This window comes from Pantoea alfalfae (genome assembly GCF_019880205.1).
GTDB classification, from domain to species: domain Bacteria; phylum Pseudomonadota; class Gammaproteobacteria; order Enterobacterales; family Enterobacteriaceae; genus Pantoea; species Pantoea alfalfae.
The window spans coordinates 115,344-160,986 of record NZ_CP082294.1; the positions used below are offsets into that span (position 1 = coordinate 115,344).

The 45,643-nt window shown below is 55.2% G+C and carries 36 protein-coding genes (1 of these 36 running past the window's edge); 17 read left to right on the forward strand and 19 right to left on the reverse strand.

What is annotated here, in order from left to right; all coding sequences use genetic code 11:
• Both K6R05_RS20050 and K6R05_RS20055 read left to right on the forward strand, forming a co-directional pair.
• A protein-coding gene (locus K6R05_RS20050) for an efflux RND transporter periplasmic adaptor subunit (protein ID WP_222925662.1) crosses the window boundary here: on the forward strand, positions 1–706 show its 3' portion. It extends 428 nt beyond the left edge of the window; 706 of the gene's 1,134 nt are visible here — the last part of the coding sequence; its start codon lies off the left edge, out of view; the stop codon is at positions 704–706.
• Complete coding sequence (locus K6R05_RS20055; protein WP_222925663.1) at positions 703–3,747, forward strand: efflux RND transporter permease subunit; 3,045 nt, start codon at positions 703–705, stop codon at positions 3,745–3,747. The genes K6R05_RS20050 and K6R05_RS20055 overlap by 4 nt, the downstream gene beginning before the upstream one ends.
• Positions 3,748–3,808: 61 nt before the next feature.
• On the opposite strand, the gene K6R05_RS20060 is transcribed toward K6R05_RS20055, so the two are convergent.
• Both K6R05_RS20060 and K6R05_RS20065 read right to left on the reverse strand, forming a co-directional pair.
• Entirely contained in the window at positions 3,809–4,054 is a 246-nt protein-coding gene (locus tag K6R05_RS20060) for a hypothetical protein (protein WP_013356609.1), read from the reverse strand.
• Positions 4,055–4,125: 71 nt separating this feature from the next.
• A complete protein-coding gene (locus K6R05_RS20065) occupies positions 4,126–5,031 on the reverse strand; it encodes a LysR family transcriptional regulator (RefSeq protein WP_161736309.1) in 906 nt (301 codons plus the stop codon).
• 104 nt (positions 5,032–5,135) lie between these two features.
• On the opposite strand from K6R05_RS20065, the gene budA reads away from it, so the two are divergent.
• The 8 genes from budA to K6R05_RS20105 all read left to right on the forward strand — a co-directional run bounded on the left by budA (position 5,136) and on the right by K6R05_RS20105 (position 13,383).
• Positions 5,136–5,918: an acetolactate decarboxylase gene (gene budA / locus K6R05_RS20070; RefSeq protein WP_222925664.1), complete on the forward strand. Its 783-nt coding sequence runs from the start codon at positions 5,136–5,138 to the stop codon at positions 5,916–5,918.
• 14 nt (positions 5,919–5,932) lie between these two features.
• Positions 5,933–7,612, forward strand: coding sequence for an acetolactate synthase AlsS (gene alsS, locus K6R05_RS20075; protein WP_222925665.1), 1,680 nt, complete (start codon positions 5,933–5,935; stop codon positions 7,610–7,612).
• A gap of 21 nt (positions 7,613–7,633) precedes the next feature.
• Complete coding sequence (locus K6R05_RS20080; RefSeq protein WP_161736306.1) at positions 7,634–8,407, forward strand: (S)-acetoin forming diacetyl reductase; 774 nt, start codon at positions 7,634–7,636, stop codon at positions 8,405–8,407.
• 204 nt (positions 8,408–8,611) lie between these two features.
• A complete protein-coding gene (locus tag K6R05_RS20085) occupies positions 8,612–10,066 on the forward strand; it encodes a flagellin N-terminal helical domain-containing protein (RefSeq protein ID WP_222925666.1) in 1,455 nt (484 codons plus the stop codon).
• Positions 10,067–10,403: 337 nt separating this feature from the next.
• On the forward strand, positions 10,404–11,717 hold the full coding sequence (locus tag K6R05_RS20090) for a CitMHS family transporter (protein ID WP_161736640.1): 1,314 nt from the start codon (positions 10,404–10,406) through the stop codon (positions 11,715–11,717).
• Positions 11,718–11,882: 165 nt separating this feature from the next.
• Complete coding sequence (locus K6R05_RS20095) at positions 11,883–12,722, forward strand: MBL fold metallo-hydrolase (protein ID WP_161736639.1); 840 nt, start codon at positions 11,883–11,885, stop codon at positions 12,720–12,722.
• 158 nt (positions 12,723–12,880) lie between these two features.
• Positions 12,881–13,132 carry a YoeB-YefM toxin-antitoxin system antitoxin YefM gene (gene yefM, locus K6R05_RS20100; RefSeq protein WP_222925667.1) on the forward strand — a complete coding sequence of 84 codons (252 nt, stop codon included), beginning with the start codon at positions 12,881–12,883 and terminating at the stop codon, positions 13,130–13,132.
• Positions 13,129–13,383, forward strand: coding sequence for a Txe/YoeB family addiction module toxin (locus K6R05_RS20105; protein WP_161736637.1), 255 nt, complete (start codon positions 13,129–13,131; stop codon positions 13,381–13,383). Before yefM ends, K6R05_RS20105 begins: the two co-directional genes overlap by 4 nt.
• A 73-nt stretch (positions 13,384–13,456) precedes the next feature.
• Here the strand turns inward: K6R05_RS20105 and K6R05_RS20110 are convergent, their stop codons facing one another.
• The 4 genes from K6R05_RS20110 to K6R05_RS20130 form a co-directional block, all read right to left on the reverse strand.
• Entirely contained in the window at positions 13,457–15,994 is a 2,538-nt protein-coding gene (locus K6R05_RS20110; protein ID WP_222925668.1) for an excinuclease ABC subunit UvrA, read from the reverse strand.
• Between the two features lie 220 nt (positions 15,995–16,214).
• A complete protein-coding gene (locus K6R05_RS20115) occupies positions 16,215–16,607 on the reverse strand; it encodes a helix-turn-helix domain-containing protein (protein ID WP_222925669.1) in 393 nt (130 codons plus the stop codon).
• Positions 16,608–16,961: 354 nt separating this feature from the next.
• The gene (locus tag K6R05_RS20125) at positions 16,962–18,425 is read right to left on the reverse strand and encodes a YsnF/AvaK domain-containing protein (protein ID WP_222925670.1); all 1,464 of its coding nucleotides are present in this window, start codon (positions 18,423–18,425) and stop codon (positions 16,962–16,964) included.
• A 276-nt stretch (positions 18,426–18,701) separates the two neighbouring features.
• Positions 18,702–19,271, reverse strand: coding sequence for a pyridoxamine 5'-phosphate oxidase family protein (locus K6R05_RS20130; RefSeq protein WP_222925671.1), 570 nt, complete (start codon positions 19,269–19,271; stop codon positions 18,702–18,704).
• Between the two features lie 253 nt (positions 19,272–19,524).
• On the opposite strand from K6R05_RS20130, the gene K6R05_RS20135 reads away from it, so the two are divergent.
• The gene (locus tag K6R05_RS20135; RefSeq protein ID WP_222925672.1) at positions 19,525–20,103 is read left to right on the forward strand and encodes a GNAT family N-acetyltransferase; all 579 of its coding nucleotides are present in this window, start codon (positions 19,525–19,527) and stop codon (positions 20,101–20,103) included.
• A gap of 59 nt (positions 20,104–20,162) precedes the next feature.
• On the opposite strand, the gene K6R05_RS20140 is transcribed toward K6R05_RS20135, so the two are convergent.
• The 3 genes from K6R05_RS20140 to K6R05_RS20150 form a co-directional block, all read right to left on the reverse strand.
• Positions 20,163–22,292, reverse strand: a complete 2,130-nt coding sequence (locus K6R05_RS20140; protein WP_222925673.1) for a putative bifunctional diguanylate cyclase/phosphodiesterase — start codon at positions 22,290–22,292, stop codon at positions 20,163–20,165.
• Between the two features lie 427 nt (positions 22,293–22,719).
• Positions 22,720–22,959, reverse strand: coding sequence for a transcriptional regulator (locus K6R05_RS20145; protein ID WP_161736630.1), 240 nt, complete (start codon positions 22,957–22,959; stop codon positions 22,720–22,722).
• Between the two features lie 415 nt (positions 22,960–23,374).
• Positions 23,375–24,757 (reverse strand): methyl-accepting chemotaxis protein, encoded by a 1,383-nt coding sequence (locus tag K6R05_RS20150; protein ID WP_222925674.1) that lies wholly within the window; start codon positions 24,755–24,757, stop codon positions 23,375–23,377.
• A 347-nt stretch (positions 24,758–25,104) separates the two neighbouring features.
• Between K6R05_RS20150 and K6R05_RS20155 the strand changes: the two genes are divergently transcribed.
• Positions 25,105–26,886 carry a GGDEF and EAL domain-containing protein gene (locus tag K6R05_RS20155; RefSeq protein WP_222925675.1) on the forward strand — a complete coding sequence of 594 codons (1,782 nt, stop codon included), beginning with the start codon at positions 25,105–25,107 and terminating at the stop codon, positions 26,884–26,886.
• A gap of 24 nt (positions 26,887–26,910) precedes the next feature.
• Here the strand turns inward: K6R05_RS20155 and K6R05_RS20160 are convergent, their stop codons facing one another.
• On the reverse strand, positions 26,911–28,494 hold the full coding sequence (locus K6R05_RS20160; RefSeq protein WP_161736553.1) for a sensor domain-containing diguanylate cyclase: 1,584 nt from the start codon (positions 28,492–28,494) through the stop codon (positions 26,911–26,913).
• A gap of 396 nt (positions 28,495–28,890) precedes the next feature.
• A complete protein-coding gene (locus tag K6R05_RS20165) occupies positions 28,891–29,100 on the reverse strand; it encodes a hypothetical protein (RefSeq protein ID WP_061061018.1) in 210 nt (69 codons plus the stop codon).
• 476 nt (positions 29,101–29,576) lie between these two features.
• Here K6R05_RS20165 and K6R05_RS20170 point away from each other — a divergent pair, with 476 nt between their 5' ends.
• Positions 29,577–30,488, forward strand: coding sequence for an N-acetyltransferase (locus tag K6R05_RS20170; RefSeq protein WP_222925676.1), 912 nt, complete (start codon positions 29,577–29,579; stop codon positions 30,486–30,488).
• 1 nt (position 30,489) lies between these two features.
• Here K6R05_RS20170 and K6R05_RS20175 read toward each other — a convergent pair whose 3' ends face one another.
• Positions 30,490–30,735, reverse strand: coding sequence for a hypothetical protein (locus tag K6R05_RS20175; RefSeq protein ID WP_161736555.1), 246 nt, complete (start codon positions 30,733–30,735; stop codon positions 30,490–30,492).
• 215 nt (positions 30,736–30,950) lie between these two features.
• Here K6R05_RS20175 and K6R05_RS20180 point away from each other — a divergent pair, with 215 nt between their 5' ends.
• The 4 genes from K6R05_RS20180 to K6R05_RS20195 all read left to right on the forward strand — a co-directional run bounded on the left by K6R05_RS20180 (position 30,951) and on the right by K6R05_RS20195 (position 34,731).
• Positions 30,951–31,484, forward strand: a complete 534-nt coding sequence (locus K6R05_RS20180; protein ID WP_161736556.1) for an SRPBCC family protein — start codon at positions 30,951–30,953, stop codon at positions 31,482–31,484.
• Positions 31,485–32,651, forward strand: a complete 1,167-nt coding sequence (locus K6R05_RS20185; protein WP_222925677.1) for a zinc-dependent alcohol dehydrogenase — start codon at positions 31,485–31,487, stop codon at positions 32,649–32,651.
• A 321-nt stretch (positions 32,652–32,972) separates the two neighbouring features.
• Positions 32,973–33,518 (forward strand): chorismate mutase, encoded by a 546-nt coding sequence (locus K6R05_RS20190; RefSeq protein ID WP_222925678.1) that lies wholly within the window; start codon positions 32,973–32,975, stop codon positions 33,516–33,518.
• Between the two features lie 22 nt (positions 33,519–33,540).
• On the forward strand, positions 33,541–34,731 hold the full coding sequence (locus K6R05_RS20195) for a cytochrome P450 (protein WP_222925679.1): 1,191 nt from the start codon (positions 33,541–33,543) through the stop codon (positions 34,729–34,731).
• A 28-nt stretch (positions 34,732–34,759) separates the two neighbouring features.
• Here the strand turns inward: K6R05_RS20195 and K6R05_RS20200 are convergent, their stop codons facing one another.
• The 7 genes from K6R05_RS20200 to K6R05_RS20230 all read right to left on the reverse strand — a co-directional run bounded on the left by K6R05_RS20200 (position 34,760) and on the right by K6R05_RS20230 (position 43,654).
• Positions 34,760–35,764: a substrate-binding domain-containing protein gene (locus K6R05_RS20200; RefSeq protein WP_222925680.1), complete on the reverse strand. Its 1,005-nt coding sequence runs from the start codon at positions 35,762–35,764 to the stop codon at positions 34,760–34,762.
• A gap of 29 nt (positions 35,765–35,793) precedes the next feature.
• Positions 35,794–37,203, reverse strand: coding sequence for a sucrose-6-phosphate hydrolase (locus K6R05_RS20205; protein ID WP_222925681.1), 1,410 nt, complete (start codon positions 37,201–37,203; stop codon positions 35,794–35,796).
• Positions 37,203–38,573, reverse strand: coding sequence for a sucrose-specific PTS transporter subunit IIBC (locus K6R05_RS20210; RefSeq protein WP_161736562.1), 1,371 nt, complete (start codon positions 38,571–38,573; stop codon positions 37,203–37,205). Before K6R05_RS20210 ends, K6R05_RS20205 begins: the two co-directional genes overlap by 1 nt.
• 67 nt (positions 38,574–38,640) lie before the next feature.
• The gene (locus tag K6R05_RS20215; protein WP_222925682.1) at positions 38,641–40,176 is read right to left on the reverse strand and encodes a carbohydrate porin; all 1,536 of its coding nucleotides are present in this window, start codon (positions 40,174–40,176) and stop codon (positions 38,641–38,643) included.
• Positions 40,177–40,336: 160 nt separating this feature from the next.
• Complete coding sequence (gene cscK, locus K6R05_RS20220; protein ID WP_222925683.1) at positions 40,337–41,263, reverse strand: fructokinase; 927 nt, start codon at positions 41,261–41,263, stop codon at positions 40,337–40,339.
• A gap of 220 nt (positions 41,264–41,483) precedes the next feature.
• Positions 41,484–42,455 (reverse strand): ParB family protein, encoded by a 972-nt coding sequence (locus K6R05_RS20225; protein ID WP_222925684.1) that lies wholly within the window; start codon positions 42,453–42,455, stop codon positions 41,484–41,486.
• Positions 42,452–43,654 carry an AAA family ATPase gene (locus K6R05_RS20230; protein WP_161736566.1) on the reverse strand — a complete coding sequence of 401 codons (1,203 nt, stop codon included), beginning with the start codon at positions 43,652–43,654 and terminating at the stop codon, positions 42,452–42,454. Before K6R05_RS20230 ends, K6R05_RS20225 begins: the two co-directional genes overlap by 4 nt.
• Positions 43,655–45,643: the final 1,989 nt, after the last annotated feature.

Consider the following 45,643-nt stretch of genomic DNA (forward strand, 5'->3'; position numbering starts at 1 on the left):
GCTGCTGATGCCCGGTGGGGCCATTGCCCGCAGCCAGCTGGACAGTGCCCTGGCGGACTGGCAGAGTGCGCAGTCCCGCTGCCTTAGCAGCGAAGCGGCGCTGAAAAATGCCCAGGATAACCTCAGCTGGACTCAGCTGACTGCGCCGGCAGCAGGCCGGATCACCGCCATCACGGTTCAGCCCGGTCAGGTGGTCAGCGCCGGACAGACTGTCATGACGCTGGCAGCCGGTGATGCACGCGATGCCGTGTTTGACCTGACAACACCTGCTCTGTTGCGAGCTGACGACCGGACTGCGCTGAAGGTGACGTTGCTCGCTGACCCGGGCATCCAGGCCAGTGGCACGATACGTGACATCAGCCCGCAGGCCGATTCACAGACCCGTACCTGGCGGCTGCGCATCTCAATGAATCAGCCATCGGAGGCGATGGCTCTGGGAGCCACCGTCACCGTCACGCTTCCCGATGCGCAACCGCCGGTCATCGCCCTGCCCGCCAGCGCCCTGACCCGCTTCGCAGATAAGCCCGCGCTGCTGGTGGTTGATGCGGCGTCACGCCTGCAGCTTCGTCCGGTAGTGCTGGCCCGCTTCAGCGCACAGCAAATCTTTGTCTCTGCCGGGATCCGGCCAGGTGAGCGCGTTGTTACCGCTGGCGTCGGCACCCTGCAGCCCGGTGAAAAAGTGACGCTGGCTCCGGAGGGCTCATGAAAAAAATGACTGGCTTTAACCTCTCCGGCTGGGCGCTGGCGCATCAGCAGCTGGTGATCTTTTTCATGTTGCTGGTGATGGCGGCGGGTGTGCTGAGTTATGAACGCCTGTCACGCAATGAAGACCCAGCGTTTACTATCAAAACCGCCGTAATATCTGCCCAATGGCCCGGCGCTGACGTGAATACCACCGTGCAACTGCTGACTGACGTGCTGGAACAGAAGGTGCAGGAGATCCCGTCGCTGGATGCGGTCGAGAGCGAAACCCGCGCCGGACAAACCGTCATCTATGTCAACCTGCGCGATGACACGCCGCCCTCTCAGGTGGCCGGCATCTGGTATCAGCTGCGTAAAAAGATGCATGACGTTGCCCCTTCACTGCCCCTGGGCGTGCAGGGTCCTGCCGTTAACGACGAGTTTGACGACACCTTTGGCACCATTTATGGCTTCACGGCAGAAGGTTTTACCGCCAGAGAGCTACGCGATCGGGTCGATAACCTGCGTCGCAATCTGGCCAGTCTGCCCGACATCGGTAAAACCAGCCTGTTGGGTGTACAGGAGCAGCAGGTGGTTATCGCCTTTTCCCCGCGCAAGCTGAACGGCATGGGCCTTGATTTACAGCAGGTCAGCGACGCCATTAAAGCCCAGAACGATGTCGTCCCGGCGGGCAGCCTGCGTACCGACCGCGAGAATATTGCGCTTCGGGTCAGCGGCACCCTGACCTCGGTTGAAAGCCTGAAAGCAATTACCCTGCATATCGGTGAGCGTTTTATCCCGCTGAACGATCTGGCGACCATCAGCCTGCAACCTGCTGAACCGCCGACGCCCACCTTTAGGGTCAACGGCGTGCCGGCTATCGGGCTGGCGATCTCCATGGCCGCCAGCGGCAATATGCTCGATTTCGGTAAACAACTTAACCAGCGCATGCAGAGACTGGCCGGACAGTTACCACACGGCATCACCATGACTCGCATAGCCGATCAGTCTTCCGTGGTGAAACAAGCGGTCAGCGGCTTTGTCCGGATACTGGGCGAAGCGGTTGTCATCGTGTTAGCTGTCTCCTTCGTTTCGCTGGGACTCCGTGCCGGTCTGGTCGTGGCGGCGGCTATTCCGCTGGTGCTGGCGATGACCTTTACCGGCATGTTGCTGGCGGGCATCGGGCTGCAGCGCATCTCGCTGGGCGCGCTGATTATTGCGCTCGGGCTGCTGGTGGATGACGCCATGATCACCGTCGAGGCGATGGTGGCGCGACTCGAAGCGGGCGACAGTAAGTGGCAGGCCGCGACGTATGCATTCAAAACCACCGCCTTTCCGATGCTGACCGGTACGCTGGTCATGATCGCCGGTTTTATTCCGGTCGGGTTTGCCGCGTCCAGTGCCGGGGAGTATTGCTACTCACTGTTTGTGGTGATTACCCTGGCGCTGCTCTGCTCGTGGGTGGTTGCGATCATCTTCTCGCCGCTCACCGGCTGCTGGCTGCTGTCAGCGAAGCGCATCAAAACCCACCAGCCGCCGGGCTTAATGACGCGCGGCTATCACGGGCTGCTGGAGGTGATTCTGCGCCACCGGCTGATGACGATTGGCGCGGCGCTGACAGTCCTGCTGGTCAGCCTTTACGCCACCACCTTTATGCAGGGTGAATTTTTCCCGGCGTCAGACCGCCCTGAATTGCTGGTCAGCCTGACGCTGCCCGCCAGCGCGGCCCAGGCGGAAACCACGCGCCGTACTGCACAGCTGGAACAGATGCTGCGCAGCGATCGGGATGTCGCAAACTTCACCAGTTACGTCGGCTCTGGCGCAATACGCTTCTATCTGCCGATGGATGTGCTGCTGGATAATGAAAACATCGCGCAGCTGGTGGTGGTGGCGAAAAGTCTGGCGGTACGCGATCGGCTGCGCAGCAGGCTGGAGAAGAAACTGGCCGCGGATTTCATTGATATCACGACGCGCGTCTCGCCGCTGGAGCTGGGTCCGCCGGTGGGCTGGCCGCTGAAATATCGCATCACCGGCCCGGACAATGCCCGGGTGCGGCAGGCTGCCAGTGATCTGGCAGTGCTGATCGCCCGCTCTCCGCTGACCCGCGAGGTCAATCTCACCGCCGGGGAACCGGAACGGGTCATGACGCTGGCGGTAAACCAGACCGCCGCCCGCGCCGCCGGCCTGTCGTCCGACACCATCGCCTCCGCGCTGAACACCCTGATGTCCGGCAGCGTGGTGACTACCCTGCGCGATCGCAACCGGCTGATTGATGTGGTGCTGCGCAGCAATAATACGGAACGGCAGAACACGGAGACGCTGGAAGGATTGATGATCACCAACGCCAGCGGACAGAAAATTCCGTTGCGCCAGGTAGCGACCCTGAACTGGGGCGTGGATGATCCGGTGATCTGGCGCCGTCAGCGACTCTCATACATTACCGTGCAGACCGATATTGCACCGGGTCAGCGGGCTGAGCAGGTCTCGCAACAGCTCGCACCTGATGTCGCCGCCCTGCACGCCTCACTGCCAGCCGGATACGGTATTGAGGAAGGAGGCGTGGCGGCGGAGTCGGACAAAGGCAATGGTTCGGTGTTTGCCCTGCTGCCAGTAACGATCTGCGCCATGCTGGTCCTGCTGATGATTCAGCTGCAACGCTTCTCAGGCATGTTGCTGGCGCTGAGTATGGCCCCGTTTGGCCTGCCCGGCATCGTATCTGCGATGCTGCCGGCTGGCACACCGCTGGGATTTGTGGCGCTGCTGGGGATTATTGCGCTGGCGGGGATCATCATCCGCAACGCGGTGATTATGATCAGTGAAGTGGATGCGAACAGCCGCGCCGGCCTGCCAGATGATGACGCTATCCGGCAGGCCGCGCATCACCGGGCGCGTCCCATTCTGCTGACCGCCTGTGCTGCGATCCTCGGCATGATCCCCATCGCCCATCAGGTTTTCTGGGGGCCGATGGCGCTGGCGATTATTGGCGGTCTGGTCAGCGGCACGCTGGTGACACTCACGGTGCTGCCCGCCGCGTTAAGTCTGCTCATGCAGCGACGTTCAGGTTAAAACTGTCGCATAAAAACGCCCGGCGATCCCGTGCTGAGAGCCGCGGCCTCGCCGGACGCGTTCAGTTCATCACCTCGACCAGAATCAGCGGGCACTTTCTGACTTTGCAGGCCTGACTGTAGGCCAGTGAGCAGACCGAACAGAGGTCGCGCACGTCAGACTGGTACTCATACTCCATGAAATAGCGGAACTGGCCGCCCGCCGAATCTGTTCTCCAGAATCGCTGCGGCTCCAGAATTTCATCCAGTTGCCTGAATGTCAGGGCTGACGGGTTGTGATACCCGACTCTTACGCGGTATGTAGTCATGCACCGATTATTCGCATCCCGGCCACGGGCCGCCAGTTGGTTATTGTTTTCAGTTCAATAGCTGGCGCTTATCAACCCGCTTCGTCTGGTGTCGCAGGCGGTTCGGCCAGCAGCGCCAGCAGATGCAGCACCGCTTTTGATGGATGATGCCGACGCCAGGCAAAGGCAACATCAGTAAACAGCGTGTTGTTTTCGATATCGCAGAAGCTGACCTCCGGGTTATCGACGCAGCGCAGCGACTCTGGCACCAGCGCAATCCCGCAGCCTGCCGCCACCATACCCAGCGATGTGGTGATCTGTGGCGCCTGCTGAAAAGTGTGACGGGAAAAGCCGGCCCGCAGGCAGGCCGTGACAATCAGCTCATACAGGCTAGGCGAAACGTCGCGCGGGAAGATTATCAGGGTTTCATCCGCCAGCGCGGACAACGCGACTGTTGGCGTACCGCTTAGAGGATGGCAGCGCGGCAGTGCTATCAGCATCTTCTCGGTGGAGATCACGCGCAGATTAAACGCTTTGCTGCTTTCGCACGGCAGCCGGATAAAGGCAGCATCCAGTAACCCCTCCTGCAGATCCTGCATCAGCAACGACATGTTCTCTTCACGCGTCAGCAGCTCCATCGCCGGATAGCGTTCCGTAAACTGCCGGATAAGGGTGAAGATGCGCGGATTAAACGCCACCGAGCTGGCAAACCCCAGCGACAGCTGACCGCTGATCCCGCGGGCAATACCTCGCGCGTTCTCCAGCGCCTGATCGGCCAGTTGGACAATTTGCTGCGCATCCGCCAGAAACGCTTCTCCCGCTTCAGTAAGTTCCACTCCGCGCGTCAGCCGTTTCAGCAGCGGTGTGCCAATCTCCTGCTCCAGCCGCAGTATCTGCTGGCTCAGGGGTGGCTGAGAAATCCCCAGCATTTCAGCGGCTCGGGTGAAGTGAAGCGTCTCGGCTACGGCAACAAAATAACGCAGGTGGCGCAGTTCCATATCAAAAACGTCTCAAAGTTAACAGGTTTCGCTATTGGACCCACCGACTGAATCGGTTCACCATTAGGTTAACACGGCTTAACGGTTAATCGATGAGGCATGAAATGAGCAATTGTGTAACTGATTGTTCCTGTGAGGATCAACTAAAACATACTGTCTTAACGCTTTCTCAGGATGCACCAGAAAGCGTTATCTATCAGACCTCTTTAATGAGTGCGCTGCTGAGCGGCGTTTACGACGGCAACGTCCGCATCGCTGACCTGATGCGTAAAGGGGATTTCGGCCTGGGCACGTTCAACCGGCTGGATGGCGAGATGATTGCGTTCGACAGCAAGGTTTATCAGCTGCACTCAGATGGCAGTGCGCATCCGGCCGACCCGGCACAGAAAACTCCGTTTGCGGTGATGACCTTCTTCAGGCCGCAGCACCAGTTTGAGTTTGACCGGCCCATGTCGCGCGAGGCGATCCATCGGGTGATCGACAGCGAAATCACCTCCGATAACCAGTTCTGCGCGCTGCGCATCAGCGGTCGTTTCAGTCGCGTCGAGACGCGCACCGTGCCATGCCAGTGCCGTCCCTATCGCTCAATGCCGGAAGTGCTGGGCGATCAGCCGACCTTTGCCTTCAGCCAGCGCGCGGGCGAACTGATCGGATTCCGTACGCCGCAATATATGCAGGGCATTAACGTTGCGGGCTATCACGAACATTTTATTACCGACGACCGCGAAGGCGGCGGCCACATTCTCGACTATGCGCTGGAACAGGGCACCCTGACCTTTGGTGCCATCAGCAAGCTGGTCGTGGATTTGCCGCAGGATAGCGATTTTCTCAATGCCGACCTGAACCCCGCCAATCTTGACGCCGCGATCCGTGCGGTAGAAAGCTAATCAGAGGAATGACGATGAAAACTCCAACCGATACGACTCTCTGGACCTGCGGCGCTGACCTGGTGGTCGCGCAGCTTGAGGCGCAGGGCGTACAGCACGTCTTTGGCATCCCTGGCGCAAAGATCGATAAGGTTTTTGACTCCCTGCTGGATTCCTCCATTCAGACCATCCCGGTTCGTCATGAAGCCAACGCCGCGTTTATGGCCGCCGCAGTAGGCCGCCTGACAGGCAATGCCGGTGTGGCACTGGTCACCTCCGGACCGGGTTGCTCCAACCTGATTACCGGCATGGCCACCGCCACCAGCGAAGGCGATCCGGTCGTCGCCATCGGCGGCCAGGTGAAACGCTCGGACAGCGCCAAGCAGGTTCACCAGAGCATGGATACGGTGTCCATGTTTCGCCCGATCACCAAATATGCGGTTGAGGTGACCGATCCCTCTGCGCTCTCTGAATGCCTGTCGAATGCATTTCGTCACGCCGAGCATGGCCGGGGCGGAGGCGCCTTTATCAGCCTGCCGCAGGATATTGTCGACCAGCCGGTGACCGGCAAAGCACTGAGCAGCAAAGGCCGTCCGGTGCTGGGTGCCGCGCCAGACGCGATGATCGACACGGTCAGCCAGGCCATTGCCGGGGCGAAAAATCCGGTCATCCTGCTGGGATTAATGGCGAGCCAGCCGGAAAATAGCGAAGCCATTCACGATCTGCTGAGCCGCAGCCACATTCCGGTCACCAGCACCTATCAGGCGGCGGGCGCGATCAGACAGGATCACTTCTCACGCTTTGCCGGTCGCGTCGGACTGTTTAACAACCAGGCGGGTGACCGGCTGCTGCAACAGGCTGACCTGATCATCACCATCGGTTACAGCCCGGTAGAATACGAACCGGCGATGTGGAACAGCGGTAACGCCACCCTGATTCACATCGACGTGATTCCGGCAGAGACCGACAACCGCTACCTGCCGGACGCCGAGCTGGTGGGCGATATCGCCGCCACCGTGCGTAAACTGGCAGCACGCATTACCGCGCCGCTGCAGCTGACAGCAGAAGCCGCCAGCATTCTTGAAGATCGTCAGCAGCAGCGCAAACTGCTGGCGATGCAGGGTGCCAGCCTCAATCAATTTGCCCTGCATCCGCTGCGTATCGTGCGCGCCATGCAGGACATCATTAACAGCGACGTCAGCCTCACCGTCGATATGGGCAGCTTCCACATCTGGATCGCCCGTTATCTCTACAGCTTCCGTGCCCGCCAGATCATGATCTCCAACGGTCAGCAGACCATGGGCGTAGCGCTGCCGTGGGCGATTGGTGCCTGGCTGGTCGATCCGCAGCGCAAAGTGGTATCGGTTTCAGGGGATGGTGGCTTCCTGCAGTCCAGCATGGAGCTGGAAACTGCCGTCCGGTTAAAAGCCAATATCCTGCACATCGTCTGGGTAGATAACGCCTACAACATGGTGGCAATGCAGGAAGAGAAAAAATATCACCGCGTCTCCGGTGTCAATTTTGGCCCGGTCGATTTCAAAGCCTACGCCGAAGCGTTTGGCGCTGCGGGCTTTGCGGTGACCAGCGCAGCAGAACTGGAGCCGGCGCTGCGTAAAGCGATGGATGTTCAGGGTCCTGCCGTGGTGGCTGTGCCGGTCGATTACGCCGACAACCCGCTGCTGATGGGTCAGCTGCATCTGAGCCAGCTTCTTTAATCTCGTAAAAAGGAAATCAGGATGAAAAACAGAGTGGCATTTGTAACCGGCGCAGGCCAGGGCATTGGTGAAGCGATCGCCCTGCGTCTGGCAAAAGATGGGTTGGCGGTGGCCGTAGCCGATTTCAATCAGGAGACTGCCCGCCTGGTTGCGGAGAAGATCAATCAGCAGGGCGGTAAAGCGATTGCGCTGAAAGTGGATGTCTCGCAGCGCGATCAGGTGATGGACGCTGTTGAAGAGGCGCGTCGCACACTGGGCGGTTTTGACGTCATCGTCAATAACGCCGGTATTGCGCCCTCGACGCCGATTGCTGAGATCACCGAAGCGGTGGTCGACAAGGTCTACAACGTCAATGTCAAAGGGGTGATCTGGGGCATGCAGGCCGCCATCAAGGCGTTTGCGGCTGAAGGTCACGGCGGCAAAATCATCAACGCCTGTTCGCAGGCGGGTCACGTCGGCAATCCAGAGCTGGCGGTCTACAGCTCCAGTAAGTTTGCCGTGCGTGGCCTGACACAGACCGCCGCGCGCGATCTGGCACCCGCCGGTATCACGGTCAACGCCTTCTGCCCGGGCATTGTCCGAACACCGATGTGGGAAGAGATCGACCGGCAAATCTCTGAAGCCGCCGGAAAACCCGCCGGTTACGGCACCGAAGAATTTGCAAAACGTATTACGCTGGGACGGCTTTCCGAGCCGGAGGATGTGGCCGCCTGCGTTGCTTACCTCGCCAGTCCCGACTCCGATTATATGACCGGTCAGTCGCTGTTGATTGACGGCGGCATGGTGTTTAACTAAACTCCCCTCGCCTGCTGCGTCTCTGCGTAGCAGGCTTCTTTCCTGACCTGGCGAACCGTTAATTTATTTTATCTGAAAAGCAATTACCCATCAGCCAGTTGCCTTCCTGTCCCCGTCTTTGCGCAGTTTTTGTCGCCGCAGAGATTAAAGCTGCTTATCACCCTGCCGATAAAACAGAGACTCCTCTCCCTGTTCGAAGCGACCATGTTAACGATCAACCATAACGAAACCGCCGCCATTACGAACAAATTGCGGTACGGTATTGACTCCGTTCTGGGACGAACGGTTGAACGGCTATCATCAGGGATGCGGATTAACAGTGCTAAAGACGATGCGGCAGGTCAGGCGATTGCCAACCGTATGACGGCCAATGTCAACGCCGACGCGGTAGTGGCACGCGGCCTTAATGACGCCATCAGCTATTCCCAGACCGCCAGTGGCGGCCTGGGCACTATCGTCGATCTGCTGATTCAGGCGCGTACGCTGTCGGTCCAGGCCGCTAACGGTACGCTGTCGGACGCGGATCGGCAGAGCGTCAACAACCAGTATCAGCAGATAATGGCTGGCATCAACGACGTTGCCGATCACACCGAAATTTTTGGGCGTTATCCGCTGGCAACCAATAATCCCGATCTGCCGCCTGCGAAACTGGGTAACGTTGACCCTATCAACGTAAAATTCCCGATCCCGGGCAAGAGTTACTCATTTACCTCGGGTGTGATCCCACTGGCCTATATCCCGGCAGGAGCAACGTCGATAAGCATTACGATTGACTCGCTGGGTCAGGATGACGATCTCCAGCTGTTTACCCGCGACGGCAAGCATCTGGCCGGTACGCCGCTGGACGGCAGTGCGCCTGATTACACCTGGGTCAGTAAAGGCATTACAGATCCGACAACGGCACAATCCCGCCTGCTGACCAGCAATAATGGTTTCTCCACTGGCGCGACCTATGACAGCGCACAGCTGCTGGAAGGCGGCACGAGCTGGGCGCTGGCGGGCAGTAACAGCAGCAGCTACAACGGGATGAACATCACCTACAGCGGTGACGGCGACCGTTATGAAGATGTCGCCAGCGGCGATTTCAACAACGGCACCAATACCGGCACCCGGCTGGAGCGCATCTCGCTGGACACCGTCAGCGAAGATTTGATTGTGGTGGTGGTCGGCAACGGCTCCTTCACCGGTAGTCTGACCTGGGGAAACCTTCCGGAACCTAAAGGCGTGCCTGCAACGCCGCCACATGAGAGTCGTCCTCTCGAAGTGATCACCAGCGCCGACTATGGTCAGCCGATCCAGTCGGATAGCATTCCCGCTACGCCGTCAGATACCAAAACGCTGGGACTGAAAAACACTACCCTGCTGACCAGTGGCGACATCGCCACCGCCATGAAGGCGCTGGATAAAGCGCTGGAGAAGATCAGCGGCTATCAGTCGCTCTACGGTGCAAAAATAAACCGTTATGAATCCAATCGTAACGTGTTGTCACAGCAGGGCGTGGATACTTCAGCGGCTCGCAGCCGCATTCAGGATGCAGACTATGCTGAAGAAGCGAGTCAGCTGGCGCGCAGCCAGATTATTCAGCAGGGACAGACAGCCGTCAGTAAGATGGCCAATAAAACCCCTGAGATGATTATTCAGCTGTTAGGCAGCCAATAACGTTAACCGGCTGAGCATTATGGCTCAGCCGGTTACCCTGTTTCTCCACCACTCTATTACCCGCCTGATTCAGCCCCAGCTGGCCCGAAACCCCGGTTACACTTCATCATCCTTTGATCTCAGTCACACAATCTCGTTTAAGAACCGTTTAAAGATGATCGTGATCACCCTTCTTTGTTAAAGAAATGCTAAATACTGACAACTATTTATTATCATCTTTGAATGCAGGGTTAATTAAAACAACAGGTTAATCATTACCACGCTAAGTAATTACCTGAATTTTCCTGCCGGTATGTAACTTTTTCATTACTTTTCCGCCATTGCGAGGGCTGTTAATTTGCTGACGATACTGGGTTTTTCCATGGTTGTTTGCTTCATGTATCTGATCATGACCAAACGTATGTCAGCCTTGATTGCGCTGATCCTGATACCAACCATATTTGCGCTGATTGGCGGTTTTTACGCAGGCCTGGGTGCCATGATGCTGGATGGCGTCAAAAAGCTGGCTCCGACCGGTGTAATGCTGACCTTCTCCATTCTCTATTTTGGTCTGATGATTGATGCCGGACTGTTTGACCCACTGGTGCGCTTTATTCTTCGGATGGTGCGCGGTGACCCCCTGAAAGTGCTGGTCGGAACGGCGGTACTAACACTACTGGTTTCTCTGGATGGTGACAGCTCTACCACTTACATGATTGCCATTGCCGCATTTCTGCCGCTCTATCACCGGCTGGGCATGAACGTGCTGATGATGACCTGTCTGGTCAACCTCGCCAGCGGCATCATGAACCTCTCTCCCTGGGGTGGCCCGACAGCGCGTGCCGCGGCGGCACTGCGTATTGATGCTCTCGACATCTTTATTCCAATGCTGCCCGCGATGCTGCTCGCCTGCGTCAGCCTGGTAGCGATGGCGGTGCTGTTTGGCCTGCGTGAGCGTAAACGATTAGGCGTGATGACCATGAAAGATCACCATCTCGACAACATCGAGCTGGGTCTGGGCGATGCCGAAGAGTGCGCTGCCAACCGTCGCCCGAAGATGTTCTGGCCTAACTTTATCCTGACCACCGTGCTGCTGGTGCTGCTGGTGATTGGTTTAATGCCTATTCAGATCCTGTTCATGCTGGCGTTTGCCATTGCAGTGATGCTCAACTATCCCACGCTGGAGGAGCAGAAAGCCCGTATCAGTTCCCATGCCGGTAACGTGCTGGCGGTGACCGCATTAATTTTTGCCGCCGGTATTTTCACCGGCATCCTCTCCGGCACCGGCATGGTTGACGCCATGGCGAAGAGCCTGCTGGCGGTAATCCCGCCCAGCTTCGGACCTTACCTGGCGGTGTTTACCGCGCTGGTCAGTCTGCCGTTTACCTTCTTTATGTCGAATGATGCCTTTTACTTCGGCATTCTGCCGGTTATTGCCCAGACGGCGGCCAGCTACGGTATTACTGCAGAAGAGATTGCCCGCGCTTCTATTGTCGGCCAGCCATTCCACCTGCTGAGTCCGCTGGTGCCGTCTGTCTACCTGCTGGTGGGCCTGGCGAAAGTCGATATCGGCGACCACCAGCGCTTTGCCATCAAGTGGGGGATTCTGGTCAGTCTGGTATTGATGGCGGGCGGTCTGCTGACCGGTGCTTTCCCGCTGTTCCACAGTTAATTTTCTGCTTTCTGGCGGATAACCGGCTTTTTTTGCCCGGTTATCCGCTTCACCGCTCCGCCTGTTGTTTCAACCCGCTCTACACTCTATAGCCAGGCTAATGTGCTGCGTGCCGGACAGGCCGTAGTCTCTCAGAGATTTTGTCGATGACCCTATGGAGGCCCGATGAAAATTCACCACCTTAACTGTGGCTGTATGTGCCCGCTGGGCGGCGCGTTTTATGATGGATTCAGTAAAGGCCTGAAGGCGCACCTGGTCTGTCACTGCCTGCTGATTGAGACAGACCGCGACGGGCTGGTGCTGGTCGATACCGGCTTTGGGCGGCAGGATATCCATACGCCCGGCAGTCGTCTCTCGGGCTTTTTCCGCGCCTTAAACAATATTCAGCGGCGCGACGATCTCACCGCCTTGTCACAGGTGAAGGCGCTGGGCTTTCGGGCTGACGATGTGCGCCATATTATTCTGACCCATCTCGATTTTGATCATGCTGGCGGACTAACCGATTTTCCGCAGGCGCGTATCCATCTGATGCAGCAGGAGGTCGATACCGCCCACCAGCGTCACAGCTGGCTGTCGCGTGAGCGCTATCGTCCCGGACAATGGGGCGGGATCAGCAACTGGGAAACCTATCAGCCGCAGGGGGAAACATGGTTTGGTTTTGAGGCGGTTAATCGCCTGCGGGATTTACCCCCGGAGGTTCTGCTGGTGCCGCTGGCGGGCCATACGCCGGGTCACGCGGGCATTGCCATTCAGCAGCCCGATGGCTGGCTGCTGCACGGCGGCGACGCCTGGTTCTACCGCGGCGAAATGCGGCAGCCGACGCGCCACTGCACGCCAGGATTGCGTTTTTACCAGTGGATGATGGGCATAGATAATGTGGCCAGACGGCACAACCAGCAGCGACTGCGTGAACTCTCCTGCCAGCGCGGCGGCGAAATCACCTTTTTCTGCAGTCACGATGCGCGTGAGCTGGATGCGTTGCAGGTCAATGCGCCGCTGCGCTGATGGGTTATCTGACTGCCTGTTTCTCTGCGAGAAACACCGTACCATCAGTTTCTCAAGAGAAAACACGTCGGTGATGGTACCCCAGTCTTCTCACCTGACTTCCCTGTCATAGCTTATCATTGTACAATGACTTGTATTACTTACTCTGTGGAGGTTCTATGAGAGCAATCAGTTACAGCGAAGCCCGACAAAATCTGTCTGCCACTATGGTTCAGACGGTTGAAGATAAAGCGCCGGTATTAATCACCCGCCAGAACGGTGAATCCTGCGTGCTGATGTCGCTTGAAGAATATAACTCACTGGAAGAGACAGCCTACCTGCTGCGGTCACCTAAGAATGCTCACAGGTTAATGGATTCCATCGAAAGCCTGCAAAGCGGTAACGGGACTGACAGGGATATTATTGAGTGAAACTGACCTGGTCCGAAGAAACCTGGGAAGATTATCTCTACTGGCAGGATACCGATAAAAAAACGGTCAAAAAGATTAATGAGTTGCTAAAAGATGCCAGCAGGACGCCTTTTGAAGGCAAAGGAAAACCCGAGCCATTAAAGCATAATCTTGCAGGCTTCTGGTCACGCAGAATTACGGCAGAACATCGGCTGGTTTATGCCGTCAGTGGAGACGCTTTATTAATCGCCTCATGCCGTTATCACTATTGAAGGGCTCATAAGCTTACCCCTGAGCCCTTATAGTGCAGCCGTTTCAGCGGCGGCGTCATTCAGTGCAATCCAGTTACGCCGGATCGCCTGTCCTCTTTTTCAGCTGTGCGGAAAGCCAGGGCGCAGTCAGACTCTCAGCCGATGTGCTGACCGTTTCCGGCGTACCGCATGAAACAATCCTTCCGCCTTTAAGACCGGAGCCAGGTCCCAGATCAATCACCCAGTCCGCTTCAGCCACGATGCGCATGGTGTGTTCCGCCATCACGACGGTGTGGCCGCGCGTCACCAGTTCATCCAGCACAATCAGCAACTTATCCATGTCAGAGGGATGCAAACCTGTAGACGGTTCATCAAGCAGATAGAGCGTAGCTGTCCGCTGGACACGCTGCAGCTCCCAGGCGAGCTTGATGCGCTGACACTCACCGCCAGAGAGTTCCGTGGCGGGCTGACCCAGTGTCAGGTATCCCAGCCCCAGAGATCGCAGAGCCGACAGTGAACGCTGGATCCCGTCATACCCGTCAAACACCCTGGTGGCGTCGTCTACGGTGAGATCAAGCACATCCGCTATGGTCAGGTCGTTCCACTTCGCCTCCAGCGTTTCGGGGTTGTAACGGCGTCCCGCACAGACCGAGCAGGTTGCGGTGGCGCTGGGCATAAAGAGCAGCTCAATCGAAATCTGTCCCTGTCCCTCGCATGCAGGACAGCGACCCGCGGGCAGATTGAAGGAAAACCGGCTGGCGCTGAAACCTCTGGCTTTCGCCTCGGGGGTTTCTGCAAACAGCCTGCGGACGATATCGAAAAAGCCGGTGTAGGTGGCCAGATTGGAGCGTGGCGTCCGCCCGATAGGACGCTGATCGATTCTGACCAGACGGCCAATGGCGTCATTTCCGCTGACAACCAGCCCCTTAACGTCCGGGACCAGGTCCTCTTCCTCACCCTCTTCACTGTCAGATGTTTTATCAAAACGTCCGAGCATTTCCGGAAGCACGCGATTCAGCAGCGTCGATTTGCCGGAGCCGGAAACACCGGTAACCGCCGTCATTCTCGCCAGCGGGATAGCGATATCCACGCCGGTAATATTGTTGCAATGGATCTGCTCAAGCCTGAGCCAACTCTCCGCGGGCCGGCGCTGGCGCAGTCCGGTATAGCTGCGGGAGAAGAGATAGCCAGAGGTGGGTGAAGCGTTGACGTCTTTGAGGCCTGCCGGTTCACCGTTATAAACAATCTCACCGCCATGCGTACCCGGGCCGGGACCGACTTCGATGAGCCAGTCCGCCTCGGCAATGAGATCAATATTATGCTCGACGACCACCAGCGAGTTACCTGCACGTACCAGGTTCTTCAGGGATGCGAGCAGCGCTTTGACATCATCGGGATGCAGACCAGCAGACGGCTCATCCAGCACGTAAAGCACACCAAACAGCCGCGATATCAGCTGGGTGGCCAGACGTACGCGCTGCAACTCGCCGGATGAGAGCAGCGTGGTGCGGCGTCCCGGTGCCAGATGCCCCAGACCCAGCGTCTCAAGCTGTTCAAGCCGCATGCAGATATCTGACGCCATCCGGATAACGGCTTCCCGCAGTGCCGCCTCGGCAGGCAGATCTGATGATGAACCGTCTGCATAAGGCCTCAGCCGTTCAGCAAGTTCAGATACCGACAGCTCACTCAGGCTGGCAATGTCATAACCGGCAAAGGTCACGGATAGCGCGTTCCGGTTTAACCTTTTGCCGTGACACGCTGAACAGGGTGTGACCGTGACAAAGCGCGCCAGCCGTTTTTTCGTCGTCTCGCTGCCATTGGAATAGCTCTGCAATACGATTTTTGCTGCGCTGGTGTACGTGCCGGTATAAGCGGGCTCTTCGCCCGCCGCCAGCGCGTTTTCACGCTGTTCAGCATTCAGACCGACAAAAATCGGCACCGATGGCTGTTCGTCAGTCAGCAGTATCCACTGCTGGTCGCGGGCTGAAAGCGTATTCCAGGGTGCATCGACATCGTAGCCGAGCGTCTCAAGGATGCTGCGCAGGTTTTTGTTATGCCAGCCTCGGGGCCATGACGCGATAGCCCCCTTGCGGATACTCAGTGAGCTATCCGGCACCATCGACTCGGTTTTAACGGTGTGCACTCTTCCCAGCCCCTGGCAATGTGGACAAGCACCCTCAGGATTGTTAGGCGAGAAATAATCGGCGGTCATAAACGGCACACCGTCAGGCCTTGTGCCCGCACGAGAAAACAGCAGACGCAGCGTGACGGAAATACGGGTCAGGCTGCCCACCGTTGAACGCTCCTGCGCGCCAGCCCGGCTTTGCTGAAGCGCCACCGCGGGCGGAAGTCCGTCAATGTTATCTACATCTGGCGCAGCGGCCTGATCGATCAGGCGACGGGCATGGGGTGAAATCGACTCGATAAACCGGCGCTGGGCTTCTGCATAAAGCGTGTCAAAGGCGAGTGAGGATTTTCCGGAGCCTGAAACCCCGGTAAACACCACCATTGCATTCCGGGGAAACCGCAGCGACACATCCTTGAGATTGTGTGTTCTTGCACCCTGTACTGAGACATAAGGATCAATGTGCTCGTCAGCGCGATAAGTATGGGCGTTGTCTTGTTCTGTCATGGTGTCCCTGTTTGATGATGCACGGCAGATTAACGACAACCTGCCGTTAATAACTGAAAATTGCAGAGGCTGACCCGGCTTTCGGGCTATCCGGCCCGTTACGAGCCAGAAACACCAGCAAGGGTAGTCAGGGATTTCAGACAGCACAACGCGGGGGCGACTGATTCAGGGCTGTAAAAAAGAACAGCACATAAAAAAGCCCGCGCAGGGCGGGCTTTAGTTACCGGACGCTCATCCTGTCGGATTGAGCTGCGCCTGCGAGTGATGCGAGCGGAATATTGAACATTTTATGCAGGTTCCGGATCATCGGCAGCGTCAGCGCACGCTTATGATTCAGTACCTCATAGACGCGGTTCATGCGTCCAATTGCCGACACCAGGTTTTTCGCTGTTAGCCCCATCTGCTCCATGCGGAATTTAATCGCCTCCACTGGATCAGGTGCCTCAATCGGATAATGTTCCTGCTCATATTTTTCGATAAGCAGGATCAAAACTTCCAGAAAGTCACCGGCTTCACTTCCCTGTTCTGGCTCATTGTCGAACAGGAGAGATACGGCGGCCAGACCGGCTTCATAATCTGCTTCACTGTGAATCGGTTTGATTTTATAAGTCATCACATTTTTACCGTATTTGCGTTTACCCTGCCGTATTCAGCATGCGTTCCTGCAAACTTTATGTAGACCGCCTGAAACCTGTAAACCGTACGTCGTTTTATCTTAAGATGATGGCTGTATCATTGCACGCTCAGCAGAAACCAAGCACATGAGCACAAAAATCGCGTCCAGGTGTTCAGCGCCGGTTGTGAACGTTTCGCTGGCAGGCAGGCACACATAATGGTCATTTCGGGCCAAAAAGACTGAAAGGCGATCCCGCGCCGGAGATTTAATTCAAAATTACTCTACACGTAAAAAAAACCCGTCAGCGACGGGTTTTTTCAGACCTGAAAGATGAATATCACCGCGACAGCATTACGGTTTTTTAAACTTATCTTCGACCTTCTCTTTTGCTTCGGCGATTTTATCACCGGCTTTTTCCGCGAAACCCTCTTTATGCGCAGGTTCGCTGCCTGGCGTTACCGGACGGCTGTCGTCAGCGCGCGCCTGACGCGTGCTTTCAAGTAACGGATCGGCCACAGTACGATTCCCGGTCAGCCGGTCTGCGCCGAGAGGATCTGTACTGGCATGGTCAATATCCACTTCCTGACGGCGTACCGAATCGTTAATGGTTTCAACCCGATCGCTTGTCTCTTTACGTAACACCACCTCTTCAATGATCTCCGCGGTCTTATTAATCACGGGCTGCTCATGCGTCTCTTCCACTTCAATCGTTTTTTCAGACCAGTCAACATGAGTAGGTGATCCTGATTCATTCACCGGACGACGGAAGATTGCGGCGTGCTGCTCATGCAGCGAGACATTTTCTGAGACCTGATCGGTGACAGTGTAGCGGCGCACGCGGGTTGAACCTTCGCTAACCAGTCGTTTACCTACTTCCAGTCGCTCTTCGGCCAGACGCAGCACATCCTCGTCACTCTCATCACCGGTCAGGGCTGTACGCGCCGCGCTGCGCTGGGCAGGATCGGTATGGAGCGGATCGATGGCACCCTTATCCTGAAGCGTTCCACTGGCGGGCGCTGTCAGGCCATCATCAGTCGCATAGTCATCAGGCCGTGCGGCACTGCGCTCGGTAAGCTCTTCATGGGCATCAAGGATGCCCAGGGCACGAGGTAACTCATCTTCATCGGCCCGCAGCGACAGCACTACACCGCCGGTACGCATCGCATCTTCATAGACTTCAGCCTGATCCTCTTCCAGCGTGTTGCCAAACAGGCGCTGCCAGAAGCCCGGATGACGGGCTTCATGACCTTCAGTGCGCAGCCGCTCACCGGAGATGATATCAATGTCATCATCCAGGAACCCGGCCTTAATCAGGTTACGCTTTGCACCTTCTGCCAGTGAGATATTGCTGAACATTGTTACAATTGTTTCACGCGCCATGTTGTGTTCCTCGGTGATGGATTCGGATGGCTCTGAATAGGGTATTCGGGTCAGATGAGCCTGCTGCCGGCGCAGGGAGACAATCTGTTCTATCTCCACCTCGCTGACGACTTTGCGAATGTGCCACTCCTCTTTCAGCACCAGATGACGGACGATCTCGACCTCTTCCTCGACAATCGGAATAATCAGGACGCCATTTTCTTCACGGATCGCCGGCACCTCAGTCAGCCGCTCCGATTTAGGAATGCGTTGAACGTCCGCCGTCTGTTGCCGGAGCATCAGCGCAATTTTCTGCTGATGTTCAGTCACCTGGCGGGTGACTCTGACATGACCGTCGATGACCCGCTGTTTCGAGACCTCAACGGTTTCCTCCGCCAGACTTAAGACCTGTTCGCTACTCTCTGATCCTGGTTTTTCAGGAGGTTGATTATTCATGGTTAACCTGCCTGTGATACAGAGCGATCATTTGTACTTTCCCTGACCTTGAGCATAAGTGACTGCTTTTCGGTTAGTTAAAGCCTGGCACAAACAATGACAAAGGAAAGTAAAAAGCAGAAATATGCCGTGATGTGAAGATAACATGGCGCTAAAATCGGATAAGCGATGCGGCAGATAAAAAGAGGATCTCAGGGTCAATTGCAGTGAAATCTCTGTTTTCAGGTAAGCCAAAGAGAAGGGGTCAGGCAGTGAGCACGCCTGGCGTGCCTCACCTCAGGGGTTGATCCATCCGCTTTCCTGCCGTTCGCCATGGGCAGGATAGTGAAACAGTGCGCGCTGATTTTCATTGCGCTGAAGCTGATACGCATCCAGCATGTTGACCTGCACAATCATTACGCCAAAACGCGATTCGCCAGTTTCCGCTGCCGTCGCGACAGGTGTCTCGTGAGCGGGGGCCAGCGCTTCTCCCGGCGGCCCGGCGATATACGTCTGGCGCGTGTGCTGCGGTAACGTACGCCAGGCGTTACGGGCAACTGCACTTCCCGCTGCGTAACACTCAGCCTGTCCCACCAGCCGTAGCTGGAGGCGGCGCTCATGGCAATATCCCAATACGGTAACCTGGGGATTCGCCGCCATCTCCTGCCACTTTGGACTACGCACATCGGTATAAAAGGTCAGCGTCCGGCGTACATCATGGCACTCGCGCAGTACCACAGTACGTGCCTGAGGCCGTTGTGCAGCATCCACGGTAGCGAGCGTCAGATAACGAAATCCAGCCTGCGGATCGGCGGCAGCCTCTGTCAGTACTGCCCAGCAGGCTATTTCAAAAGTTTTCAGATCCATTGGAAATTACTCTCATCAGGGACAAAGTCAGCCATCTCGCTAAAAGCGTAGCAATGATGTGAGCAGATGGCCTGCCCGCTCCGCTCTGACAGGAAAATATGATCCGCGAGTCGCCGGGTAATATCGCGCAGGGTGAGACTGCCGCGGGATTGCGAAACGCCTCGCAAAGTCGCGAACGCACGTGCCATCAGTCTGCCGCTCCGTGCTATCTTTGCGCCATCACCTTACCGTCTTGTCCGCAGGGAATGGCACTATGTCTGCTGAAAAGTCCGCTGAAGTTCGGCCAGAAATGCCCATTGATGTCACCTCGCCACGCCTGACCTATCGGCCACTGAAACAGGAAGACTGGCCCTTTTATCTTGCGCTCAGTCAGGACAGATCGGTGATGAAGTACATCAGCGATCCGCGCAGTGCTGAAGAGATCCGAACCCTGTCATTCGACGTACGCCTGCCAGCCTGGTACAAAGGCTGCACACACTGGCTTTGCCTGGTCATTGAGGAAAAAACGACGGGTCATCCTGCTGGCTTCTGCGGATTTATCGATCGTGGAGGAGGTGTTGCGGAGTCCGGATTTATTCTGGCCACGGAGGCACAGGGCAAAGGCTACGGCAGCGAGTCGCTGCATGCCATTATCGCCTTCTGCTTTGAGCAACAGGGTTACCGCAAAATGACCGCAACGGTGACGGCTGGCAATGTCGCCTCTCGCCGCACGCTGCTCTCCGCAGGCTTTATTCAGGAAGGCACTCTGCGGCAGAATTTCTTCCTCAATGGTCAGTGGCAGGATGACTGGATTTTCGGATTACTGAAACAGGCGTACCGGCCCGTTCGCTGACCCGGACAGACAGACGGGCGTCGATCGTCCCCTTTCTTCGACTGCCAGGGTCAGAGGGTTCAGGGTAATGTGACATCGTAACCGCTGGCAACAGCGGGCACAGAATGCTCCTCGCCGTACAGCATCGCTTCAAAGTCCGCCGGTGTCAGTGGCCGGCACAGGCCATTGCCCTGCATAATGTGACATCCGGCTGACGTGACAAAGGCGATCTGCTCTTTGTCTTCAACCCCTTCAGCAGCCACCCGAATACCCAGACTTTTGCCGAGTGCGGTGATAGATCGGAACATCATTCGCACCCGCATGCTGGAGTTGAGCTCGTGCGTCAGCGACTTGTCGATTTTGAAACCTGCCACAAAGCTGTGGCGCAGCAAATTAATGGCCCCCAGCGTGCGTCCATAATGATCAATGATAAATGAGGCACCGGTCCGGCGCACCGCTTCAACCTGAACCGGCATATCCTGCACCAGTACAGCCAGCAGAGGCTCATCCACTTCCAGCTCAACAAAACCCGCATCGCCGTCGGCACTCTCGCGTATAACGGTTTCCAGGCTGTTCCCTGTCAGCTGACGCGGAAAAAGATTGATGCTGACGCGAAGCTCGGGGGATCGCACCTGCCACTGCCGGACCTGTGCCAGGGCACTGCGGATGATCCATTCCCCCAGCGTTACGGAAAGCGGGCTTTTAACCAGCATGCCGATAAAGTCGGCAGGCAACAGCAGCCCACGTGTCGGGTGTTGCCAGCGTACCAGCGTCTCGCAACCCACCAGCTTTCCACTCTCCACGTCGAAGCGGGGCTGATAGTAAAGTGTGAACTGCTGCTGCCGCACCGCCGTTTCCAGTTCGCGCTCGAAACGGCGACGCTGCTGCTCCGCTTCACGAAACTCGGGCATAAACAGGATACTGCAGCCTTTGCCTGAGGCTTTGGCACGGTAGAGTGCCAGATCAGCGGCGGACATCACCGCAGAGGGATCGCGACCGTGATCCGGGTAGGAAGCGATACCGGTGCTGGCACCGACCACAACCGGCGAGTCGTGATAGCGGAACGGCGTCTGTACGGCCGCAATCAGTTTTTCCGCCGTAATCGCCGCCTCAGCGCTGCCGCCCGCCAGCAGGATCACAAATTCATCGCCGCCCAGCCGCGCAGCCGTCACGGCACCGGTACACACCGCACGAATCTGCTCGGCAACGTGACACAGCAGCGCATCGCCTGCTGCATGTCCCAGCGTATCGTTCACCTCTTTGAAACCATCAAGATCGGTCATCAGTAAGGTGTAGGGAACGCCCGCTTTGGTCAGTTGCCCGACCTGATCCATGAACGCGCTACGGCTGGCGAGTCGCGTCAGCATATCCAGAGAAGCCAGCTCACAGAGACGCGCCTCACTTTCATAGCGGGCCGTGACGTCACGGATGATCATGCCCACCAGCCGCTCGCCCTCTTCACGCCAGCCCGAAAAAGAGACTTCTGCCGGGAATTCACGGCCGTCACGCGTGACGCCCCATATCTGCAACGAACGAGGATGAGAGATAGCCGCTTCGTCTGAGGTAATCCGGGCCAGCTCGTTACGGTAGTCAGTCTGGCAGCGCGCCGGGATCAGCTCGCTGACATACTGACCTCTCATCTCCTCTGCGCTGTAGCCGAAGAGAGCAGTGGCTGCCGGATTCCAGAAAGTGATGCCGCGCCGCAGGTCCGTACAGACAATGGCGTCGGGTGAGGTGGATGAGATTGCCTGAAGCCGCTGCTGACTGGTGTAGCGCAGTAACTCCAGACGATGCATCTCCATGCGATCCATCACCAGCGCAGCTATATCGGCCAGATGCTTCCGATCTTCTGAAGTCAGCAGATCGCGCGGATGCGTGTCGGTCAGGCAGACGGTGCCAATATGATGACCATCCGGCGTTGAGAGCGGGATCCCGGCATAAAAGCGGATAAAGGGGTAGCCATGAACCAGCGGACTGTCGCGGAAGCGGGGATCTTTCAGCGTATCGGGCACGCAGAGGATATCGCCCTGCGCCAGCGTATGGTGGCAGAAGGCGACGTTGCGCGATGTACCGGAAATATTCAAACCGTACCGTGAAGCGAAAAACTGTCGCTTCTCATCAATAAGCGATACAAACGCAACCGGTACGCGGAACAGTCGCGCGGCAAGCGTGGTAAGGCGATCCAGCGCATCGCTCGGCGGTGAATCCATCAGATGATACTGCTTAAGTGCATCAAGGCGAGCCGCCTCGGCATCATGATAAACTGGACGTTTCAGCGTAAATCCCCTCTGATGTTATCTGCTGTGGCCGGCATGACGCAGCATGAAGAGGACACGTTCAATCAGACAGGACGCGCAGAACTGGCTGCCGACCCGCTGCCGGAAGAAAGGCCCGTCAGTGAACTCTGCAGCAAAAGCCCGCCGCCATGAGCCCGATAAAGCCGGCATCACAGACAGCGGGATGCCGGTTAATACGTTATGCCAGGCAGTGAGATCGTGACGGTATGATGGTTAATAACGGACCATGCCAGAACAATCCTGCCAGAGCAGATAAGACGCGCGAAATAATGCGCTTCGCTTAGCTCTTTATATCGGCCTGAAATACGTTAACTTCAGCGGAAAATAGCGGCAGAACGCCTTACTTTTTAAGCTTTGGAACCAGTTCGAAGTGCGGATGCTCTCCTGCCAGCAGCATCAGCAGTTCATATTCTCCCTGGCTGAGCAGGGCAGGATTTTTGGATGCTTCTTTGGTCTGCCAGACTCGCTGGCTAAGGTCGAAGCGTTCAGCTGCAATCTCCTGCGAAAGACCGGCCGCAAGACGCAGCTCACGTACGTTATGCTGAACGGCAACAGGCCGCTGTAAAATCTGATTTCCCATATGAAACGCTCCGCATACGGTGCCCCGGTGAGATGGCCAGACAACCGAATTCACCTGTGGCCAACACATAAATTTGAGTTAAGCTTTGAATGCGCGGCAATCCGCAATCGTCAGGAAAGCGTAAAGCTCAGGTAAAACCACAGGTATAAACTGTAATTAAATTTATTTCGTGAACCGGATAATTATTGCGCACTAAAAATAATCATCGCTGTTCTGAATAGTGATAATGCTCAGCCCGTGGTTAACATTCACCACCGTCTTTAAAAATGACCGTTTCATTCAGCGATAAAAAAAGAGTGAATATTAACGGCTATTTTATTTTACAGAGCCGTTATCTCCGGATGAATAAAATGGCCCATCAGGCTATGCCTGACCGGCATCCGCACAGCCTCTTGTTTTTCATCGGTATAACGCGTCAAATTGCCACTCCGACAGCATGAAGCGGCAGGGTGAAGCGGGTAATGACGCTGCCCAGCGTTTCAGTCTGTCCACTGAGGCTGCCTGCTGTTGCCGAAACCTGCTGGACCAGCGTTGCATTCTGCTGCGTTACGCGGTCAAGTTCAGCCACCGCCACGGTGACCTGGGCAATTCCTTTGCTCTGCTCATCCGAAGCCAGCGCAATCTGTCCAATCAGTTCATTGACGCCACCGACACCGCGCAGCACGGCTTCCATAGTCGTTCCTGCACTCTCTGCTGCGCGTCGGCCATCATCCACGCGTGCCTCGGTATCAGCTATCAGCTCTTCGATCTCCTTCGCGGCTGCAGCACTTCGCTGTGCCAGTGAACGTACCTCACTGGCAACCACCGCAAAACCACGGCCCTGCTCGCCCGCACGGGCGGCCTCTACGGCGGCGTTGAGCGCCAGAATATTGGTCTGAAATGCGATGCCATTAATGGTGGTGGTGAACTCCCGGATTTTCTCTGATCCCTGTGCGATGCTGGTGATGGCTGCCGTCACCCGCTGAACCAGCTCCACGCCCTGATGGGTCGTATCCGTGGTACTGGCAGCCAGTTCACGCGCTTCACGGGCATTCTGTGCATTGTGACGCACGGTAACCGTGATCTCTTCCATGCTGGCGGCGGTCTGTTCCAGCGCAGCGGCCTGAGTGGAGGTCCGGTCGGAGAGATCGGCGTTACCCGCCGCGATGTCGCCAGCCTCACGATGAAGAATGGCTGCGTTGTCGTGAATAGCGCTGACCGTCTGCAACAGACTGTGCTGCATCTCTTTCACCAACGGCACCAGTTGCCCGACGCAGTTGCGACCCAGATCTTCCGGCTCACGCGTCAGATCACCTCCGGCAATAATTTTTAAATGACCGCGGATTTTACCGACCGGACGCACCAGATGGACGACCAGATAGCGGTCGCAGAACAGCAGCAACGCGAATGCTGCCAGCAGTGCCGCCAGCAGTACGCGCTCGAGCTGACGCCGGTCAGCGTTAAGAAGAGCCTGATTTTGTGCCAGCTGCTGCGTCACGCTATCCAGCTTCGCGCGGGTAACCGTTGCATACTCTGAGGGTGAGGTCGTAAGTGCTGCGCGAAAGCTATCCCAGTCAGCACTGGCCGGCGTTAAGGCGATCAGGCCATTTTTATCTGCGCCTGTTCCGCCCTGCATGACAAGAGCGCTGTGCGTCAGAAAACTTAGCTGCTGCGTCAGCACGGCTGAGCGATCGGTCTGACGAAAGATGTCCCGCACGATCTGACTGCTGTAGCCACCTGCCAGCGCGACCACGCCCAGTGAGACGATCATTATCCACAGCACAACGCGGCGAATAGTGAAATGCCTGAGTGAGTTCATGAGGTTTTCCCCGATGTTGTCATTGGTGTAGTTAAAATTAAACAAAAATAAGTTATGTCATCTACTTTAATGCGTTATTATATAGCACGCTATGTTTGTGCTTACTATCCTGGCAGGATATTTCGTAAATTAAAAGTTTTTAACGACAAAATAATAGAATCGTCATTCTTAAAATATTTCGCTAAAGAAAAGTGATTTGCTATTCTGTTCAGGTCTGGCAGGCGGTGTAATAAAAAATAAATCGTCATGGCTCTTTCTTTTTACATAAATAGTCTGTAGTCATGACGCTATAACCTTCAATTTTTCTGTTTAATTTCGCTCCGTAACCAGACGGTGCGGAGGAATTCATGCTCATGAGCCTTAGCGGCGGCGACGATTGCCGTACGCGAACCCTGCACGCGCTGCGCAGTAACGACGAGAGTCGTGACGATGTGTTGCGACAGTTCGTCCGACTGGCCAGCCAGGCCATTGGTATTCCCGGCAGCTTTATCTCCGTTCTGGATGATGAGATGCAGCACGTCAAAGCGGCGCACAATTTCACACTCACTCATTCCACGCGACAGGACTCGCTCTGTCGGCACGCCGTGGACAGTGACAGCACCGTGGTGGTGCCTGATACCCTGCTTGATAGCCGCTTTGCTGACCATAAGCTGATTACCGGCGCGCCTTTTATCCGTTTCTATGCTGGCGTGCCGCTTAAAAGCAGTACCGGTCTGATTCTGGGTACGCTCTGCGTTACCGACACGGCACCTCATCGCTTCAGTGACGATCAGGTAACAATGCTGAAAATGCTCGCAGCGCTGGTGATGTCCTTTCTTGACGCCTGGTACTCGGCTGGCTTTGCCGACCCGGTAACTGGCCTGCCCAATCGTCAGCGTCTGATCCGCGACCTGCAGTTCCTTGCGACCTCCGGAGACACCACGCCACGGCGGCTGGTGCTGATTGACTGTATCGATATGCCGCGTGCCTACGAACTGGCACGCTCAATGGGCATGGGGCCGGTTGAGAGCCTGCTGAAGGATGTGGCGACACTGCTGCCGCTGCGTCTGCGCCCTGCCCCAGGAGAAATGCTTTACACCGTAGCAACCGGACGCTTTGCCCTGCTGACACGGCAGGAGAGCAGACTCACTGCCAGCTGGGTGGCCAATAAGCTGGCCGGGATCAGCGCCGATCTTGGTGATGGGCTGTCGGTTGCGCTGATGACCCATACCGGTGAGGCAAGTTTCAACACGGGTGAATTGCCTGCCCAGGAGATCCTGCGGCGGGCAGTCAGCGCGTTGCACGAAGCCATTACCCGCAACGTTGCCTCAATGCCGTTCAGTGAAGCCACGGATACGCGCCATACCCAGGATTTCACCCTGATGCATGACCTGGCCACTGCCATTCGCGAAGATAAAGGGTTATGGCTCGCCTGGCAGCCGAAAATCTGCCTTCACAGCGGTAAGCCGATAGGACTGGAAGCGCTGATCCGCTGGCAGCATCCCCAGCGCGGCGAACTTTCGCCTGCGCAGTTTTTGCCCGTTGCCAGGCAAACCCAACTGCTTACCGAACTGACCGCCTGGGTCATAGAGCACGCCATCGCCCGCCTTGCCCGTCTTCGCGACAGCTATATTCAGCTGCCCATCACCATTAACGTCAGCAGCAGCGATTTTTCCCGTGACGGTTTTGCTGACGAACTGGAAGAACAGATGCTAAGAGCGAAGCTGCCGGTTTCGCTGCTGGGCATTGAGTGTCTGGAAACGGAACGGATTCTGGAAAGCCCGACCGCGATGCAGGGGCTTGAGATGCTGAAGCTACGGGGATTTGGTATTTCACTGGATGACTTCGGTACCGGCTACAGTAACATCAGTTATCTGCGGCGCATGCCGCTGGATGTGATCAAGCTGGACCGCTCACTGATCAGCGAAATTTCGTCTGACACTGCATCGCGTGTTATTGCCCGCAGTATTATTGCAATGCTCAAAGACCTTGATTACATGGTGCTGGCCGAAGGCGTGGAGAATGCGGAAACCGTTACGGCGCTGACTGAGTTCGGCTGCGACCAGGCCCAGGGATTTTTCTACTCCAGGCCGCTACCGGAAGCGGCGCTGGATGAGTGGCTTGGCTGGCGATTACGCAGTAAGTGCTGATCCTGACTTCCCTGCCCCGCAATCTTATCTGGCAGACTCAGGCGTACTGAATCCGTCCGGCCCGGCAATGATCACCGTATTGCGGCCGGCCGCTTTTGCTTCGTAAAGCGCTTCATCCGCCCGGCGCAGCAGCGCCTCGCGATCGCGACTCTGGTCATCCCGTGAAGCCACGCCTGCTGATATGGTCATCGCCCCGGCGAACGGGAAGGTGGTGGCGCAGACCGTCTCGCGGATGCGTTCCGCGGTACGGGCAGCATCGGCCAGCGTCGTGTGTGGCAGCAGCAGTATAAATTCCTCGCCACCAAACCGGCTGACGATATCGCCGGTGCGGCAGGCCTGACGCAGCAACGCCGCCAGATTCACCAGAACCGCATCGCCCGCGTCATGCCCATACCAGTCATTGATCTTCTTGAAATGGTCAATATCAATTGCGATGACACACTGTTCATGTTCACTGTCTGCCTGCGCCGCCAGCGCCGAAAATCCGCGACGGTTGCAAAGCCCGGTCAGCGGATCGGTCATCGCCTCATCGTTAAGCGCAGCCAGATGGCCTGCCACGGCATGGCGATGCTCCTGCACCGCTTCTTTGAGCCGGTCAGCCTCGTAATACCAGGTTTTGACAGTAGCGAGTGACTCCGCCTGTGCTTCGCTGCCGCCATCCCGCACTCTGTCCGCCAGCTTTTCCAGTGGCGAAGCGATCCGACCCGCCATAAACGCGATGACGCTGGCCGTCAGGAGAATAATGCCCAGAACGAACCAAATGGCGCTTTCCGCCGTGCGCAGCAGAATATGCCTGACCGTTTCAGAGGTGCCAGTAATAAATACGTTCCAGCCGGTTTTCTGCAGCGTGCCATAGCCGGTCAGATAGCTTTGCCCTCCATTTTCCAGGGTAAAATGTCCACTTTCCGTGGTGGACAGGCGCTTCTGCAGGGCCAGACTCAGCAGCATCTTTGTTCCGACAAGCGTCGGGTCATGACTGAAAATAATCAGCCCCTCATTGCTGACCACGCTGACCGTCGATCCTTTGGTATAAAAATGCTGGCTCAGGATTTCGCTCAGCATGCTCTGTTTTTTTAGATAAATGGTGCCGCCGATATAACCCAGATAGCCCCCCTCTTCGCTGAACAGCGGCTGAGATAAAAACACCACATAGTTTCCGGCGGCAGAGGTAAAGGGCGCGGAGATAAAGGGCTTACGGGTCGTAATAGCCTGCAGACTGGCTGCTGAGTGAAGTTTCATGCCTGTCAGATTCAGGCTATCCGGTGAGGTTGCCGCAATGATGGCATCATGGTTAACCACTACCACCGAGTTGAAGAAGCCTGACTGCATGCGCAGGCGCTCAGTTTCTGCTTTTAGCTGCTTCAGATCGCTAAGGCTCTTGATCTGCGATGCACTCCAGGCCAATTCCCGTTGCGCTGTCGTCAGGTAACGATCGGTGGTATCGGCCAGTTTACGGGCATAGGCAATGTTTCCTTCTAGCAGACTGTCTTCAATATTGGCCTTCTGAAACAGTAGCAGCGCACTCAGCAACAGACCGGAGGTCAGAATGACGCCCCCAATGGAAAGTAAAGTCAGCAGCGAACGAAGGCGCATTTTTTTATGGGGCATTGCAGTCGGGATCCGGATGAAGTATCACCTGAGTGTAACAGTTGATGCTTAACGTCAAGGGAAGAAAAGAAGAGGATTTACAGTGGATCACGATGCATTGCCGGGTGTAGGACAAATCCGTACGCACTTGCATAAGGCCTTGTTGAGCATTTCTCAGGCACTGATAAACAGCAGCCTAAAATAATTAAGCAGTAATAATGAAACTGTTTAACCTGCGACCGTCTCAGGTGAGGTGCATTATTATTGCTGAGCGCCAGCGTGAGGTACTGCAGGCACGAAAAATAACGGGGCAGAATCTGCCCCGTTTAATATGGTGAATGAAATGCTCGGAAACAGTTAAATTAAATCTGCGTTATGAATACGCAGTCAGGCACAGGCTTAATCATTGCGGTCGGATTAACGCCAGAACGACTTAATATAAGAACGGCTGCTGAGTCTTTTAATAAACTGATGCGGGCAGGTAAAGCGACACCCTTCCCACTCCAGATTAAACCATTGGAATTCATCATCTTTAATTTTATCCAGCAGGTTCATCGCCTGCATGGGCGTCTGGAAAGCATAAGCCTTCATCACACCCTCTTTGGTACATAAATCAATATGGACCATATAACCCCCGGGAGTTAAAAAGATCGTAAATCTTATAATTATTGAACAGCCTGTTTAGCATAATCCATTTACCGGCCGCCGATTATCTGATTCCGTCATATTTACGTAAAAAATGAATATTTTTATTTTTCATTTAATTTTTGGGCAACTTAGCCCCATTACATCAATTAATTTGACCATGTTTGCGTAACATGCCAAAAATCGGGGAAATACTCTTTGTTTTTTAAATCAGCACAGCCGGCGGCAATAATAAGCGCACAGGAGGATGACGTTTATCTGACTCCATTTCCGGCATGAGAACGTGTGTGCGGCAGGTCCGGAACCGTTATGAAACGTTAAATATTCCTGCTGACCGATGCGATGGTGATGGTCATAAAGCGAACGTATCGTTTACACTCTCAGCAGCCTTATCGGCACGGTTCTGTAGTGTACGCAGAGAGGCAGGAGATTACTGACGGCGGGCAATAAGGAATCTTATGCTGAATTATATGTTATCGCTCTACCGTACTGTGCCTGTCTCATCTGAATGTCTCAGCGACTGGCTTGCCAGCTGGCTGACTCAGCAGCAGGCCCTATGCCACGATCATCACTTCTCCGCCGCCTTCCCCTGGCGTGAAACCGGCCTGCCCCAGCACACATTTTTGCAGCGCGAACTGACGATTAACGGCCAGCGTTTTCTCACCGGCCCGCGCTATCTCGGCGGCGACCCCGCTCAGCCTTTTATTGAGATCGTGGCCCGTGATGGCGCACTGGATTACGCAGCCGCAGCCGCCATCATGCGTGAGTGGCAAACGATCAAGCCGCTGAAGATGCGTATTCTGTTACCTGCCACCAATCCCGATATTGGTATAACCGATCAGCTGATTTACCTTAGCGTTCCAGGCTCACACTCCGCGTCTGACGACGAAGAGGTTTCGCTGATTACGGCCTGCCGGAAAGATTATCCCCTCTGTAGCTCCGCCATTAACCGCGCTTATCGTGCCAGCTGGCACACGCTTCCGCATCTGCGGGATCAGCTGATGGCCACCAGCAGGCAGGAATTACGGGACGATATTGCCGGAGGGCATGTTTTTCTGATCCTCTGGCAGGGCATGGTGGCTGGGCTGATGATTTGTGTGCCGCGACGACTGGCTTTTATTGAGGGATTTCAGATCATGGATGAGGTGATTCTGCCGGTGTATCAGGGTCGTGGACTCGCTGCACGCGCTCAACAGCGTCTGCTGCAGCAGCTTCACCATTACTGTGGTCAGCATGCGATGCTGACCGGCACCATTCTGCCCGGCAATACGCCTTCTCTGCGAAGCGCGCAAAATGCCGGACGGCGCTGCGTGCTGAAATATCACTTTTTTACCCCAGCAGATTTACGGGCGGACCAGCGGGCCATTTAAATCACCCCAGCGCCAGCTCAATCAATTTATGCTGAATGCTGTAAACACGCAGCTTCAGGTTCAGGCTCTCTTCTGCGCCGATCCGTTTTGCCTCAACCACATGATTACTTTTTTCCAGTGCGATTCTGGTTCTGCTTTGCAGACCGTCGTGCCAGTTGACATCCGCACGGTTCGCCGCCTGTTTTTCCAGGGGGCCGACGAGTTCCGCGACATTTTCACCCCTGGCTGACGTTTCAGTTACAGACATATCTGCCTCTTTTTGCTGCTAAAAATGACCAAACTGGCGGCACGTATTCTACCGACTATCCGACAGGCATGACGCCTCTCTGTTCGCATAACCCGGCATGCATCGCAGAAGCTTTATAGCCCTGCAGGGCGCGGCTTCGCTCGCAAAATTCCGCCAGCTGTTCTTAACTCAAAATCAGTGATTTTGTTCCACTGAGAGAACTATCGGAGGACATTTTGACATCAACATCTCTGATTACCGCCAGTGATAATACCCTCACGCTACGGCGCTGGATTACTGTAGGCCTGCCCGCTACCGAGCTTTTTAACCTGTGGCTTGAGCCCGATACTCTGCCCCGCATTATGAGCCACTTTGCCAGCGTGACACCGGTCAATAAAAGCGATGCACACTGGCAGATTGAGGGCCCACTGGGTAAGCACTACCGCTGGGATTCCCGCATTGTTGAAGCGCAGCCAGGCGAAGTTATTGCCTGGCGCTCGCTTGAGGATGCAGACATTCCTAACGAAGGTGAACTGCGACTGCGCCCGGCGCCGGGGGAATGGGGCACCGAGCTGGCTCTGACTCTGCAGTTCACGCCGCCGGGTGGCGCACTGGGAAAAAAGGTAACAACGTTATTTGATCTGCTGCCAAAAGAGGTGGCCAGCAAAGCGTTACATCGCTTTAAAAGTCTGGCTGAAACCGGTGAGATTCCTACCCTGCACGGGCAGCCTGCGGGTCGTCATGGCGGACGTCAGGATAAGGAGAAATAAATGCGCGCACTCTGCTGGAATGGCGTCAACGATTTAAGCGTTGAAACCGTGGCCGACCCGGGTCTGCTCAATCCTCATGATGCCATTATTCGCGTCAGGCTCACCACCACCTGCGGCTCCGATCTGCACGTCATTGACGGCCTGATCCCGAGTATGCGGGAGGGCGATATCCTGGGTCATGAATTCATGGGCGAGGTCGTTGAAGTTGGCCGTGCGGTAAAAAATATCCGGCGCGGCGATCGGGTAGTGGTGCCCTCTTTTATCTCCTGTGGCTCCTGCTGGTATTGCCAGCATCAGTTGCCCTCCTGCTGTGACAATACGCATCCGCAGTGGGAGAAAGGCGAAACGGTGCTGGGTCATGCCACGGGCGGCATTTACGCCTACAGCCACGCGTTTGGCGGTTATGCGGGTTCACATGCAGAGTATGTTCGCGTGCCCTTTGCCGACAATGATTGCTTCGTCGTGCCCGAAGGCGTAACCGATGAGCAGGCGCTGTTCCTCTCCGATGCGACGCCGACCGGGTATATGGGTGCCGACTTCTGTAATATTCATCCGGGTGACACCGTGGTGGTCTGGGGCTGTGGCGGTGTCGGACTGATGGCACAGCAAAGCGCCTGGCTGATGGGTGCGCATCAGGTCATTGGTATCGATCGCTATCCTGAACGGCTGGCCATGGCACGCGACTTCGCAGGCAGCATCACGCTGGATTACACCGAGGTCGATATCAACGAAGCGCTGCTGGAATTAACCGGCGGGCGCGGCCCGGACAGCTGTATTGATGCTGTCGGCATGGAAGCCCGCGGTGAAGGATTAAGTCAGGTCTATGACAAGACCAAACAGATGCTGCATCTGGAAACGGATGTCGGTGCAGCCTTGCGCCAGGCGTTATATGCCTGCCGTAAAGGCGGCAACATCGCGATTCTGGGGGTGTATGGCGTGATGGATAAGTTTCCGCTGGGGCTGATGATTAATAAAAACCTGACTATTCGTACCGCCCAGCAGCACGGGCAACGCTACATGCATCGCCTGCTGGAGCATGTTGCCAGAAATGAACTTAATCCGGCTTTTATGGCGACACATCGTTTTCCACTGGAAGAGGCCCCGCGAGGCTATGAGATGTTTAAACACAAAGAAGATGGCTGCGTTCGTGCCGTGTTCGTACCCTGAAAACACATAAACCGATTCGGGCGGCGCTGCCGCCCGGCGAGACCTTTCCTGAACCCTGGCAAAAATCCCACTTATTTTCGGACGCTGAAAGACAGATGATAAGAGCCTGTCACGGCCAGGCTGAATCTGAATTAACCCACCATAACGCCATGCAGATATGAATTTTTTATGAACGTGAAGTGAAAAAAACACATCTGAATCATATCCCTGCAAACGCCATGCGGACACTTCTGCCTGTTCACATTTTGAAAACAAAATAATCACACTAAGTTATTTTTTCATGCGTAAATTAGTGCCAGTTTTCATTTATGGAGCAGGCCAATGACGCAATATGTGGCGGTTTTTCTCTCTTCACTGTTCATGTGCAGCACCGTTTTCGCAGGTTCGGTTTCTTCCGTATCACTCGACGCGCTTTCCACCGCATTGAATGAACGCATGCAGGTCATGAAGGCTGTGGCGGGTTATAAGGCGCAGCATCATTTACCTGTTGAGGATCTGCCTCGTGAGCAGGTTGTTCTGGAAAATATGCTGCATAACGCGCAGCAGGCAGGACTTGAACCTCAATCGGTTGAACCTTTTGTCCAGGCTCTGATGAACGCCAGCAAAGCGATTCAGTATCGCTATCGGGCTGACTGGCTCTCAACACCGGAGAGTGACGTATCCGTCACCGATCTGGCCGGGACCCGGCAGCAGATTGAACGGCTGGATACCCAGCTCCTGGCTGCGATCAGCCAGCGCCTGATGACCGGTAGCTTCTCGCAGGAGGACAACGTGTTTCTGATGTCACAGCTCACGGCCCCCCACCTCAGCGAAAGTGATAAAAACAACCTTTTCGCTTCTCTCGCCCGCATTCAGCGCTCGCATTAATCCTCAAGTCCTGGAGTAAGCTATGCAGCTTCATGAACTCATGAACCCCGACTACGCTGACAATCCCTTACCGCTTTATCGGAAACTCCATCGGCAGGGCCCGCTTATTCCAGCCGGGGATAAGATCATCATCAGCGGCAGTCACGCGGTGGTGGATGCCCTGCTGAACGATCGGCGGGTCGGTAAGAATTATATAGAAAGTGTCCGGTTAAGATTTGGTGATGCCGCCGCCGACATGCCGCTGTTTCAGAGCATCGGCAGAATGTTTCTGGTGCTGAATCCGCCGGACCACAACCGGTTGAGAGCACTGGTCATGAAAGCGTTCAGCGCCCGGGAGATTCATCCCCTCAGAGAGATGGCGCTGACGATAGCCAATGATCTGATTGATGCACTGGCAGGCCTTCGCACCTGCGATTTAGTCCAGGCATTCGCTTTTCCGCTACCGGTACGTATTATCTGCAGGATGCTGGGAGTCCCGGAGTCGGATGCGCCTGAACTGGGTCGACTTACGTCTGTGCTGGTCAAAGTTTTCGACCCGCAAATCAGCCAGACAGATCTGCTTGAAGCCGCCGATGCGTTTGCCGTACTGGAGAGTTACTTCAGCGCCCTGATCGTCGCGCGCCGTGACAGCAGCGCCAGTGATCTGGTGTCCCTTTTCCTGCGTAGCGGTAACGACGGTGACCGGCTAAGTCACGATGAGATCATCGCCAATGTGATACTTCTGTTTCTTGCCGGTCATGAGACCACCTCAAATATGCTCTGTAATACCATTCTGGCTTTGCATGACCATCCGCAGGAACTGGCATGTCTGCAGCAGAATCTTGCGCTGATACCCGATGCTATACAGGAATGTCTGCGCTACGACAGTTCGGTCCAGATGCTTTACCGCACGACGCTGGAAGAGATTGAGGTGGCAGGCCAGCTCATCCCGCCCGGAACGCGCTTCTTTCTGAGTCTGGGCGCAGCCAATCACGACCCGCTTGTCTTTACCTCGCCGGAGCGGGTCAATATCCGTCGGCATGAGGGACGCTGCCTGGCATTCGGTGGCGGGATACATCACTGCATGGGCTACCGGCTGGCACTGGCGGAAATGGAGGTGGCGTTACAGGTACTGCTGACCCGACTGCCAGCCATGCGGCTGGTAACCGCCGGGGTTCGCCGCAACCACAGAGCCAACCTGCGCGGTGTCAGCGCACTGCCGGTCGAGTGGTAAAGCCGCCCGGGCCAGCTGCGCCCGGCGATTAACCGCGCAGACGCAGCGTGGCGGGCAGCACCAGTTGGCTGTCTGCTGGATCATTTCCGGCAATCATCGTGGTCAGCATAGAAAAACAGGCCTGCGCGAGCGCCGGAACATTCTGCTCTATAGTGTCGACAGAAATCGAGAGTGAATCATAGAGATAGTGGTCATCAAAACTGGCGATGCGGATATCGCTGGTCAGCAGGTTGTGCTCACTCATGTAGCGCAGTACCCCTTCCAGCAGGCCGCAGGCCGCAGTGAACATCGCTTTGGGTGGACGCCCCAGTCGCTTACATAGCGCGGCAAACATCTCGTAGCCGCTGCCGGGATGGTAGTTCCCCTGAATAATCCACTCCGGCTGCAGCGTCACACCCGCCCGCGCCAGCCCCTCTCTGAATCCCGCCAGACGATCCTGGGTCGGGGAAAGATCGGACTGTCCGCCCATAAAGTAGATCTCCTCCGGACAGGCGCGCGCCAGCTTTTCAACCAGCTCAGCGGTGGGCGTCACGGCATCGGTGATGACCCATGGCAGCTTCGTGTTGTTCATGTGGCGGTCAAACAGCAGCACCGGCAGCTGTTCGCTGAGACTGACATAGTCGCTGTCGGTTAGCATACTGGAGGCAACAATCAGCCCGTCGACCTGACGTGCCACCAGATTGTTGACTACGACCCTCTCCTGACCGGCATTTTCGTCGGTACAGGAGATCAGCAGCTGCAGACCCGCCGCGCGGCAGAGATTTTCCAGCGCATGAGAAAAGGCAGCGAAACCGTGGTTAGTGATCTCCGGTACCACCAGCCCCAGCGTATGACTGCGGGCATCGTGCAACATCCGCGCATGGATACTGGGCTGATAATGGTGTTCGCGGGCCAGCGTCAGAACCCGCTCTCGCGTCTCCTTCGCAACCCGTAACTCTTCGCCACGGCCGTTGAGCACCAGGCTGGCAGTGGCTTTTGAAACCCCGGCCAGCCCGGCGATATCACTGATGGTAACGCGTTTTGTTTTTCTCACGGCAAGACATCGGTTAGTGAAACAAGGGTTTATTCTACCATGCAGCGACGTAACGACCAGTAGCGGGCCTGCAGTTCTGCGCGCCCGCGCAGGGTCAGCAGCGCCGGCTGGTCCGGAAAATAGCGGCTGCTCATCACCCCTTCCCCGTCGTTGATGAAGATCTCAACGCTCGAATGGTCACACAGGATCTGCAATCGACGCGCTGCACCGGTCCAGTAGCGGGTTATCCATTCACCCGACACCAGGCTGCGACGGGCAAGCCGCAGTTCGTTGTGTTGCCAGGTCAGGATCAGGGTATCGGCGAAATTGAGTTCGATGTCGCCCTGGCTCGCAAGCTCAATTTCAAGCCGCTGGGCGGCAATCGGCGGCGCATCATCGGCGCGGCCCTGATAGTGCTGCTCGTTCCCGCGCAAGGCCTGCAGTTCCGCGATGGGCTGCTGACAGAGCCGGCCGTTACGTGAGCTCAGCTCGCGCAGACAGGTCATCTGGTGGATCCACCCCTGCGCCACGGTTGGCTGGGCCATCTCTTCACCGTCCGGCGTCCCCATCCAGCCCACCAGCAGACGTCGGCCATCAGCGGTCAGCGTGGTTTGCGGAGCATAAAATTCAAAGCCGGCATCCATTTCGTTCAGCGGGCCGTGCTGATATGCAGGCTGCTGATAATCCAGCTCCCCACTCAGCCAGGCACAGGCGTGACTGTTCAGATAACGCTTCTCTTCGGGCGCAACGCCCTGCGGACAGCAGATCAGATAGGTGCTGTCGCCGAGCGTGAACATATCCGGGCACTCCCACATATAACCCGCGGCATCCAGGCCGCCCAGTTCACTGCCCGCGATCTCGCCGAGATTCTGCCACTCCCGCAGCGTGTCAGAACGCAGCAGAAGCACCCTGCCCTGCCGCTGCATATTCTGTGCCGCCAGCACCATGTACCAGCGATCGTCATGACGCCACACTTTAGGATCGCGAACGTGGCCTGTATAACCCTCCGGCACGGCAATGACCGGGCCAAGCTTGTCAAAACCGCCCGCGCTGTTCTGCTGTGCCAGGCACTGCCACGCCGTGCGCGAACCATCATCGAATTTTACGTTGCCGGTGTAGACCAGTGTCAGTACGCCGTTATCGTCGACTGCGCTGCCGGAGTAGCAGCCACTGCGGTCATACTCCTCATCCGGCATCAACGCGATGGGCTGATGCTCCCAGTTCAGCAGATCGGCTGAGCGCCAGTGCCCCCAGCATTTATGCTGATGCGCACAGCCCAGCGCGTTCCACTGGTAGAAGAGATGATAGTGACCGTCGAAATGGATGAAGCCGTTGGGATCGTTAAGCAGCCCGGTAACCGGTGCCAGATGCCAGCCAGGATAGTGGCTGTCGCTGAGCGCCTTTGGCATACCCTGCATCACCGCCTGCAGAATGGCGGCAAGACGTGTTGATGAGGCCATTATTCAGAGTCCGTTTTGTATTTGAGCAGATAAGAGATTACAAACGCGGTGGTGAACGCGATAGCAACGCCGATGACATAATTGAGCAGAGAACCCGCTTTGACAATCGCCATACCCGGCAGGCCGGTCAGTCCGACCGCCGTCATATAAACATGGACCGACACCACCCAGGCACCGCCCAGCGCGCCGCCCACCAGACCCGCGATAAAGGGTTTCATAAACCGCAGGTTGATACCAAAAATAGCCGCCTCGGTGATCCCCAGCAGTGCTGAAAACGCGGAGGGCAGCGAAATCGCCTTGATCTTCGCATCGCGGGTTTTGAACCACACCGCCAGACAGGCCCCGCCCTGAGCGACGTTTGCCATCGCCCAGATGGGCAGCAGGAAGTTCACGCCAATCGAAGGATTGCCCAGCAGTCCCGCCTCAATCGCATGGAAGCTGTGATGGACACCGGTGATGACAATTACCGAATAGAGTCCGCCAAATACCAGACCTGCCAGCCAGCCGGCGTGCGCAATCAGGGTGCTGAGCACAAAGGAGATACCATCGCCCAGCATACGGCCCGCCGGACCGATAATCAGCAGCGCGACAAAGCCGGAGATAATCACCGTCAGGAACGGGGTCAGGATCAGATCGAGCGCATCCGGGATCACCCGACGCAGCTGCTTTTCCAGCATGCTCATAAACCACACCGCCAGCAGTACCGGGAATACCGTACCCTGATAGCCAATCATCGCCACTTCAATGCCGAAAAAGTTCATGGTGTGGAAACCGGCGGCAACGCCCCAGGCGTTGGTCAGCGCCGGATGCGTCAGAATGCCGCCCAGCGTGGCACCCAGAAACGGGTTACCGCCAAACTCGCGGGCCGCCGTAAAACCAATCAGGATCGGCAGGATAATAAAGGCCGCCGAGCTGCACATATCCAGCATGATATAGAGCGCATTTTCCGGATTGACCCAGCCGTAGGTTTTAACCATCCCCAGCAGGCCCATCAGCAGACCCGACGCCACGATCGCCGGAATGATCGGCACAAAGATGTTCGATAGCAGGCGAGCGATGCGTTGGAAAGGATTGAGCTTGCGGGCGGCAATATCAGCAGCTTCTGACTTGCTCGATTCGCTGATGCCCGCCTCGGCGATAAAAGCGGCGTAGACCTTATTCACCACGCCGGTGCCGAAGATAACCTGAAGCTGTCCCGCGTTGCGGAAGCAGCCTTTAACGCCTTCAATCTGGCCAATCGCTTTTGTGTCCGCCTTCTCATCATCCGCCAGCACCAGCCGCAGTCGGGTCGCGCAATGAGCCGCGCTGGCGATGTTCTCTTTACCACCCAGCAGGGGCAGCAGGGCCCGCGATATTTTTACATAGTCCATACATACCTCACTCTTGTTATGTTTTTATCCGCGTGACGTTCAGGCCCCGGCAGCCGGGGCCGCCCGATCAGAACCAGGTTTCCATCTGTACACCGAAGTTCCATTCACCGCCGGCATCGAAACCTTTGCTGCCGAACGCGTCGTCACTGGCATAGTTATCCAGCCGGTGATCCCAGTTCATCCAGGTTGCAAACAGACGAATTTCCGGACGTTTAAGGAAGTCGCCGACATCACCGGCTTTCAGGGTTGGCGCAACAGTAAGTTTGGTGAAGCTGCCGCTGACCGCGTTACGGTTGTTGTAACCTTCCGGACGCAGATCCATGTACTGATAAGAGCCTTCATACTGCATCTCGAAGTTCTGCGTGATTTCCTGAATCAGCCGCAGGTTGACTGTCGCCCAGTCGTAGCTGTCACCTTTGACGTAGCGATCGTCACTGCGCTGTGCCAGTAAGGCGGGCGCAATGTGCCAGCCGCCGCCAAGGGGAGTGATCCCGTAACTTGCCAGCCGCCAGGTGTTCGCTTCCGGCAACAGTGCGCCGTCAGAACCAATCGACTTCACCTCAGCGCCCAGGCCATGACCATAGAGCAGGGCTGTTTTCGACGTGCCTTCTGTCAGCCCATAAAAGCTGTCGTTATGAAGGCCCAGCAGCGCATGGACGCCGGTTCCGGCCGCATCGCTTTTAACACGGAGGCCGTCGATATCCCGACGATCGTCGTTATCTTTCGCCCGCATACCGCTGACCATCATCTGCACCGGGCCGACAAAATTATTCAGCGACAGGATGTAGTTCTGCGCGGTGTTTTCATTGTTTTCGATGTCACCGAAGGTACGACCATAAAGCGAGAGGTTGCTGCGCGCCTGCTCTGCCCATTTCATGTCGTAAATACCGGCGCCGGTTCCGGCAAGGAACACGACATCGGAGTCGATCCAGTGAATATCAAAGTTATCACGATCAAAACGCTTACCTGCCCAGACCGTTGCGTTATCGAATGCACCGCTGAAGGTGGGAAGTTGTCCCAGTTCGACAAACGCCTGACGCAGGTTGAGATCGCTGCTGGCGGCCGTCCAGTCGTTATAAGTGCGCTGTCCATCGGCCAGCATCGCTTTGAAGCGGGTGGTGGCACCATTATCCAGCGTCTGCTTATGTTCAAGGTTGAGCTCAACGTAGGTATCCGGCTCATTACCCAGACGCCCGACGTGACCGCCGGTTTCTCCAGCCGGGGTTACGGTCGGGCCGCCCTGCGTTTTGGCGGCGGAGCTGTTCATCAATAATCCGGAGCGGGCATAACCGTGGAATTCAAAGCCACCTTCATCGGCAGATTTTTGTTCCAGTTTCGCGGTGCGCTGCGCGACCTCAGCGGTGGAGGTCTGGGTCTGCTGCTGAACCGCCGCCAGCTGCTGAGCCTGCCGTTCAGCCATCTGAGCCTGTTTTTCGGCGACCTCTGCACGGCTTTCAGCCGCATTCGCTCGCTGCTCGGCAGCCTGCAGTCGCTGCTCCATTGCCGCCAGGCGGGCTTCGATGCTGCTCATGCTGGGATCGGCCCAGACGGATGTGGAAAAGAATATTGCAGAGAGGGCGATGGCTAACGTGCTTAGTTTCATTTTTTTTATATCCCTGATGAGAGGCTATCATCACCGATTTTTTTGCTAAACCGGTTTAGGCGCAAATCATAGCCACGGGTAATTTCCCTCTGCAATGAAAAATGCTAAACCGGTTTAGTGATTGTGAGATAGCTCGCAAAACAGGGCTGTCAGATGACGATTAGCCAGCCAGATCGTCCAGTTGGTGGCGCAAGGGAAGTGCTGTCATGGCACCTTTTGCCGTGGTGGCGAGTGCGCCACAACGTTGGGCAGTCAGTAGGCAGCTGACAAGCTGCGATTCATTAACAGGCAGACCTGACTTCGCCAGCTCCCAGAGTAATCCGGCCACAAAGGCATCACCTGCACCGGTAGTATCGACGCTGTTAACGGGCGTGGTAGCATGGTGGGTGATTCGGCCCTGATAACAGGCCATCACCCCTTCCCTGCCCCGTGTCATCAGTAACAAGCGAATGCTGAATTTCGCGGCCAGCTGCGGCATGCTGACAGCCGCTTCCTGAGCCGGGCTGAGAAAGTCGAGTTCTTCGTCGGAGAGTTTCACCACGTCTGTATGACTGAGGGCCTCGTTCACCACCGTATGCAGCAGCGCCGGGTCGGGCCAGAGATCTTCCCGCAGATTTAAATCGAAACTGACATGGCCGCCTGCCGCCCGAATCTGTTTCATAGCGGTCAGCGTCGCGGTGCGTGAAGGTTCCGCCGCTAAGGCAATTGAACAGCAATGCAGCCACTCCCCTCGGTGAAATTCGGGCAGATCGGACGTTTCAAGAAACAGGTCGGCACTGGGCCGCACCATAAAGGTAAAGGTGCGCTCGCCCTGCTCATCCAGACCGACCACCACGGTTGACGTGCGATGCTGTGAATCAGCGATCATATAGCGGGTATCAACATTCTCCTCATTTAGCGTCTGCCGCATAAACTCACCAAAAGGATCGGCACCCACCCGTCCGATAAAACCGCTGTTTCCCTGCAGTCGGGCAATGCCAACGGCAACATTGGCCGGTGCTCCGCCAGGACATTGCATCAGGCGCCCCGGCATTTCGGGTAGCAAATCGACCACGGCATCCCCGAGGCACCATACGCGAACAGACATAAAAAACTCCTATGATTAAACCCAAAAGCTAAACCGTTTTAGCTATAGCGCTAAATGGCGTAAGGTTCAAGCATTAACATGCTGAAGTGATATGTGATTAACATAAGACGTTTATGGTAGAGAGCCGAACAGGCACATGTCCGATAATTACGGGCAGAGGTCAGGTATAAAAAAAACCGGCACAGCGGCCGGTTTGATTGTCAGTGATGTGTGATGAAGATTATTTAAGCGTAGAGAGTATCTTTCTGATCGACGCATCAATCTGTTCAGCAATCTCTTTTGGCAAACGACTGAATTCATACTGCACGGTGCGCTTCTCATCGTTGGTTTTACGACGCGCATAGGTATTGGCTGTAGTAAACGTTGCCAGCTTTTCCGTCACCATTTTGCTGACCGGTGCAGTTTTTTTTAACTGACGACGGGCGCTTTTGAAACCATTCAGGATTGCGCTCTTCTTCTCATCTGAATTAGCGTTTTGCAGTGAATCATCTGCCTCCAGCTTTTGCTGGATTTCGCTGACCAGTCCGGCGGCATCCATCGCTTCCGCTTTCGCCTCCTCCCAGACATCAAGCAGTAACTGATAATCCTGAAGGGTCAGCTCAGAAACGACCGGGAAGAGTTCGATAAACTCAGCGGGCACAGATGCGGCCTGAAATGCACGTGAGACCTTAGCGTTTGAGATGCCTTCCGCTTTAGCAATTTCTGATTTGCTCATGCCACTTTCGTTCATAAGCATAAAGCGCAGACCTAATTCACGCAGGTTATGCTCTTTAGCCGTCTGAATATCAGCAGCCAGCTGACGCGCATCGCTGAGGCTCAGTTCATCTGCAGTAACCAGCACTTCCAGACTGGCCCCGGAAAGAATGCAGGCAGCACGACGGCGCGAACCATCCATAATCTCAATCCGGTCGCCGTTTACGCGACCAATGGCCGGGAAAAACTGCTGCAGTGTAATCGTACGGGTGATTTCCTGCAGCGATTCCGGCGTCAGCGTGCTCTGATCACGTCCGTTGATCTTCGGGTCAACACTGGTTCGGGTTTCTATATCATCATGCAGGACCAGCTGGCGCACAAAAGTTGCCTTCGCACCTGACTTCAGCGTAAAGGTGCGCGACTGGCTGCTGCTGTCGATCATGTTCGCAATAGCAGAATCGCCGAACTTGCGGCCAATGCGCTGTATAGGTTTGCTCACAGGGTACTCCTGATATATTCGATGCGATCAAACACAGCCCTTGAGAACTGCTCAGCTTCATATTTGGCTTTACGCAGGGCGTCTGCACTGCCGGGATAGGAAGCGGGATTAGCACTGATTACCGTGTCAAAGGATTCGCCACAACGCTCGAATCCATCAAGACGAGGTAAGCCACAGTCCAGCATCGATTTAGTAAACACCTCACGTGCATAACTTTGCGACGTCAGGTGGTCATGCTTGGATGTCATCTTAGACATAAAGCCGATATTAGCTTTGAGCCGCGGTTCGATACCTTCGGACTCGATACGCTCCAGCATTTCTGGCAGGCGCGTCAGATACTTCATGGTGGAATGGAAATCGACCTGTGCCGGTGGCGTCGGTGTCAACAGCACATCGCTGGCCGCGATGGCATTCAGCATAAAGGAATCAAGATGAGGACCGGTATCAAGGAAGATAAAATCATAGTCACCTGCCAGACGATCGATCACATTACGGCGAAGGACCTCTGAAGGCGCAACACCGGGCAGATGTTCAGCAACCAGCTCTTCCCAGTCGCTGGCAACGAAGCCATCATCGATTGAGGCCGGAATAACGTCAACGCCGGGCATAACGGTAGGCTTAATAAACTGCTCACGAAGCTGATCTGCATCCAGATCGTTGAGCATAGCCTGCGCTGCTGTTTCCAGTACGGAACCGACACTGTTGGTATGGCTCAGGAACATCGTGCTCGATGCCTGTGGATCCAGATCGATAACCAGTATACGCAGGTCATTGTGCAGCATAGAAGGATGGGCGCGCATACCGTGAGCCAGCGTCACGGTGCTGACGGTTTTAGAGACGCCGCCTTTAAGACTGACAACAAACACGACAAAGGGGCCAGCATGCCGATCGCGATATTTAGGCACTTTACGATGCTGATAAATGTCGACGACGTTCTGAATGGTCAGGGCATATTGCGATGTACTGCCGGTTTGCTTTTTACCAAACTGGTATCCTGCTGCTTCCATATCACTAATCGCGGCGACGACAGCGTGCTTACTCAGCAGTGGCATATTTGCTACAGCATTGCGAGAGAAAGTCTGGTAAAACCCTGTCTGGTTAAATTCCTGACGCTGCTGCTCAATGTGGTCACTGAGTCCATGTAACATGGAGTTGGCACGTGTTGCCATCTCCAGCACTCCACCATAATCACGCTTCATAAGCCCCTCTGCGTTAATGTTTTTTGCATACTACACAAAAAGCGAATATCTGCCAATTTTTTAGGAAAATGCCAAAAACCTGGATTTTTTGTCTCAGGTAGTGGAATGATGATCTGAGATTTATGGTTGGCTGTAAAAGAGGTTTGCTTAAGCTCTATGACTTTTGTTCATTCAGTTTGAGTATGTTGAACAGACATCAGAGTTAAGTTTCATAATGGATGGCGGATGTCAGCACTCGATATCTGTTTTTTGGTAAGGCAGAAATGATCGGCCAGCAACGCTGACCCATATTACAGACGCTCCACATGGTGTTTTCATCATGAAAATATCAGATATCTCTATTAAAATCATAATCTTAAATGAATATACGCTTGGTGAAAATGTGTATTGAAAACGGGTTTTATCAAGCTTACTATTATTTGTAAATTTTTTTCATCAGACATTACCAGAGCATGGGTTATGATCAACCATAGTGAATTAAACGTTGATGAAATTGATAAGTAGCCATACTGTCAGTAAACCCTTGTTAGCCCTGCCAGTAGTTCATACCTTTACATTACTCGATTACGATTTGTTTAAAGTCTGCATGAGTGCTTTCCAGCTTGGTCCAGCAGCATTTTTCATTACATCTGATAGAGATTCTTTTGTTATTTCTGACTAATTATTTTTCCCATAAAAAAGCGGTCTTTCAACCAATCGGTTTAGTCGCGTTATGAATTACCACGATGAAATATTGATACCTTTGAACGGAGCAGGGGATTGAGAACGTCAGGCGAGATAGTAATAAGTAATAAAACCTCGCATAAGCAGCAAAAGGAAATCTGCATAATTTAATTTTTTAAATCATTTGCGCACCAGTAGGCCCATCCACTTTCTTTCCTCTCCTTATCAAGGATTACCTGCTTTCAGATAATAATGTGATTATGCATAACGAGTTCCTTTATGAGCCGTGTTGATTATGCCGGGTAAAAGAGTACCTTATTTCAAACTAATTTATGGCTACTTTAATGCAGTAAGAAGAGAGCTCATCGGACATAATAAAACGATGTTTAAGCCTCAGAAAAGCTGAATCTGGCGTTATGCTGCTGGTGTTTTCACAGTGAAAATTTTAAAATATTTCTTTACTATCAAATACATAAGTAATTTAATTCATGGTGAAAATTGCGCTCCACTCCCGGAGTATTATCTGAATAGCGCCAAATTATTTCCTCAGGGCTAAAAACCTTTACACCTACAAGGTTATCAGCGGATGTCTGGTTTCATGTCTTGTCTTGCCAGTAACCGATTGCGTTAACAGGTAATTACCTGCTTATAGCGATTCTCTATTTCATATCCGCAACTGAAAATCTGTCTGATGTCAGCCTCGATGATTTCTGAATCAGGTATGTTTTATCCCCGTTATTCACAGGCCAGATCCAATTGGTCGATCCTCAATAGATCAAATTGAGATCCTTAACAGATCCCTGCAGGCTCTGAAGCCACGTAGCACAAGGTCTGAAAGGGTGTTGGTAACCACTGTAGCGAGAAGAATAACCACTGGAGAGAGTACAATAACCACTATAGCGAGTAAACCAACCGCGCTGGCGAGTACGCAATAACCACTGTAGCGAGTAGAGCGTGCTTTATGATGTGTATAAGCCCGGCCGCTGTCATTTTTCTTATCCTGGGTAATAAAACAGTACGTTATCTGAGAAGGCTAAGGTGTTAACTGACGGACCTGCTGATTTTTTTGGGCAAGTTTTCCACTGAATAGATCCCATAACAGATCCACATTAGATCCCTTTAAAGGTCCTGAAAGATCCCCATGCCGCCTTAGCCCTTGGTATCACTGCGATAAAGAAGGATGGCTAACCACTATAGCGAGTAAAACAACCACTGTATCGAGATAAATAACCACTATGGCAAGTAGATTAACCGCTATAGTGAGTGCTAGTATCCACTGTATTGAGTAACAGCGGCTCTCGCCTGTTCACATCACGGATCTTCCTA

Bases quoted from the DNA above. Each gene is read 5' to 3' on its own strand.
- K6R05_RS20055 (WP_222925663.1), top strand. From the start codon at position 703: ATGAAAAAAATGACTGGCTTTAACCTCTCCGGCTGGGCGCTGGCGCAT.
- K6R05_RS20060 (WP_013356609.1), bottom strand. From the start codon at position 4,054: ATGACTACATACCGCGTAAGAGTCGGGTATCACAACCCGTCAGCCCTG.
- K6R05_RS20065 (WP_161736309.1), bottom strand. From the start codon at position 5,031: ATGGAACTGCGCCACCTGCGTTATTTTGTTGCCGTAGCCGAGACGCTT.
- budA (WP_222925664.1), top strand. From the start codon at position 5,136: ATGAGCAATTGTGTAACTGATTGTTCCTGTGAGGATCAACTAAAACAT.
- alsS (WP_222925665.1), top strand. From the start codon at position 5,933: ATGAAAACTCCAACCGATACGACTCTCTGGACCTGCGGCGCTGACCTG.
- K6R05_RS20080 (WP_161736306.1), top strand. From the start codon at position 7,634: ATGAAAAACAGAGTGGCATTTGTAACCGGCGCAGGCCAGGGCATTGGT.
- K6R05_RS20085 (WP_222925666.1), top strand. From the start codon at position 8,612: ATGTTAACGATCAACCATAACGAAACCGCCGCCATTACGAACAAATTG.
- K6R05_RS20095 (WP_161736639.1), top strand. From the start codon at position 11,883: ATGAAAATTCACCACCTTAACTGTGGCTGTATGTGCCCGCTGGGCGGC.
- yefM (WP_222925667.1), top strand. From the start codon at position 12,881: ATGAGAGCAATCAGTTACAGCGAAGCCCGACAAAATCTGTCTGCCACT.
- K6R05_RS20110 (WP_222925668.1), bottom strand. From the start codon at position 15,994: ATGACAGAACAAGACAACGCCCATACTTATCGCGCTGACGAGCACATT.
- K6R05_RS20115 (WP_222925669.1), bottom strand. From the start codon at position 16,607: ATGACTTATAAAATCAAACCGATTCACAGTGAAGCAGATTATGAAGCC.
- K6R05_RS20125 (WP_222925670.1), bottom strand. From the start codon at position 18,425: ATGAATAATCAACCTCCTGAAAAACCAGGATCAGAGAGTAGCGAACAG.
- K6R05_RS20130 (WP_222925671.1), bottom strand. From the start codon at position 19,271: ATGGATCTGAAAACTTTTGAAATAGCCTGCTGGGCAGTACTGACAGAG.
- K6R05_RS20135 (WP_222925672.1), top strand. From the start codon at position 19,525: ATGTCTGCTGAAAAGTCCGCTGAAGTTCGGCCAGAAATGCCCATTGAT.
- K6R05_RS20140 (WP_222925673.1), bottom strand. From the start codon at position 22,292: ATGGATTCACCGCCGAGCGATGCGCTGGATCGCCTTACCACGCTTGCC.
- K6R05_RS20145 (WP_161736630.1), bottom strand. From the start codon at position 22,959: ATGGGAAATCAGATTTTACAGCGGCCTGTTGCCGTTCAGCATAACGTA.
- K6R05_RS20150 (WP_222925674.1), bottom strand. From the start codon at position 24,757: ATGAACTCACTCAGGCATTTCACTATTCGCCGCGTTGTGCTGTGGATA.
- K6R05_RS20155 (WP_222925675.1), top strand. From the start codon at position 25,105: ATGCTCATGAGCCTTAGCGGCGGCGACGATTGCCGTACGCGAACCCTG.
- K6R05_RS20160 (WP_161736553.1), bottom strand. From the start codon at position 28,494: ATGCCCCATAAAAAAATGCGCCTTCGTTCGCTGCTGACTTTACTTTCC.
- K6R05_RS20165 (WP_061061018.1), bottom strand. From the start codon at position 29,100: ATGGTCCATATTGATTTATGTACCAAAGAGGGTGTGATGAAGGCTTAT.
- K6R05_RS20170 (WP_222925676.1), top strand. From the start codon at position 29,577: ATGCTGAATTATATGTTATCGCTCTACCGTACTGTGCCTGTCTCATCT.
- K6R05_RS20175 (WP_161736555.1), bottom strand. From the start codon at position 30,735: ATGTCTGTAACTGAAACGTCAGCCAGGGGTGAAAATGTCGCGGAACTC.
- K6R05_RS20185 (WP_222925677.1), top strand. From the start codon at position 31,485: ATGCGCGCACTCTGCTGGAATGGCGTCAACGATTTAAGCGTTGAAACC.
- K6R05_RS20190 (WP_222925678.1), top strand. From the start codon at position 32,973: ATGACGCAATATGTGGCGGTTTTTCTCTCTTCACTGTTCATGTGCAGC.
- K6R05_RS20195 (WP_222925679.1), top strand. From the start codon at position 33,541: ATGCAGCTTCATGAACTCATGAACCCCGACTACGCTGACAATCCCTTA.
- K6R05_RS20205 (WP_222925681.1), bottom strand. From the start codon at position 37,203: ATGGCCTCATCAACACGTCTTGCCGCCATTCTGCAGGCGGTGATGCAG.
- K6R05_RS20210 (WP_161736562.1), bottom strand. From the start codon at position 38,573: ATGGACTATGTAAAAATATCGCGGGCCCTGCTGCCCCTGCTGGGTGGT.
- K6R05_RS20215 (WP_222925682.1), bottom strand. From the start codon at position 40,176: ATGAAACTAAGCACGTTAGCCATCGCCCTCTCTGCAATATTCTTTTCC.
- cscK (WP_222925683.1), bottom strand. From the start codon at position 41,263: ATGTCTGTTCGCGTATGGTGCCTCGGGGATGCCGTGGTCGATTTGCTA.
- K6R05_RS20230 (WP_161736566.1), bottom strand. From the start codon at position 43,654: ATGAAGCGTGATTATGGTGGAGTGCTGGAGATGGCAACACGTGCCAAC.